Annotated in this window: 54 protein-coding genes (2 of these 54 only partly in view); 23 read left to right on the top strand and 31 right to left on the bottom strand. The window is 67.1% G+C overall.

The features are described 5' to 3' along the window. Positions 1-79, top strand: the 3' end of a protein-coding gene (gene rraA / locus AC5Y7E_RS01900; RefSeq protein ID WP_499917299.1) for a ribonuclease E activity regulator RraA. It extends 407 nt beyond the left edge of the window; the window shows 79 of its 486 coding nt (coding positions 408-486); its start codon lies beyond the left edge, outside the window; its stop codon occupies positions 77-79. A 3-nt stretch (positions 80-82) separates the two neighbouring features. On the opposite strand, the gene AC5Y7E_RS01895 is transcribed toward rraA, so the two are convergent. Then, positions 83-1,552 carry a flavin-containing monooxygenase gene (locus AC5Y7E_RS01895; RefSeq protein WP_499947274.1) on the bottom strand — a complete coding sequence of 490 codons (1,470 nt, stop codon included), beginning with the start codon at positions 1,550-1,552 and terminating at the stop codon, positions 83-85. Between the two features lie 77 nt (positions 1,553-1,629). Between AC5Y7E_RS01895 and AC5Y7E_RS01890 the strand changes: the two genes are divergently transcribed. The 3 genes from AC5Y7E_RS01890 (at position 1,630) to AC5Y7E_RS01880 (ending at position 4,411) form a co-directional block, all read left to right on the top strand. Then, positions 1,630-2,268 carry a TetR/AcrR family transcriptional regulator gene (locus tag AC5Y7E_RS01890; protein ID WP_499947273.1) on the top strand — a complete coding sequence of 213 codons (639 nt, stop codon included), beginning with the start codon at positions 1,630-1,632 and terminating at the stop codon, positions 2,266-2,268. A 30-nt stretch (positions 2,269-2,298) separates the two neighbouring features. Beyond that, complete coding sequence (dinB, locus tag AC5Y7E_RS01885; RefSeq protein WP_499947272.1) at positions 2,299-3,504, top strand: DNA polymerase IV; 1,206 nt, start codon at positions 2,299-2,301, stop codon at positions 3,502-3,504. 151 nt (positions 3,505-3,655) lie between these two features. After that, positions 3,656-4,411 carry a YoaK family protein gene (locus AC5Y7E_RS01880; protein ID WP_499947271.1) on the top strand — a complete coding sequence of 252 codons (756 nt, stop codon included), beginning with the start codon at positions 3,656-3,658 and terminating at the stop codon, positions 4,409-4,411. Positions 4,412-4,420: 9 nt separating this feature from the next. Here the strand turns inward: AC5Y7E_RS01880 and AC5Y7E_RS01875 are convergent, their stop codons facing one another. Both AC5Y7E_RS01875 and AC5Y7E_RS01870 read right to left on the bottom strand, forming a co-directional pair. Next, positions 4,421-5,428 carry a PHP domain-containing protein gene (locus AC5Y7E_RS01875; protein WP_499947270.1) on the bottom strand — a complete coding sequence of 336 codons (1,008 nt, stop codon included), beginning with the start codon at positions 5,426-5,428 and terminating at the stop codon, positions 4,421-4,423. A 22-nt stretch (positions 5,429-5,450) separates the two neighbouring features. After that, a complete protein-coding gene (locus AC5Y7E_RS01870; RefSeq protein WP_499917305.1) occupies positions 5,451-5,891 on the bottom strand; it encodes a hypothetical protein in 441 nt (146 codons plus the stop codon). Positions 5,892-5,942: 51 nt separating this feature from the next. Between AC5Y7E_RS01870 and AC5Y7E_RS01865 the strand changes: the two genes are divergently transcribed. Further along, positions 5,943-6,794 carry an LLM class F420-dependent oxidoreductase gene (locus AC5Y7E_RS01865; RefSeq protein WP_499917306.1) on the top strand — a complete coding sequence of 284 codons (852 nt, stop codon included), beginning with the start codon at positions 5,943-5,945 and terminating at the stop codon, positions 6,792-6,794. A gap of 99 nt (positions 6,795-6,893) precedes the next feature. On the opposite strand, the gene AC5Y7E_RS01860 is transcribed toward AC5Y7E_RS01865, so the two are convergent. The 3 genes from AC5Y7E_RS01860 to gltB all read right to left on the bottom strand — a co-directional run bounded on the left by AC5Y7E_RS01860 (position 6,894) and on the right by gltB (position 13,230). Continuing rightward, complete coding sequence (locus AC5Y7E_RS01860; protein ID WP_499917695.1) at positions 6,894-7,064, bottom strand: hypothetical protein; 171 nt, start codon at positions 7,062-7,064, stop codon at positions 6,894-6,896. 123 nt (positions 7,065-7,187) lie between these two features. Further along, entirely contained in the window at positions 7,188-8,654 is a 1,467-nt protein-coding gene (locus tag AC5Y7E_RS01855; RefSeq protein ID WP_499917307.1) for a glutamate synthase subunit beta, read from the bottom strand. Further along, a complete protein-coding gene (gene gltB / locus AC5Y7E_RS01850; RefSeq protein WP_499917308.1) occupies positions 8,647-13,230 on the bottom strand; it encodes a glutamate synthase large subunit in 4,584 nt (1,527 codons plus the stop codon). The genes AC5Y7E_RS01855 and gltB overlap by 8 nt, the downstream gene beginning before the upstream one ends. A 643-nt stretch (positions 13,231-13,873) precedes the next feature. On the opposite strand from gltB, the gene AC5Y7E_RS01845 reads away from it, so the two are divergent. Then, positions 13,874-15,151, top strand: a complete 1,278-nt coding sequence (locus tag AC5Y7E_RS01845; protein WP_499917309.1) for a MinD/ParA family ATP-binding protein — start codon at positions 13,874-13,876, stop codon at positions 15,149-15,151. On the opposite strand, the gene sigI is transcribed toward AC5Y7E_RS01845, so the two are convergent. After that, complete coding sequence (gene sigI / locus AC5Y7E_RS01840) at positions 15,148-16,005, bottom strand: RNA polymerase sigma factor SigI (RefSeq protein WP_499917310.1); 858 nt, start codon at positions 16,003-16,005, stop codon at positions 15,148-15,150. The genes AC5Y7E_RS01845 and sigI overlap by 4 nt on opposite strands. Before the next feature lie 112 nt (positions 16,006-16,117). On the opposite strand from sigI, the gene AC5Y7E_RS01835 reads away from it, so the two are divergent. After that, entirely contained in the window at positions 16,118-16,969 is an 852-nt protein-coding gene (locus AC5Y7E_RS01835; protein WP_499917311.1) for an NAD(P)H-binding protein, read from the top strand. Between the two features lie 2 nt (positions 16,970-16,971). Next, the gene (locus AC5Y7E_RS01830; protein ID WP_499917312.1) at positions 16,972-17,412 is read left to right on the top strand and encodes a nitroreductase family deazaflavin-dependent oxidoreductase; all 441 of its coding nucleotides are present in this window, start codon (positions 16,972-16,974) and stop codon (positions 17,410-17,412) included. Positions 17,413-17,415: 3 nt separating this feature from the next. Here AC5Y7E_RS01830 and eccA read toward each other — a convergent pair whose 3' ends face one another. From eccA to AC5Y7E_RS01775, 11 genes are all read right to left on the bottom strand, one after another. Next, entirely contained in the window at positions 17,416-19,254 is a 1,839-nt protein-coding gene (gene eccA, locus AC5Y7E_RS01825) for a type VII secretion AAA-ATPase EccA (RefSeq protein ID WP_499917662.1), read from the bottom strand. Between the two features lie 133 nt (positions 19,255-19,387). Then, positions 19,388-20,998 carry a type VII secretion protein EccE gene (gene eccE / locus AC5Y7E_RS01820; RefSeq protein WP_499917313.1) on the bottom strand — a complete coding sequence of 537 codons (1,611 nt, stop codon included), beginning with the start codon at positions 20,996-20,998 and terminating at the stop codon, positions 19,388-19,390. Continuing rightward, complete coding sequence (mycP, locus tag AC5Y7E_RS01815) at positions 20,995-22,602, bottom strand: type VII secretion-associated serine protease mycosin (RefSeq protein ID WP_499917663.1); 1,608 nt, start codon at positions 22,600-22,602, stop codon at positions 20,995-20,997. Before mycP ends, eccE begins: the two co-directional genes overlap by 4 nt. A gap of 41 nt (positions 22,603-22,643) precedes the next feature. After that, positions 22,644-24,173: a type VII secretion integral membrane protein EccD gene (eccD, locus tag AC5Y7E_RS01810; RefSeq protein WP_499917314.1), complete on the bottom strand. Its 1,530-nt coding sequence runs from the start codon at positions 24,171-24,173 to the stop codon at positions 22,644-22,646. Next, on the bottom strand, positions 24,170-25,195 hold the full coding sequence (locus AC5Y7E_RS01805) for a MinD/ParA family ATP-binding protein (RefSeq protein WP_499917315.1): 1,026 nt from the start codon (positions 25,193-25,195) through the stop codon (positions 24,170-24,172). The genes eccD and AC5Y7E_RS01805 overlap by 4 nt, the downstream gene beginning before the upstream one ends. Before the next feature lie 161 nt (positions 25,196-25,356). Beyond that, on the bottom strand, positions 25,357-26,187 hold the full coding sequence (locus AC5Y7E_RS01800; RefSeq protein WP_499917316.1) for an ESX secretion-associated protein EspG: 831 nt from the start codon (positions 26,185-26,187) through the stop codon (positions 25,357-25,359). Between the two features lie 106 nt (positions 26,188-26,293). Then, a complete protein-coding gene (locus tag AC5Y7E_RS01795; RefSeq protein WP_007771836.1) occupies positions 26,294-26,581 on the bottom strand; it encodes a WXG100 family type VII secretion target in 288 nt (95 codons plus the stop codon). A 50-nt stretch (positions 26,582-26,631) separates the two neighbouring features. Further along, a complete protein-coding gene (locus AC5Y7E_RS01790) occupies positions 26,632-26,946 on the bottom strand; it encodes a WXG100 family type VII secretion target (protein ID WP_040630553.1) in 315 nt (104 codons plus the stop codon). A 96-nt stretch (positions 26,947-27,042) separates the two neighbouring features. Continuing rightward, a complete protein-coding gene (locus AC5Y7E_RS01785; RefSeq protein ID WP_499947269.1) occupies positions 27,043-28,224 on the bottom strand; it encodes a PPE domain-containing protein in 1,182 nt (393 codons plus the stop codon). Positions 28,225-28,264: 40 nt separating this feature from the next. After that, a complete protein-coding gene (locus tag AC5Y7E_RS01780; protein ID WP_499917318.1) occupies positions 28,265-28,576 on the bottom strand; it encodes a PE domain-containing protein in 312 nt (103 codons plus the stop codon). A 436-nt stretch (positions 28,577-29,012) separates the two neighbouring features. After that, positions 29,013-30,341: an ATP-binding protein gene (locus tag AC5Y7E_RS01775; RefSeq protein ID WP_499917664.1), complete on the bottom strand. Its 1,329-nt coding sequence runs from the start codon at positions 30,339-30,341 to the stop codon at positions 29,013-29,015. A 224-nt stretch (positions 30,342-30,565) separates the two neighbouring features. Here AC5Y7E_RS01775 and AC5Y7E_RS01770 point away from each other — a divergent pair, with 224 nt between their 5' ends. Genes AC5Y7E_RS01770 through AC5Y7E_RS01760 form a run of 3 tightly spaced genes read left to right on the top strand, consistent with a single transcriptional unit; the run spans position 30,566 to position 33,676 of the window. Continuing rightward, complete coding sequence (locus AC5Y7E_RS01770) at positions 30,566-31,168, top strand: TetR/AcrR family transcriptional regulator (protein WP_499917665.1); 603 nt, start codon at positions 30,566-30,568, stop codon at positions 31,166-31,168. Positions 31,169-31,195: 27 nt separating this feature from the next. Further along, positions 31,196-32,407 (top strand): acyl-CoA dehydrogenase family protein, encoded by a 1,212-nt coding sequence (locus AC5Y7E_RS01765; RefSeq protein WP_499917319.1) that lies wholly within the window; start codon positions 31,196-31,198, stop codon positions 32,405-32,407. Positions 32,408-32,458: 51 nt separating this feature from the next. Further along, a complete protein-coding gene (locus AC5Y7E_RS01760) occupies positions 32,459-33,676 on the top strand; it encodes a GNAT family N-acetyltransferase (RefSeq protein ID WP_499917320.1) in 1,218 nt (405 codons plus the stop codon). A 23-nt stretch (positions 33,677-33,699) separates the two neighbouring features. Here AC5Y7E_RS01760 and AC5Y7E_RS01755 read toward each other — a convergent pair whose 3' ends face one another. Beyond that, positions 33,700-34,680, bottom strand: a complete 981-nt coding sequence (locus tag AC5Y7E_RS01755) for an alpha/beta fold hydrolase (protein WP_499917321.1) — start codon at positions 34,678-34,680, stop codon at positions 33,700-33,702. A 99-nt stretch (positions 34,681-34,779) separates the two neighbouring features. On the opposite strand from AC5Y7E_RS01755, the gene AC5Y7E_RS01750 reads away from it, so the two are divergent. Further along, positions 34,780-35,448, top strand: a complete 669-nt coding sequence (locus AC5Y7E_RS01750; RefSeq protein WP_499917322.1) for a DUF998 domain-containing protein — start codon at positions 34,780-34,782, stop codon at positions 35,446-35,448. A gap of 59 nt (positions 35,449-35,507) precedes the next feature. On the opposite strand, the gene AC5Y7E_RS01745 is transcribed toward AC5Y7E_RS01750, so the two are convergent. Further along, positions 35,508-35,789, bottom strand: a complete 282-nt coding sequence (locus AC5Y7E_RS01745) for a hypothetical protein (protein WP_067357681.1) — start codon at positions 35,787-35,789, stop codon at positions 35,508-35,510. A gap of 234 nt (positions 35,790-36,023) precedes the next feature. On the opposite strand from AC5Y7E_RS01745, the gene AC5Y7E_RS01740 reads away from it, so the two are divergent. Continuing rightward, complete coding sequence (locus AC5Y7E_RS01740; protein WP_499917323.1) at positions 36,024-37,250, top strand: MFS transporter; 1,227 nt, start codon at positions 36,024-36,026, stop codon at positions 37,248-37,250. Positions 37,251-37,267: 17 nt separating this feature from the next. Here AC5Y7E_RS01740 and AC5Y7E_RS01735 read toward each other — a convergent pair whose 3' ends face one another. Beyond that, the gene (locus AC5Y7E_RS01735) at positions 37,268-38,305 is read right to left on the bottom strand and encodes an LLM class F420-dependent oxidoreductase (RefSeq protein ID WP_499917324.1); all 1,038 of its coding nucleotides are present in this window, start codon (positions 38,303-38,305) and stop codon (positions 37,268-37,270) included. 11 nt (positions 38,306-38,316) lie between these two features. Then, positions 38,317-38,739, bottom strand: a complete 423-nt coding sequence (locus AC5Y7E_RS01730) for a nuclear transport factor 2 family protein (protein WP_499917325.1) — start codon at positions 38,737-38,739, stop codon at positions 38,317-38,319. 119 nt (positions 38,740-38,858) lie between these two features. On the opposite strand from AC5Y7E_RS01730, the gene AC5Y7E_RS01725 reads away from it, so the two are divergent. Next, positions 38,859-39,464: a PadR family transcriptional regulator gene (locus AC5Y7E_RS01725; RefSeq protein WP_499917326.1), complete on the top strand. Its 606-nt coding sequence runs from the start codon at positions 38,859-38,861 to the stop codon at positions 39,462-39,464. Positions 39,465-39,515: 51 nt separating this feature from the next. Further along, positions 39,516-40,271, top strand: a complete 756-nt coding sequence (locus AC5Y7E_RS01720; RefSeq protein WP_499917327.1) for a haloacid dehalogenase type II — start codon at positions 39,516-39,518, stop codon at positions 40,269-40,271. Here the strand turns inward: AC5Y7E_RS01720 and AC5Y7E_RS01715 are convergent, their stop codons facing one another. Beyond that, the gene (locus tag AC5Y7E_RS01715; protein ID WP_499947268.1) at positions 40,272-40,991 is read right to left on the bottom strand and encodes an NUDIX hydrolase; all 720 of its coding nucleotides are present in this window, start codon (positions 40,989-40,991) and stop codon (positions 40,272-40,274) included. It lies immediately after the preceding gene. Positions 40,992-41,071: 80 nt separating this feature from the next. Here AC5Y7E_RS01715 and AC5Y7E_RS01710 point away from each other — a divergent pair, with 80 nt between their 5' ends. Together AC5Y7E_RS01710 and AC5Y7E_RS01705 are read left to right on the top strand one after the other, a co-directional pair. Further along, complete coding sequence (locus AC5Y7E_RS01710) at positions 41,072-41,968, top strand: SCO6745 family protein (RefSeq protein WP_499947267.1); 897 nt, start codon at positions 41,072-41,074, stop codon at positions 41,966-41,968. Then, positions 41,965-42,231 carry a YdeI/OmpD-associated family protein gene (locus tag AC5Y7E_RS01705; protein ID WP_499917330.1) on the top strand — a complete coding sequence of 89 codons (267 nt, stop codon included), beginning with the start codon at positions 41,965-41,967 and terminating at the stop codon, positions 42,229-42,231. Before AC5Y7E_RS01710 ends, AC5Y7E_RS01705 begins: the two co-directional genes overlap by 4 nt. A gap of 22 nt (positions 42,232-42,253) precedes the next feature. Here the strand turns inward: AC5Y7E_RS01705 and AC5Y7E_RS01700 are convergent, their stop codons facing one another. Together AC5Y7E_RS01700 and AC5Y7E_RS01695 are read right to left on the bottom strand one after the other, a co-directional pair. Continuing rightward, the gene (locus AC5Y7E_RS01700) at positions 42,254-42,631 is read right to left on the bottom strand and encodes a hypothetical protein (protein ID WP_499947266.1); all 378 of its coding nucleotides are present in this window, start codon (positions 42,629-42,631) and stop codon (positions 42,254-42,256) included. Between the two features lie 283 nt (positions 42,632-42,914). After that, entirely contained in the window at positions 42,915-43,799 is an 885-nt protein-coding gene (locus tag AC5Y7E_RS01695; RefSeq protein WP_499947265.1) for a cyclopropane mycolic acid synthase family methyltransferase, read from the bottom strand. A 275-nt stretch (positions 43,800-44,074) separates the two neighbouring features. On the opposite strand from AC5Y7E_RS01695, the gene AC5Y7E_RS01690 reads away from it, so the two are divergent. The 3 genes from AC5Y7E_RS01690 (at position 44,075) to phoU (ending at position 46,988) form a co-directional block, all read left to right on the top strand. Next, positions 44,075-44,650: a hemerythrin domain-containing protein gene (locus tag AC5Y7E_RS01690; protein ID WP_499947264.1), complete on the top strand. Its 576-nt coding sequence runs from the start codon at positions 44,075-44,077 to the stop codon at positions 44,648-44,650. Positions 44,651-44,950: 300 nt separating this feature from the next. Next, complete coding sequence (locus AC5Y7E_RS01685; protein ID WP_499947263.1) at positions 44,951-46,282, top strand: MFS transporter; 1,332 nt, start codon at positions 44,951-44,953, stop codon at positions 46,280-46,282. A gap of 70 nt (positions 46,283-46,352) precedes the next feature. Beyond that, positions 46,353-46,988 carry a phosphate signaling complex protein PhoU gene (gene phoU / locus AC5Y7E_RS01680; protein ID WP_499917334.1) on the top strand — a complete coding sequence of 212 codons (636 nt, stop codon included), beginning with the start codon at positions 46,353-46,355 and terminating at the stop codon, positions 46,986-46,988. Here the strand turns inward: phoU and AC5Y7E_RS01675 are convergent. Continuing rightward, the gene (locus tag AC5Y7E_RS01675; protein WP_499917335.1) at positions 46,985-47,755 is read right to left on the bottom strand and encodes a class I SAM-dependent methyltransferase; all 771 of its coding nucleotides are present in this window, start codon (positions 47,753-47,755) and stop codon (positions 46,985-46,987) included. The two genes, phoU and AC5Y7E_RS01675, sit on opposite strands and share 4 nt — an antisense overlap. Positions 47,756-47,804: 49 nt before the next feature. After that, positions 47,805-48,782 carry a methylenetetrahydrofolate reductase gene (locus AC5Y7E_RS01670; protein ID WP_499917667.1) on the bottom strand — a complete coding sequence of 326 codons (978 nt, stop codon included), beginning with the start codon at positions 48,780-48,782 and terminating at the stop codon, positions 47,805-47,807. Positions 48,783-48,941: 159 nt separating this feature from the next. Here AC5Y7E_RS01670 and AC5Y7E_RS01665 point away from each other — a divergent pair, with 159 nt between their 5' ends. Continuing rightward, positions 48,942-50,300 (top strand): WS/DGAT/MGAT family O-acyltransferase, encoded by a 1,359-nt coding sequence (locus AC5Y7E_RS01665; protein WP_499917336.1) that lies wholly within the window; start codon positions 48,942-48,944, stop codon positions 50,298-50,300. 146 nt (positions 50,301-50,446) lie between these two features. Then, positions 50,447-51,664: a cytochrome P450 gene (locus AC5Y7E_RS01660; protein ID WP_499917337.1), complete on the top strand. Its 1,218-nt coding sequence runs from the start codon at positions 50,447-50,449 to the stop codon at positions 51,662-51,664. Between the two features lie 19 nt (positions 51,665-51,683). Here the strand turns inward: AC5Y7E_RS01660 and AC5Y7E_RS01655 are convergent, their stop codons facing one another. Together AC5Y7E_RS01655 and AC5Y7E_RS01650 are read right to left on the bottom strand one after the other, a co-directional pair. Continuing rightward, a complete protein-coding gene (locus AC5Y7E_RS01655; protein ID WP_499917668.1) occupies positions 51,684-52,109 on the bottom strand; it encodes an ATP-binding protein in 426 nt (141 codons plus the stop codon). A 142-nt stretch (positions 52,110-52,251) separates the two neighbouring features. Beyond that, a complete protein-coding gene (locus AC5Y7E_RS01650) occupies positions 52,252-53,187 on the bottom strand; it encodes a 2-hydroxyacid dehydrogenase (protein WP_499947555.1) in 936 nt (311 codons plus the stop codon). Between the two features lie 186 nt (positions 53,188-53,373). On the opposite strand from AC5Y7E_RS01650, the gene AC5Y7E_RS01645 reads away from it, so the two are divergent. After that, on the top strand, positions 53,374-54,231 hold the full coding sequence (locus AC5Y7E_RS01645; RefSeq protein ID WP_499947262.1) for an LLM class F420-dependent oxidoreductase: 858 nt from the start codon (positions 53,374-53,376) through the stop codon (positions 54,229-54,231). A gap of 23 nt (positions 54,232-54,254) precedes the next feature. Here the strand turns inward: AC5Y7E_RS01645 and AC5Y7E_RS01640 are convergent, their stop codons facing one another. Both AC5Y7E_RS01640 and AC5Y7E_RS01635 read right to left on the bottom strand, forming a co-directional pair. Continuing rightward, positions 54,255-55,832: a SulP family inorganic anion transporter gene (locus tag AC5Y7E_RS01640; protein ID WP_499947261.1), complete on the bottom strand. Its 1,578-nt coding sequence runs from the start codon at positions 55,830-55,832 to the stop codon at positions 54,255-54,257. Between the two features lie 257 nt (positions 55,833-56,089). Beyond that, positions 56,090-56,125, bottom strand: the 3' portion of a protein-coding gene (locus AC5Y7E_RS01635; protein ID WP_499947260.1) for a nitroreductase family deazaflavin-dependent oxidoreductase. Its footprint extends 387 nt past the window's final position; 36 of the gene's 423 nt are visible here — the last part of the coding sequence; the start codon falls outside the window, past its right edge; the stop codon is at positions 56,090-56,092.

The raw sequence follows: 56,125 nt of genomic DNA, 5'->3' as shown, positions 1-56,125 counted from the left end.
GGGCGGGGTGACGTTCGTGCCGGGCGAGATCGCCTACAGCGACGACGACGGGATCGTCGTCGTCGCGGCAGGACAGTGACCGCTAAACCGCCACCGGGGCCGGCTTTTTCGCGAACTTCAAGCCTTCGTCGTCGACCTTGCCGCGCCGGATCGTGCGCATGTCGACGAAGTAGTTCTGCTTGAGCCGCCACGGCGCCCGCGACCCCGACTTGGGCAACAGGTGCATCGAGCGCCGGAAGTAGCCGGGCGTGAAGTCCATGAACGGCAGCTCGTCGACGGCGTTGCCCGGATGCTGGGGCTCCACGAAGTCAAAACCCTTGGCGTCCATGTAGTTCAGCAACCGGCAGACGAATTCGGAGACCAGGTCGGCCTTCAGCGTCCAGGACGCATTCGTGTATCCGAACGTGATGGCGAAGTTCGGCACGCCGGAGAACATCAGGCCCTTGTAGGTCATCAGCGACGTCAGGTCGATGTCCTCGCCGTTACGGGTCGGCTTCACCCCGCCCAGCAACTGCATGTTCAATCCCGTTGCGGTGACGATGATGTCGGCCGCCAACTCCTCACCCGAGGCGAGCTTGATACCGGTCTTGGTGAACCGGTCGATGGTGTCGGTGACGACGTCGGCCTTACCGTGCCGGATGGTCCGGAAGAAGTCGCCGTCAGGCGCCAGGCACAGCCGCTCGTCCCAGACGTTGTAGCGCGGGCCGAAGTGCTTTTCGACGTCGTAGCCCTTCGGTAGGCGCCGCTGCGCCATGGTCATCAACGTCTTGCGCATGTAGCCGGGGGCCTTGCGGGACAGCTGATACTGAAAGGTGCTGAACGCGATGGCCTTCCACCGATTGGCCATGTGTGCGAGGTGGTCGGGCAGCAGCCGGTTGGCCTTGACGGCGAACGGATCGACCCCGGGCAGCGAGCCGATGTAGGTCGGCGAACGCTGCAGCATCGTCACGTGCCCGGCACCCGAATTGACCAGGGCGGGAATCAGGGTGATCGCGGTGGCGCCGGACCCGATGACGACGACCCGCTTGCCCGCATAGTCGAGGTCCTCCGGCCAGTGCTGCGGGTGGACGATGGTGCCCCCGAAGTCGTCCGAGCCGGGGAAGGTGGGCGAATATCCCTCGTCGTAGTTGTAGTAGCCGGTGCAGGCGAACAGGAACGAGCACGTGATCTCGCTCTGGTGGCCGTCGTGTTCGACCGTCACGGTCCAGCGGTTGTCGGTGTCCGACCAGTCCGCGGCCACCACCCGGTGGCGGTAGCGGATGTTCTGCTCGATCCGGTTCTCGACCGCGGCCTCTTTGATGTAGGCCTTGATCGAGGCGCCGTCGGCGATCGACTTCGCCGAGCGCCAGGGCTTGAACCGGAAGCCCAGGGTGAACATGTCGGAGTCCGACCGGATGCCCGGGTATTTGAACAGGTCCCACGTCCCGCCCAGGTCGGCGCGCCGTTCGAGGATGGCGTAGCTCTTTGTCGGGCAGCGTTCCTGCAGGTGCCAGGCCGCGCTCACGCCGGAGATTCCGGCGCCCACGATGAGGACGTCTAGGTGCTCAGTCATGAGGCCCACGTTATCAACACCGTGTTGAGACAGTCAACACTGTGTCGAAATTTTCAACACCGTGTAAAGTAGCGCCCGTGACTACCGTCGGTTCCGCCCGCACCCACCGAGGCAGGCGTTCGGCGCGCCCGTCTGGCGACGACCGTGAACTGGCCATCCTGTCTACCGCCGAGCGGCTGCTCAGGGAACGCCCGCTCGCCGACATCTCAGTCGACGACCTGGCCAAGGGCGCAGGACTGTCGCGGCCGACGTTCTACTTCTATTTCCCGTCCAAGGACGCGGTGCTGTTCACCCTGTTCGAGCGCGTGATCATGGAAGCCGACTCCGCGCTGGAGACCATGGTCGCCAATCCGCCCGCCGACTTGAAAGCGTTGTGGCGCATCGGGATCAATGTGTTCGTCGAGACGTTCGGGGCGCATCGGGCGGTGTCGCTGGCCGCCGACGCCGCGCGCACCAATAAGGACGTCGGCGAGCTGTGGTCGCGCTTCATGGAGAAATGGGTCGAGCACACCACCACCGTGATCGAAGCCGAACGCGCCCGCGGCGCCGCGCCGGTCACCCTGCCGGCCCGCAATCTCTCCGCGGCACTGAACCTGCTCAACGAAAAGGTGATGCTCAGCTCGTTCGCCGACGGGCGGCCGTCGGTGCCCGACGAGCAACTGCTCGACACGCTGGTGCACGTCTGGGTCAGCAGCGTCTACGGCAAGGCCTGCTGACCAGCACCTGTCGGGACCCTATGCGAACATGTGTTCGTGTGGAGTGACGCTTCCATCCTGCACGCGGACCTCGATTCGTTCTACGCGTCCGTCGAACAGCGCGACGACCCCACCCTGCGCGGCCGCCCGGTGATCGTGGGCGGCGGTGTGGTGCTGGCCGCGAGCTACGAGGCCAAGGCTTACGGCGTGCGCACGGCCATGGGCGGGTCGCAGGCGCGAAGGCTGTGCCCACACGCTGTGGTGGTGCCCCCACGGATGAGCGCGTATTCGCGCGCGAGTGACGCCGTCTTCGAGGTGTTCCGCGATTGCTCCCCGATCGTCGAGGCGCTGTCGGTGGACGAAGCGTTCCTCGACGTCGGCGGGCTGCGCCGGGTCAGCGGCACGCCGGTTGCCATCGCCGAGCGGCTGCGGGCCGACGTGCGCGACCGCGTCGGGCTGCCGATCACCGTCGGCGTCGCCCGCACGAAATTCCTCGCCAAGGTCGCCAGCCAGGAAGCCAAGCCCGACGGGCTACTGCTGGTGCCGCCCGATCAGGAGCTGACGTTCCTGCGGCCGCTGCCGGTGCGCCGGCTCTGGGGCGTCGGCGCGGTGACCGCCGAGAAGCTGCGCGCGCACGGCATCGTGACCGTCGCTGACGTCGCCGAGCTCAGCGAGTCCGCGCTGGGCTCGATGGTGGGCGGTGCGATGGGCCGCCAGCTGTACGCGCTGTCCCGCAATATCGACCGCCGCCGGGTGACCACCGGTGTGCGCCGTCGGTCCGTCGGCGCTCAGCGGGCGCTGGGACGCGCCGGAAACACCATGTCGGACAACGATATCGACGCGGTGGTGGTGAACCTTATCGACCGCATCACCGGCCGCATGCGGGCGGCGAGGCGTACCGGTCGCACCGTGGTCCTGCGGCTGCGCTTCGACGACTTCACGCGCGCGACCAGGTCACACACGTTGCCGTGGGCCACCTCGTCCACGGCGCCCCTCCTGGCGGCCGCACGCCAACTGGTCGCGGATGCCGCGCCGCTCATCGCTTCGCGCGGGCTGACGCTGGTCGGGTTCGCGGTGTCGGGCATCGACCGCAGCGGTGCCCAACAGCTGACGCTGCCGTTCGATGACGACAACAACCGACTCGCCATCGACGCGGCCATCGACAGCGTGCGGGATCGGTACGGCAAGTCCGCGCTGACGCCCGCGGTTTTGGTCGGCCGCGATCCGGGTACAGAAATCCCGCACCTTCCCGACTGATGTGTCGTCGGTTGTCTCGCTAGTTATTCGCTGCCACAAGACTTTTGGATGATGTGAGGTTGATTTGAATCAGCCTGGCGACACCGCTTGTGCGACGGCCCGATTGTTAGGCTGGCCAAAACCCGACCTCGAAAGTGAGCAACTGAATCCGATGCCGCCGCGCCAATCCCGCGACACCGGCCTGCCCCGCGAGGGTCTCCTACTCGGTTACAGCGCGTTACTCGCGTTGTCCGCCGGCTTCGTCAACGCCGTGGCGCTGCTGATTTTGGCGGTGCCCGTCGGTAATCTGACCGGGATCACCACCCAGCTGGGCATGAACACGGCCAACCCGTGGCTGTACGAGGGCCACGTGCTCGGCGCAATCTTTCTGGGCTTCTTGACGGGAGCGACCATAGCCGGGGCGATTCTCGCACCCACCGATGCTCTGGCGGGCCCACGCCACGCCACCGTGCTCTTCCTCGAGGCAGCCTTGCTCGCACTCGCCGCGGCCGGAACCGCCGAGACCGTGGTCAGTGCACAGATCGACGCCCTGGGCATCGAGCGAACCGCGGTGCAGGCGCTGTTCGCCGCCGCGGCGCTCGGCCTGCAAAACGGGTTGACATCGAGCTTTCGCGGAATGGCGATCCGCACCACGCACTTCACCGGCACCGTCACCGACCTCGGGCTGATCCTCGGTCGCGGCCGCCTACACGGAATCAAGAACTGGAAAACGGCGATACTGGCGACGACGCTCGTGTTGTTTCTCGCCGGCGGCGTGGCGGGGATCGTGTTCGGGGCCCGGTTGGGGGGTTACGCGTTGCTCATCCCGGCCGCGACCTGCGCGACAGTCGGCGCCGCCAACCTGCTGCAGGGCGCCGGCCGCAGCGGCGCACCCGTTCCCGAGCACGCCGAACCGGCGCGGGTCTGAGCGGCCGCCTCAATTCGCGCCGGTCCACTCCAGCAGCCGCTCGGCGGGCCAGGTGTTCACGATCCGGTCGACGGGAACACCGGCGTCCAGCGCGCGCTGGGCGCCGTAACCCAAGAAGTCCAGCTGGCCGGGCGCGTGGGCGTCGGTGTCGATGCTGAACACGCACCCGAGCTCCAGCGCCAGGTTCAGCAGCCGGGACGGCGGGTCGCGGCGCTCGGGCCGGGAGTTGATTTCGACCGCCGTGCCGTGGTCGCGGCATGCCGTGAACACCGCCTCCGCGTCGAACTTGGATTCCGGCCGGATGCCGCGATTGCCCGACACCAGCCGGCCGGTGCAGTGACCGAGCACGTCGGTGTGCGGGTTGGCCACCGCGCGCAGCATGCGCCGCGTCATCGCCGGGGCGTCCATCGACAGCTTGGAATGCACGCTCGCCACCACCACGTCGAGGCGCGCCAGCAGCTCGGGTTCCTGATCGAGGCTGCCGTCGTCAAGGATGTCGACCTCGATCCCGGTCAGGATGCGCATCGGCGCGAACTGCTCCTGTAAACCCTCGATGACATCGAGCTGCTTGCGTAACCGCTCCGGCGAGAGGCCGTTGGCGATGGTCAGCCTCGGCGAGTGGTCGGTCAGCGCGCAGTACTCGTGGCCCAGCGCCGCCGCGCTGGCCATCATCTCCTCGATCGGCGCCGAGCCGTCCGACCAGTTGGAATGCAGATGCAGATCACCGCGCAGCGCGGAGCGGATATCACCGCCACCGAGATCCTCGGCGCTGGAACGCAATTCGACCAACAGGTCCGGCTCGCGGCCGGACCACGCCTGGTCTATGACCTTGGCGGTCTTGGGGCCGATCCCAGGCAGCGTCTGCCAGCTGTTGGCCTGGCCGTGCCGTTCCCGGGTCGCTTCGTCGAGGGACTCGATGATGTCGGCCGCGTTGCGATAGGCCATCACCCGCCTGGGATCGTGCCGGCTCCGGTCCTTGAAGTAGGCGATCTGCCGTAACGCCGCTACCGGATCCATGACTCCAGTGTGCCCGCCCCGCTCACACGAGCTGGCCGGCGACGAATCCGGCGAGCAGCACGCCGAACCCGCCGATCTCCCCGGCGATCAGCGCCGCCATCGCCACCGCAACACTCCGATCGGCGTTTTCGAATTGGTTGACGGTGTCGCGCCGCGCTCCGTGGTAGATGTAGGCCAGGATCGCCGCCACGAAAAAGAAGACGACGACGCCGGCGGCCGTCAGGTTCACCCACACCGGCCAGGCGCTCAGCGCAACGAAGACGGCCAGCAGCAGCGTCGCGAACGAATACAGCAGCGCGGCCCGGTGCGCGATGTCGACGTACGGATGCGCAAGGTGGTTCTCCGACGTCATCATCTCGCGGTATTTCCAGACGCCCAGGATCAGCGCGAGCAGAAAGATCAGGCCCGCCGCCAGCAGGGTGATCTTGGTGTCTATTCCGAGGGAGCAACATGCAGCAGTCATCGCGCGCCTCAGTTTAGTTGCCCTTCATAAATACCGGCTAACGTCGTCGGCATGCGATTCGCTTTCAAGACTTCCCCGCAGAACACCACCTGGGCGCAGATGCTCGCCGTCTGGCAAGCGGCCGATGACATCGAGGTCTACGAGTCCGGCTGGACGTTCGACCACTTCTATCCGATCTTCTCCGACAGCAGCGGGCCCTGCCTGGAGGGCTGGACGACGCTGACCGCGCTCGCGCAGGCCACCAAGCGGCTGCGGGTGGGGACTTTGGTGACCGGGATCCACTACCGCCACCCGGCGGTGCTGGCCAACATGGCTGCCGCGCTGGACATCATTTCGAACGGGCGGCTCGAGCTGGGGATCGGTGCCGGCTGGAACGAAGAGGAGTCGGGCGCCTACGGCATCGAACTGGGCAGCATCAGGGAACGCTTCGACCGCTTCGAGGAGGCGTGCGAGGTGCTGACCAGCCTGCTCAGCCAGGAGACCACCGATTTCGACGGCAAGTTCTACCGGCTCAAGGGTGCTCGCAACGAGCCCAAGGGTCCGCAGCGGCCGCACCCGCCGATCTGCATCGGCGGCAGTGGGGAGAAGCGCACGCTGCGGATCACCGCCCGCTACGCCCAGCACTGGAACTTCGTGGGCGGGCCGCCCGACGTCTTCGCCCACAAGCGTGACGTCCTGGCCTCGCACTGTGCCGACATCGGCCGCGATCCCAAGGAGATCACGCTCTCGGCGCACCTGCGCCTGGAGCCGGACCTGGACTACGGGAAAGTCATCGAGGACGCGGCCGGGCTGGCCGCCGAAGGCTTGGATCTGGGCATCGTCTACCTTCCCCCGCCACACGACCCGGCCGTGCTGGAACCGCTCGCCGAGGCGATCCGCGACTCGGGCCTATGGGATCGGTGATGCCGTTTTCACGGGGCGTCATCGAACCGTCCGGCAAAATTCCGCCCGGCGCCCGCTGAGCAAACCCGGCCCGCGCCACCGCCGGCGTCGGCCGGGCCGTCACGCACCGAACAGCAGCAAGTCCTGAGCGGTCACCAGACGCTCATGCTTGGCCGGAAATTCACGACTTTTCACCGGGTGACGCAACCATGACCAGGCGATTCGCCCCATCCGTGTCCGAGGCAATGGGTGGATATGCACAAGAATCTCTCCTGCGATCGGTCCGTTCAACCGGGAAACGGTGTGACCCCCATGTGAGCGGGCTCACAACGGGTTATTACACACCTACCGTCTGGCAAACAGTGGGAGACTCGCCGAACGAACTCGGCCGTGTTTCTCGTGTGACTGGTGTTACTACTGAAGCGGCACCGCGGTCGGCTTGACCGGCGCCGGCAGCGCAGTCGACCCCATCAGGTATCGGTCCGCCGCGGCGGCAGCGGCCCTGCCCTCAGCTATCGCCCAGACGATCAGCGACTGGCCACGACCCATGTCGCCGGCAACGAAGACGCCCGGAATCGACGTGTCGAAGTCGGCGCCGCGGGCGACGTTGCCGCGCTCGGTGAATTTCACCTCGAGATCGGTGAGGAGGCCCTCCTTCTCGGGGCCGACGAATCCCATCGCCAGCAACACCAGGTCGGCCTCCAGTGCGAACTCGGACCCCTCGACCTTGACGAACTTGCCGTCTTGCATGGTCACCTCGTGCGCCTTCAGCGCGGTCACGTGGCCGTCTTCGCCGACGAATTCCTCGGTGTTGACCGAGAACACCCGCTCGCCGCCTTCCTCGTGCGCCGAGGACACCCGGTACATCAGCGGGTAGGTAGGCCACGGGGTGGACGGCGCGCGCGTCTCCGGCGGGCGCGGCATGATCTCGAACTGATGGATGACCTTCGCACCCTGCCGGTGCGCGGTGCCCAGGCAGTCGGCGCCGGTGTCCCCGCCACCGATGATGACGACCCTTTTGTCTTTGGCGGTGATCGGCGGCTCCCCGTCGGGGCCCAGCACGTCGTCGCCCTCCTGCACGCGGTTGCCCCACGGCAGGTATTCCATCGCCTGGTGGATCCCGTCCAGTTCCCGCCCAGGGATGGGCAGATCACGCCCGGCGGTGGCGCCGCCGGCCAGCACCACGGCGTCGAAGTCGGCGCGCAGTTGCTCGGCGGTGATGTCGACGCCGACATTGACCCCGGCCCGGAACTCGGTGCCCTCGGCTCGCATCTGGTCCAGCCGGCGGTCGAGGACGCGCTTTTCCATCTTGAATTCCGGGATGCCGTACCGCAGCAGTCCACCGATGCGATCGGCCCGCTCGAACACGGTGACCGTGTGCCCGGCACGCGTCAGCTGCTGGGCGGCGGCCAAACCCGCCGGCCCGGAACCGACCACGGCGACCTTTTTTCCGGTCTTCTCCTCCGGCGGCAACGGCCGGACCCAGCCCTCGTCGAAGGCCTTGTCGATGATCTCCAGCTCGATCTGCTTGATCGTCACCGGATCCTGGTTGATGCCGAGCACACAGGCCGGCTCGCAGGGCGCCGGGCACAGCCGCCCGGTGAAGTCCGGAAAGTTGTTGGTGGCGTGCAGCCGTTCGATGGCATCGCGCCACCGATCCCTGCGCACCAGGTCGTTCCATTCCGGGATCAGGTTGCCCAGTGGGCAACCGTTGTGGCAGAACGGAATACCGCAGTCCATGCAGCGGGTCGCCTGTTCGCGCAAGGTCTCGTTGTCGAACTCTTCGTAGACCTCGCGCCAGTCACGCAACCGCAGCGGGACAGGCCGGCGCTTCGGCAATTCCCGATGCGTGTATTTCAGGAAGCCGCTCGGATCAGCCATGCGCGGCCGCCATGATCGCCTTGTCGACATCCACGCCGTCGCGTTCGGCTTCGGCGATGGCCTGCAGCACCCGCTTGTAGTCCCGGGGCATCACCTTGGCGAAGTGCCGCTGCTGTTGCGGCCAGTCGCCCAGAATGCGCTGGCCGACAGCGGAATCGGTGGCATCAACGTGTGCCTGAATCATGCCGTGCAACCACTCGTAGTCATCTTCATCCAAGCTCTCGAGCTCGACCATCTCCGCGTTGAGATTGCCTGGGAATTCGCCCTGCGGATCGTAAATGTAGGCAACGCCGCCGGACATGCCCGCCGCGAAGTTGCGGCCGGTGCGACCGAGGACGACAACCTTCCCTCCGGTCATGTATTCGCAACCATGGTCGCCGACACCCTCGACGACGGCGTGCGCCCCGGAGTTACGGACGGCGAACCGCTCGCCGACGACCCCGCGCAGGTACGCCTCGCCGCTGGTCGCGCCGAACAGGATCACGTTGCCGCCGATGATGTTGTCCTCGGCGACGTAGTCCTGGGGCGCGTCGTCGGAAGGCCGAACCACGATCCGGCCGCCGGACAGGCCCTTACCGACGTAGTCGTTGGCGTCGCCGTAGACACGCAGCGTGATGCCGCGCGGCACAAACGCGCCGAAGCTGTTGCCCGCCGAGCCGTCGAAGGTGATGTCGATGGTTCCGTCCGGCAACCCTTGTCCGCCATAGGCTTTGGTGACCTCGTGGCCGAGCATAGTGCCCACCGTGCGGTTGACGTTGCTGATGGTCGTGGAGAACCGCACCGGCTTTCCGGAGTCCAGCGCCTCGCGGCTCATCACGATCAACTGCTGGTCCAGCGCCTTGTCCAGACCGTGGTCTTGGCGCGAGCTGCAATACAGGTCCTGGTTCATGAACGCCGATTCCGGCTCGTGCAGCACCGGGGCCAGATCCAGCCGGTGCGCCTTCCAGTGGGCCCGGGCCAGCGTCATGTCCAACGAGTTCACCTGGCCGACGGCCTCGTTGATGGTGCGGAATCCCAACTGCGCCATGTACTCGCGCACCTCTTCGGCGATGAACATGAAGAAGTTCTCGACGAATTCGGGCTTGCCGGTGAAGCGTTCACGCAGCACCGGGTTCTGGGTGGCGACCCCCACGGGGCAGGTGTCCAGGTGGCAGACCCGCATCATGATGCAGCCGGAGACCACCAGCGGCGCGGTGGCGAAGCCGAATTCCTCGGCACCGAGCAGCGCCGCGATCATCACGTCGCGGCCCGTCTTGAGCTGGCCGTCGACCTGAACCACGATGCGGTCCCGTAATCCGTTCAGCAGCAACGTCTGCTGCGTCTCGGCCAGCCCCAGCTCCCACGGAGCGCCGGCGTGCTTCATCGAGGTCAGCGGAGTCGCTCCGGTGCCGCCGTCGTGCCCGGAGATCAGGACCACGTCGGCGTGGGCCTTCGATACGCCCGCGGCCACCGTGCCGACGCCGTTCTCGGAGACCAGCTTGACGTGCACCCGCGCGGACGGGTTGGCGTTCTTCAGGTCGTGGATCAGCTGCGCCAGATCCTCGATGGAGTAGATGTCGTGGTGCGGCGGCGGCGAAATCAGGCCGACGCCGGGGGTGGAGTGGCGCACCTCGGCGACCCACGGGTACACCTTGTGCCCCGGAAGCTGGCCGCCCTCACCGGGTTTCGCACCTTGGGCCATCTTGATCTGGATGTCGGTGCAGTTCGTCAGGTAATGCGATGTGACGCCGAACCGCCCGGAGGCGACCTGCTTGATCGAGCTGCGCCGCCAATCGCCGTTGGGATCGCGGTCGAACCGCTTGACGTCTTCGCCGCCTTCACCGCTGTTGGACCGGCCGCCCAGCCGGTTCATCGCGATGGCCAGCGTCTCGTGCGCCTCGGCGGAGATCGAGCCGTAGCTCATCGCCCCGGTCGAGAAGCGCTTGACGATTTCGCTGGCGGGCTCAACCTCTTCCAGGGGAATCGGGGGGTTGATCCCGGCCCGGAATTTGAGCAGGCCGCGCAGCGATGCCATCCGCTCGCTCTGGTCGTCGACCAGGCGGGTGTAGTCCTTGAACACCTTGTACTGGCCGGTGCGCGTCGCGTGCTGCAGTTTGAACACGGTCTCGGGGTTGAACAGGTGGTACTCGCCCTCGCGGCGCCACTGGTATTCCCCGCCCACCTCGAGCTCACGGTGGGCCCGCTCATCGGGGCGGTCCAGGTAGGCCAGCGCGTGCCGGGCGGCGACGTCGGCGGCGATGTCGTCCAGGGTGATGCCGCCGATGGGACAGCTCAAGCCGGTGAAGTACTCGCTGAGCACGTCCTCGGAGATGCCGACCGCCTGGAACAACTGGGCCCCGGTGTACGACGCCACCGTCGAAATGCCCATCTTGGACATGACTTTCAGCACACCCTTGCCGGCGGCCTTGATGTAGTTGCTGAGCGCCTTCTTGCGGTCGATGCCTTCGATGACGCCGCGATCGAGCATGTCCTCGATGGACTCGAACGCCATGTACGGGTTGATCGCCGCGGCGCCGAAGCCGACCAGCGCGGCCATGTGGTGGACCTCGCGGGCGTCCCCGCTCTCCACCACCAGCCCGACGTGGGTCCGGGTCCGGTCGCGCACCAGGTGATGGTGCACCCCCGCCACCGCGAGCAGCGAGGGGATGGGCGCCATCTGTTCGTCGGATTCACGGTCGGACAGGATGATCACCCGCGCGCCGTCAGCGATCGCCGCCGACGCCTGCGCCCGCACCTCCTCGAGCGCGGCAGCCAGCCCGGCGCCGCCCTCGGCGACGGGGTACAGACAGCGAATCACCTTGGAGCGCAAGCCATGCGGGCGACCATTGACCTCGTCATCCGGGTCGAGGTTGATCAGCTTCGCCAGCTCCCGGTTGCGCAGAATCGGCTGCGGCAACGCGATCTGATGACACGAACGCTCGGTCGGCGTGAGCAGGTCGCGCTCGCCGCCGGTGGTGCCCTGCAGACTGGTCACCACCTCCTCGCGGATGGCGTCCAGCGGCGGGTTGGTCACCTGCGCGAAGAGCTGCTGGAAGTAGTCGTAGAGCATCCGGGGCCGCTGCGAGAGCACCGCGACCGGGGTGTCGGTGCCCATCGACCCGATCGGCTCGGCGCCGCTGCGGACCATCGGCGCGACCAGGAGGTTGAGTTCCTCGTAGGTATAGCCGAATATCTGCTGGCGCTTGACCAGTCGGTCATGCGGCATCCGCTTGTAGTTGCCCTGCGGCAGGTCGTCGAGCGGAACCAGGTTCCTGTCCAGCCATTCCTGGTACGGGTGCTCGGCGGCCAGCTCCGCCTTGATCTCCTCGTCGGAGACGATGCGGCCCTGCGCAGTGTCCACCAGGAACATGCGGCCGGGCTGCAACCGCATCCGGCGGACCACCTTGGCCGGGTCCAGGTCCAGCACGCCGGCCTCGGAGGCCATGACCACCAGGCCGTCTTCGGTGACCCAGATTCGCGAGGGGCGCAAGCCATTACGGTCGAGCACGGCGCCGATGATGGTTCCGTCGGTGAACGTGATCGACGCCGGGCCGTCCCACGGCTCCATCAACGAGGCGTGGTACTGGTAGAACGCCCGTCGCGCGGGATCCATCGTCTCGTTGCGTTCCCAGGCCTCGGGAATCATCATCAACACCGCATGGGCCAGGCTGCGCCCGCCCAGGTGCAGAAGTTCGAGGGCCTCGTCGAAACGCGCGGTGTCGGACGCCCCCGGCGTACAGATCGGGAACAGCTTCTCGACGTCGGCCTCGGTCCCGAAAACGTCGGTCTTGATCAGCGCCTCGCGGGCGCGCATCCAGTTCTCGTTGCCGGTGACGGTGTTGATCTCACCGTTGTGCGCGACGCGGCGGAACGGGTGCGCCAGCGGCCACGACGGGAAGGTGTTCGTGGAGAACCGCGAGTGCACGATGCCCAGCGCGCTGGTCAACCGATCGTCTTGCAGGTCAAGGTAAAACGCCTTGAGCTGAGGTGTGGTCAGCATGCCCTTGTAGACCAGCGTCCGGCCGGAAAGGCTTGGGAAATAAACGGTTTCGCGACCGGGCCCGTCCTGGCCGGGGCCCTTGGTGCCCAGTTCGTGCTCGGCGCGCTTGCGCACCACGTAGGCGCGGCGCTCCAGCGTCATGCCGGATGCGCCGGCCATGAAGACCTGGCGGAAGGTGGGCATCGCGTCGCGGGACAGGGCGCCCAGCGACGAATCGTCGATGGGCACGTTGCGCCAGCCCAGCACCGTCAGGCCCTCGGCTTCGGCGATCTTCTCCACCGCGGCACAGGCCGCCGCGGCGTCCTTGGACGACTGCGGCAGGAACGCGATGCCGGTGGCGTAGCTGCCCTCCGCGGGCAATTCGAAGTCGACGACCTCGCGCAGAAAAGCGTCGGGGACCTGAAGCATGATGCCGGCGCCGTCACCACTGCGCGGTTCGGCGCCCTGGGCACCCCGGTGCTCGAGGTTCAGCAGCGCGGTGATTGCCTTGTCCACGATGTCGCGGCTACGGCGGCCGTGCATATCGACGACCATGGCAACCCCGCACGAGTCGTGCTCGAACGCGGGGTTGTATAACCCGACGCGCTTGGGCGTCATATGCACCTGACCCTTCACCTGAACGTTCCGCGCGGCCGTTACCAGCGGCCCCGACGAGGTCGCACCCTTGAGGTTGCGGGCGAGAACCCCTTCGGTCTTGTCTCGATGGGCTGTGCCCCAGGCGGAGATGATCCTGTTAGGGATGCCCGTGCAGCTTTGAACGGCGGCCTGGAACCGGTCTCGACAAGTCGTAAAACGATATGACAATACCCGCCTGACATGCCAACTTCGTCAAGTCTAACCGGCAGTCGGCGGCGTCGTAAATTTCGCTGCTGCCATTGATCCCCGATTATGCCCACCACCCGTCCGGGGCAACGAATTCTTGCGGTAGCTGCGGGTCTGCCGGGAGGTCCGAGCCTGATGGACCCTCCCCCACAGAGTTTGCTGACGAGTGCGCCGGGCCGGTTGACGAGGTTGCTGGGCGCGAATACCGGCGTGCTCAGCGCCCACCCGGGCGCATCACGACCGCCCGTAGCCGCGCGCACTAGAGTTTGCAGGTTCGCGGACGGGGCGCGACAAGAGATACTGGACGGATCGGCCACCCCCGGCAATCTCGGGTTTGGACGGTGGCGATGATCACGTAAGGCGTTCGTTGCCGCCGGCCCACCGGCGCGACGATCACCACCCGGCACGCGAGGAGCCCATGAACGAGCGCGACGAATTCCTGCGGGACCGTCTGCAGCCCGAACGGCCGAGCACGCCCCCACCACACCCGTCCGGCCCCTCCGCGCAACAACCCCCGCCGGCGCCCCAAGAGTCCCGGCCCGCCGCGGCTCCGGTCGCCCAGCGGCCCGCTCCCCCGCGCCCCCCGTCGGCTCCTCCCCCGCCCCCATCGGGCCGGCCGCCGGCGCCGCCGCAAGGCTGGTCGCCGCCCGCCCAGTCGGCCCCGCCCGCTCCGCCATCGTTCCGGCCGCCACCCCCGCAGCCGGGCCGGCCCACTCCTCCCGCGGCAGCCCCGCAGGCCCCCCACCCAGGCCCCCCACCGGATTCGCAGCAGGGCGCCGGGGCGCTACCCGACCGCGGTTGGCGACGCGCCCTGCGGCTGGCCACTTTCGGCCTGATCAATCTGGGCCCCTCTCCCGTCCAACAACAGGAGGCCCAGTTCGAGGCGGCCATCCGGACCCGCCTGTACGGCAACTACAAAGTCGGGGTGCTGGGCAAGGGCGGCGTGGGAAAGACGTCGGTGGCCGCGAGCGTGGGCTCGCTGCTCGCCACTCTGCGCCGGCAAGACCACGTGGTGGCGATCGACGCCGACACGGCGTTCGGCCGGCTCAGCAGCCGAATCGATCCGGCGTCGACGGGCTCGTTCTGGGAGCTGACCGCCGACAAGAACCTTCGGTCCTTCGACGACGTGGTGGCGCGGCTGGGCCGTAACACCGCGGGCCTGCACGTGCTCGCCGGCGAACCCGCGTCGGGCCCGCGCCGGGTGCTCGATCCGGCGATCTACCGGGAAGCCGCGCTGCGGCTGGACCGCCATTTCACGATCTCGGTCATCGACTGCGGTTCGACGATGGACTCGCCGCTCACCCAGGAAGTCCTGCGTGACCTGGATGCGCTGATCGTTGTGTCGTCGCCGTGGGCCGACGGCGCCTCCGCCGCGGCGCGGACGATGGAGTGGCTGACCGATCACGGCTTGACCACGCTGCTGCAGCGCAGCCTGGTGGTGCTCAACGATTCCGATGGGCATGCCGACAAACGCACCCGGGCCTTGCTCGCTCGCGAATTCACCGATCATGGGCGCCCGGTCATCGAGGTGCCGTTCGACCCCCACCTGCGGCCCGGTGGCGTGATCGACGTGGCCCACGAGATGGCGCCGGCCACGCGCCGCAAGTTCCTCGAGGTCACCGCGACCATCGCCGGCTACTTCGCGGCCCGTCCCGACGGCGCGAAAGACCCGGGCCCGACTAACAAGCGGGACTAGGCCCGCGCCGAAGGGTCGGCGATCGCCTCGATCTTGCGCACCCGGGATCCGTCGATCGTCAGCACGATGACGGCGAACAGGCGGCGCTCGCTGAAGGCCAGCAACACCGGTCCCCCGGCGGGACCGCTGACCAGGGTCACGTCCGGCCACAGGTAGCGCAACAGGTTGGTGGCCACGGCATCCGGCCCGTGGTTGATCTGTGGTGGCGGTGCCGGGTCCGCGAGGATCGTGCCCACGCCCCATACCGTCGGGTCCAGGACGGCGGCCAACCCATCCAGGTCACCGTTGGCGCATGCGGTGATGAACTTTTCGGTGACCAGCTGGTGCTCTGCCGGCACGACTTCGGTCAGCTTCGGTTGTGCCGCATGGAATTTGGACCGTGCGCGCCGTGCCAGCTGGCGGCAGGTGCCGACCGGGCGGCCCACGGTCTCCGATATCGAGTCGAAAGGCACACCGAATACGTCGTGCAGCACGAAGGCGACCCGTTCAGCGGGACTGAGCCTGCGCAGCACTTCGAGCAGCGCGGTGCGGATCTCGTCATCGAGGGTGACCCGGTCGGCCGGGTCGAAGCGGCGCGGTGCCGGTTGTTCCTCGACGTCGCCGGGACGCTCGTGGCGGGCACGAGCCGAGCGCACCTGGTCGAGACAGAGTCGGCTCGCCACCACGGTCAGCCAGCCGCGGGCGTCCTCGATCTGGTCGGCGTCGGCGCGCGAGAACCGCAGAAAGGCCTCTTGCGCAATGTCTTCCGCCTCACCGATATCGCCCAGCATCTGATAGGCGAGGTTGACCAGGTACGGGCGGTGGCGGCGCCAGGCCTCGCTGACCTGGGCGCTGGCGGACGGCGACTGGTTCATGACTCTTCGACGATCTGCAGGGGCAAAAAGTTACCGGGCTCGCGATGTAACTTTCCCACCTTTTCCCCCGTCGTTTCTCCCAGTGCAAGAAGTTCACGGAAGGGACCCACTCATGACCATCGTCGTCACCGGGGTGACCGGCAACGTCGGACGCCCGCTCGTCAACGAACTGATCGCCGCCGGCGCCCAGGTTCGCGCGGTCACCCGGCAACGGGCGCCGGCCGGTTTTCCACCGGGCGTCGAGCTGTTCGGTTCGGCCACCGACGCGCTGTCGGGTGCCTCCGCGGTGTTCCTGAACTCGCGGGCGCTGGGCGGGCAGTTGGCAGAAGTCGTGGCCCAATGCCGGCTAGAAGGAGTCACCAAGCTGGTCGCGCTGTCGGCGATCAACGCCGACGACGACGTCACCCGGCAGCCGTCCCGGTTTCGCGGCGACCGCAACAGGGAGGTCGAACGCCTGGCGATCGACTCCGGCCTCGCCTGGGTGAGCCTGCGGCCCACGGTGTTCGCGACGAATTTCGCCGGCATGTGGTCGGCGCAGATCCGTGCCGGCGACGTGGTCGCCGGCCCATACGCCGCCGCGTCGACCGCGCCGATCGTCGAGTCGGACATCGCGAGCGTCGCGGCGCACGCGTTGCTCACCGATGAGCTTGTCGGACAGCGGATCCCGCTGACCGGTCCACAGGCGTTCACCAACGCGGAGCTGGTCGAGGTCATCGGCGGTGTCCTGGGCCGGGCGCTGCAGTATCGCGAGATCCCCGCCGAGGCCGTGCGGCAACGATTCATCGGGCTGGGGTTCGGCGCCGGATTCGCCGACGCCTACATCGCCATGCTCGCCGAGACCCTCGACAAGCCCGCCCTGGTCACTGGCGATGTGGCGAAAATCCTCGGCCGCCCGCCAGTTCCGTTCGCGCACTGGGTTTCCGAGCACCGCGGCGTGTTCGACAACGAGAAAGTAGGAATCTGAAGATGACCGATCCGCGTCCCCCGCGCTACCTCAAGCCGATGAACAAGTTCATGATGGCGGTGCAGCGGCTCGGGATTCCGACCGGGCCCGCGATGGTGCTCACCGTGCCGGGCCGCAAGTCGGGTCAGCCGCGCAGCACCCCGATGACGCCCTTCCACTTCGAAGGCGGCCTCTACGTGGTGGCCGGCTATCCCGGCGCCGACTGGGCGGCCAACGCCCGGGCCGCGGGCGCGGGCACGCTCACCCGTGGCCGACGGTCGCGTCCCGTCCGGATCGTCGAACTGTCCGCCAACGAGGCCCGGCCGGTGCTGCGGGCGTTCCCCACCGAAGTTCCGGTCGGCGTGGCGTTTGCGAAACGGTCGGGGATGGTGCGCGACGGCACGGCCGACGAATTCGAAGCGCTGGCGGGCCGGCTGGCCGTGTTCCGCTTCGAGCCCGCGTAACCGTCACCAGACGATGGCCGCCATGTCGCGGTTGTCCGAACATACGCTGCGCACCGCGGCCTGCAGGTCGGCCGCGGTGATGATCTGCAGATCCTCCACCGTCACCGGCTGACCCGCCCGCTTTTGCGCGACCACTCGGGTGTCGCGAAAGCCCTCGGCACGTTCGACAACGTTGCGGGCGAACCTGCCGTTCTGCATGGCGTCGATGCCGTGCTGCCCGCCGGGAGTGGTGTAGTTGCGGATGGTCGTCGCCGCGTCCAGGAAGGATTCGCGCGCGCCGTCATCGAGCAGGCTCGCGCGCGGGGTGGCGTAGCGGTGCGCGATCTCGACGATCTCGGCCGGCGAGTAGGACTCGAAGCGGAGCTTGCGGTTGAACCGGCCGGCCAGACCCGGGTTCACGGTAAGGAACGCATCCACCTGGTCTTCGTAACCCGCGCCGATGAAACAGAAGTCGAATCGGTGCACTTCCAAGGCGACCAGCAGCTGGTTGACGGCCTCCATGCCGATCATGTCGGGTGTGCCGTCCTGATGGCGCTCGATCAGCGAATAGAACTCGTCCATGAAAATGATTCGCCCGAGCGACTTTTCGATCAGTTCGTTGGTCTTGGGGCCCGACTCGCCGATGAAGTGGCCGCAGAAATCCGAACGCCGCACCTCCCGGATCTCGGGGTGCCGCACGATTCCCATGCCGGCATAGATCTTGCCCAGGGCCTCGGCGGTGGTCGTCTTACCGGTACCGGGCGGCCCGACCAGCAGCATGTGGTTGGTCTGCCCCTCCACCGGCAGGCCATGCTCGAGCCGCATTGTCCGCACTTCGAGTTGGTCTTCCAGCGCGGCGACCGCTTCCTTGACCGCGGCCAGTCCGACCTGTTTGGCCAACAACTTTCGCCCCTCGGCCAACAGCTCGGCGCGCCGGTCGTTGGCGGCGTCGTCCTCGAGTTCGTCGCGGCTCTTGGCCGAGGAGGCGTCCCAGCGGTCGGTCCTGCGGTTGATGGTCTGTTCGTCGGTCACGACCAGTTGCAGGTTCGGGTCGGCCAGCGCTTCTTTGGCCGCCTCGGTCAGGACCCCGTTGATGGTGGCCTTGGACAGCCAGACCTGGGCTCTGTCCTCCTCGCGCAGCTGCCGGTGCACCATCCCCCGCACGTAGGCCAGATCGGCGACGAGCAGCGGGATGTCGGCCGGGCCGATCGAGGCCGTCAACACATCCGAGTCGAAGCGCGACGACGACTGGGTGTGCCCGATCACGTCGACGCGGTCCAGCCAGTCCAGGGCGACCCGGCCCTGCCCGAGGTGGGCGGCGGCGTGAGCGGCCAGCGCGCAAATCGACGCTGTCACAGCCGACATCACGATGGCATGCGCGGGCAGCTCCTCGGCGGCGGCCAGCAGCACGTCCGGCCAGCGTTGCGTGCGGTACATCAAAAACGTCCGGGCCAACTGGTGCCACTGGTAGTTGGTCCACGAGTCGAGCAGGTCAGGGTTGGTCAGCAGCTTGTCCGCCTCGGCGTACTCACCGGCGATCGTCAACGCGGACGACAACGCCAGCCCGACCTGTGATGCGTCGGTGACAGTAATGCCGATGTAGGGACCCAGCTGGATCTCCGCGGCCAGTGCCTGCCCGATGCGCGTGGTTTCGCGGTGCAGCCACTCGCTGCTGGCGTAGAGCTGCCGCAACGAGGCCAGGTCGTGGTCGCCGCACGCGATGCGCCCCAGCCACGCATCGGCCATCGACTTGTCGGCGTCGGTGGCAGCAACGAACTCGGGTAACGCCGCCGCGCGACCCTGCCGGCTCTTGATCGCCATGGCACGGTCGAAATGCCTTCGGGCTGTTTGTAAATCACCCATCGCGTCCCCCGTCTCGAGCACCGTGGCCACGAGCGCCGAGGTTGCGGGCAGCCACCTTGCGCGGCTTCGCGCTGTCGCCGCCACCGGTACGTGCGCTCATCACACTGTGCCTCAAACTCGCCCTGCCGACCCGCTATATGCCGACCGACATGCCTACCGGCTCGAGACTGACGTAGCGGTTCTCGGCGCGGAACATGTCCATCTCGACAAGCCAATCCTGTCCTGCTGCACTGACGTTCACCACCGCCGGGCTGATCTGCTCGATGATCACCTCGAAGCCGTGCCGTTGCCCCTCGGAAAGCCTGGCCCCCGCGGGTGCCACCGTGATCACGGTCGCAGGCCGCGGAGTGGGTGAGATCGCAGCCTCGATGCCTCCGGCTTCGGCCGCGCCAAAGGCGTTGCCCCGTCGCGCAGCGTACTCGACGACGCTCACGGTGGTCCGCGGTGCGGGACGCGAGCTGCTCACGACGCTGATCTCCGGCATGCGCACGCTGACCCAGCGCGACATGTCGCGGGTGTGCACGCAGACCCGCTCGCCGGCGCCTGCGGTGCGGATCACGAGCCGCTTGGCGATCGGGTCGTCCGCCGCCACGAACACGCGCGACAACTCGCCGGCGTCGGTAACCGGCATCAGCAGCCGATCGCCGTTGCTCAGTTTGCCGATCAGGACGCCCGACGGTCCGATCTCGGTGACGAGCTGCGGGGGAAGCGGGCTGCGCCGAATGCCCCGCAGGTGCGGAAGGGGACCGCACATGTTCGCGGCCGCGGCTGCCGCCTGCTCGCCGTTGAGCCGGCGCAAAATCACGCTGGGCGGTGTCGGTGCGGGCGTCGGGGTTCGCACCGTGATCGTCGCGGTGCATTCGGAGTTCGGGAACACCGTGACGTTCTGGATGACCTCGTCGGCGCGCAGCGTCCACGCCTGCGAGAGATTGCGCGACGTGATCGCCTCAGCCGGGTATGCGTAAGTGGTCATCCAGCCCGCTTCTCCGCGGATGGCCTTCCATCGCTGCACATTTCCCGACACCGCGTCGCGCCCGAGCCGGCGATCGAGCTCGACGAGGTCGGTGGCGGTGGCCACCTTCGCCCGCAATCCTTGGCAGCGCAACAACCCGGCGATGCGCTGTGCGACCGAAATGGCCGCCGCGCCAACGGTCGTGCGCCAGAAGAGGGCTTGGGCGTTGTCGATCACCGCCAGCCGCATGATCAGCCACGTCTCGCGCCGGCCCGCGTAGGGCGGCGTTCCGATCTCCGAGTCGTACACCCGCGGAAAGTCTCCGGTGGTGCCGTGCCGGGAACCGATGGTGACAACGCTGATCGAATCGAGTTGCAGGCCCAGGGCCTGGTGCAGCATCGGCACCAATTCGACGATGTCGAGCACGTTTTCGGTCTCGACCGTCACCGAGCCGGTCACCATGGTCGCGCGGTGCGCCCTGCCGAGTAGCTGCACCGCCACCACGGCGACGCCGTCTTGCACGCGCACGCCCCCACCGGATCGGTTGTTCGCCACGGTGATCGGGGCGGTCCAGTCGATCGGACGCCGGCCGCGCCGCCACAGGACGGCCCACGACCACGCCGGCTGCCCCCACCACCGCACGAAGACGAGCGCGATACCCACCACCACCGCGAGGGCCGCGCCGATGTAACCACCCACCAGCCACGCCGCGAGCGCGAGAACGAACACCGTCCACACGCCGACCACCCGCCGATTACTGCCGCGGCTGAACCCGGTCAGGTCGGGCCTCATCGCGCCCTCCGCAACCGCGCCGAGATCGCGAACACGAGCACACCGGCGGCCACGATTCCCAGGAATCCGATGGCGATGTTGCGCGCCCGGTGGTCGGGCGGCGGGGGCGGCGCTGCCGGGGTGATGACCCGGCTTTGAGCGCCCGGTGGCATCCGCTCGCCCGGCGGGATGTTGAAGGTCAACGCGGCGACCGGGTCCACCAACCCATACCCGACCTTATTGTCAACGCCCGCAGGCGGATTGTGCGCCGACTGCACGATCCGGTTGATCACCTGATGCGCGCTGAGGTCGGGGAATTTCGCCCGCACCAACGCCGCGACGCCACTGACGTAGGCCGCCGAGAAACTGGTTCCCCAGAACGGCATGTTCTTCTCGCCCGGCCGCGACGGCGGATACGCGTTGACCGGGCCGCCCCCTTGCGGGGAGAGGCCCATGATGTGCGTTCCCGGCGCGGCCACACCGACCCAGGGACCCGACATGCTCTTGTCGAGCGGGGCGCCGCTGGCATCTACCGCGCCCACCGACAGGACGTAGTCGGAGAACCACGACGGCGCCGAGACGATCTTGACCTGATGCCAGTCCCGGGGATCCGACGGATCCAGCGGGTCGTAGGTCGGATTGTTGTTACAGCCGGCTTCCCCGTCGTTGCCCGCGGCCGCGACGATCACCGCGTCCTTCGCGGTGGCCGCGTACCAGAGCGCCGCCCCCAGCGCTCGCTGATCGGCCGTGGAGGCGGCGGGCAGGCACGAGGTCACCGAAACGTTGATCACCTTGGCGCCCATGTTCGCGGCGTGAACCACCGCGCGCGCAACCGAATTCAGCGTTCCCGCCTTGACCTTCTCGTCCGAGTAGGGATCTCCGGGCGGCGGGTTGACCGGTTCGAAGGCGCGTGACGATTGCCGGATCGAGATGATGGTGGCGTGCGGGGCCACCCCGACCACTCCGTCGGGCGCTCCGGGGGGAAGCGGCGGCACTGCGGGTTCGTCCTCGGTTTGCGGATCTGCGGGACCGTTCGATGCGGCGGTGGCGCCGCCTCCCTCCGGCGGCGGGGGCGGCGGCGGTGGTGGCGGAGGCGGAAGGACCTGGGTGATGGTCACCGGCGGCGGCGGGGGCGGGGGTGCCACCGGGGGTGGTACCTCGACCGGTGGGGGTGGTGCGCCGGCGGCCGGCGGTGGACCGGCCGGCGGAGGGAACGCCGGAGTAGCGGGCATCGGCCGGGGCATCGGCAAAATCCCTTGCGGCGCAGCTCCGATGATCGAGCTGACGATCGTGCCGTGGGCGTCGCAATCCGACAGGCCGTCCTCGCCCATGATGTAGTCGCCACCCGGGATCACCGGTAGCCGCGGATTCGGCGAGACCCCGGTGTCGATGACCGCCACGGGAACGCCGTTGCCGGTGCTGTATTGCCATGCCTTCGTGATGTTCAGCAAGTTGAAGCCCGGGGCCATCTGCGCCACATCGGGATTCCTCACGGTGATCGGAGTCGAGCAGCTGTTGGCGCGGCGCATCGGCTGGTCGGGTCTCGGCGGCCCGTCCGGCGGAACCATCCCCGGGTCCACCGAGGGTGGTGTAATGGCAAGTGCGGCAGGGATATCGGCTGACATCGCGACCAGGGTGACGGCGGCGGCGACCGCCGCGACCCTTTTCAGTGGCGAATCCACGTGAAGAGCCCTCCCAAGGCCGCCGCGGCTGGAAGCAATACGATGAATGCGAGCACTTCCACCCATTCCACCGTCAACCGGATGAACGGCCGAAACCTCATGGTCGGCACCAAAAGCGCTGCGGCCAAACCCAACGCGGCGAAGATCGTCACGGTCACCACCGGCCACATCAAGCCAGTCATCGCATCTTTCGGTGCGGCGACGGCGTACTTGACCACACCCGCGCACACCGCGGCCGATGCCCCACACACGAGCGCGATGGCCTGATACTTGGCGGCGAATCCGCGCCCCTGCGTGAGGAAGATGCCCACCACCAGCCCCGCGACCACCAGCGCCAACCACGCCCATTGGCGTCCGGGCGTCAACACGCCCCATACCGCGGCGGGCAACACTATCGACACGCCCGCGCACAGGCCGACCTGGACCGCATTGACCAACCGCGCCGAGGCGGCGATCGCGGCGCCGCGCGCGGTGATGTCGGTCAGTTCGTTGTCCTCGTCCTCGGATTCGTCCTCGCTGACCGGAGCAACCGTGTCGACGGGCATCCCCTCGCGCCGAGCGAACAAGTCTCGACCGGTGATCGATCCGAAGTGCGGCGGCCGTACCCGCGCCACCCACAGCGCGATCAGTGGGGCCATCCGGACCAGGACTAGCAATCCGACCAACACGCAGACCGCCAGCACCTGAGCCGAAGCCGGCCGGAACATGCGGACCGCGGCGACAGCGGCCAGGATCCCGCAGACCGTCACCACCGCGGTGACCACCGCTGTCTGCCAACGGTTTCGCGCCGTCACCGCGATGGCGATGGCGCCCAGGATCACCACGACGGCGCCGATCAGCCCATGGGCGGCGCCGAGCACGCCGGGTGGCGCGCACGCACCGGCGGTCGCCAGCGACAACACCGCCAGCCACGCGAACCCACCGAACAGGTCGCGCCGTCCCCGCCACCCGCTTCGCACCACCAGCGTGGCAACCCCGAGCAAGACGCCGACGGCACCGGACACCGCTGCCGGGATGGGGCCGTCGGTGAATGTCCGCGCCCGCAGCGTCAATGCCACGGCAACCGCGACTGCCATCGCGATCACGGCGACCGCGGTGTGCGCCGCCGTCAGCGGCGTCACGGGCGCGAACATCCGATCGCCACCGTCGCGGCCCAGCCATTTGCCCATGGCCGCCAACCCTGTTGACAGCGATTCGTACTGCGGTTCGAACGACTCACCGTCGACCCGCGGCACCAGCACCAGGGTGTCGCCGTCCTGGACGCCGAGCTCGTCGAGGCTCTTGTTGATGTCGAGCCGAACCCCGTTGATCTTGTGGAGTTCGTAGCTGCCCGCGGGCAATGCGATGCCCTCAAAACCTTTGCGCTTGAGGTCGGCGTCGAAAAGCTCCACCATTCCCTCGAAGAATCCCTCCATCGGGATTGCGGCCGGGAACACCTGGGAACACAGATGCTTCTCGTATGAAATGTTGACCGCACAACGCGCCGGGAAAGCGACCTTATGCGGCGCTGTCACGGCACCGACCGCTCGGCGTCAGGAATGTATTTGTCCGCCAGCCCGGCGGTGATTTCGAAGAGGCGCAGTCGCGACTTCTTTTTCAGCTCGTGAACCGTGTCGATGATGCCGCCTTTGGCGAGGTGGGGATCGAACGGCAGCACTTCGACCGTCGCCCCGACCTTGGTGAAGCGCTCGGTCAAGTAAGCCAGCGCGTCCCTATCGGTGATCTGGTCGGTGTGGTTCACAATCACGGTGCTGCGCGAGACCAACTCGTGATAACCCTGCGAACGCAGGTAATCCACCGCGCGCAGCACCGGGCGCGACCGGTCCGCGGTGATTCCGGAGACGAACACGAGAGTGTCGGTGTTTTCCAGTACCGGCTTCATCACCTCGTGTTCGAGGTCCGGGGAGGTGTCGACGATCATCACCGTGTGGGTGCGTCGCAGGCGGGAAAGCACCCCGGAGAACATCGCGGGCACCAACGGCCTGGGCTGGTCGGAAGTCCGGTTTCCAGCCAGGACGTCAAGGCCGATGACGTTCTGGCCCAAGTGTTCTCGAATATCCGCGTATCCCTGGACATCGGTGTCGTTGATGATGGCGGTGTAGTCCCCGGGCGGGGACTCGTCGATGCGGTCGGCCAACGTGCCGAAACCCGGGACGGCGTCGATCGCAATCACGTTCTGCGGGCGGCATTCCCGGAACACACCCCCGAGGCACGCGACGAGCGTCGTCACGCCCACGCCGCCCTTGCCGGAGACGACCGTGATGACGTACTGCCGTCGAATATGCCGCCGGATGCGATTCTGCAAATCGCGATAGTGCCGTTCCCGCGGCGACTCGCCCGGATTTATTTTGTGAAAAGATATGGAGTAAATGAATTTCCGCCAGCCCGATCCGGGTGGAATTTTCCGCGGCGCGGCCAGATCGGTAATACGCATTGTGTCGGATACCGAATCCGGGAAGTTGCTGGCCCCGGACGGATCCCCCCGTCTGAGCGCACCTTCGTCCGACATATTCGGGTCATTCCAAGGGCTCGTCACGACGCGATGCTAACACGGTTGCCGAAACCGCGTTTACCCCGTTCAAAAACTTTGCAAGTACGACAGATGTTGCTATTCCAAGACTTTGGCTACTAACTGACTTTCGTCAGTTCGCTTCCGTCGCGCCCCTTACGTTTTGCTTCCCATGGCAAAGCGCCGCGTCACACGACTCGCCGATACGAGTGCCACTCGTCGCCGGCGGGCAATCGGCGGATGAGCCGCTGAATCGCGCCGCCGATGTCCGTGCGCGAGCCCGGCGAGAGGATCTGGTATTGACGCTGCCCCGAGGTGACGCTTTCGATGCAGATCCGCCCCGCCGGGGTGTCGACGATGGACACCGTCGAGTCGCCGACGGCTATCCGCGCCAATTCGTCCGGCCCCACGCCGGCCTGCAGCCCGACGATGTTCGCGTGCGCGGACCGCGCCGGATCGGCGGCCGTCAGGACCATCTGCAGCTGGTCAGCGTCGAGGCGCTGTTCGAGCAGGAATGTTCGCAGGCTGGCGGCGTCGCGCACCGAGTTCAGTAACTGCTCGGTGTCCAGCGTGACCGGCTTCAGCGGTGCCGCCTCGGCCACGCCGCACAGCCGCTCGATCTGACCCACCAGCAGGTCGCTGGCCGACGCTTCATTGCCGGCCGTTCCCGCGGGATACAACCGCACCATGTCCCCATGGCGTTCCAAGACCACCCACCACGTCGCGAAGCGGCAAATGGATGCGCGCGTCGGCTCCCGACCCGGTACCCCGATCATCACCAGCAGTCCGAGGTCTCGTCGCAACAGGACCGTCAGCCATTCTCGAATCATCGGGTCGGCGTTGCCGGCCTCATCGAGCGCACCGGCGGCCACCAGCTCGGCGGCCGCGGGATGGTTCCGGGCGCGCTCGGGGGTGTCCAGGCGCGGCAGCATCGGCCGCAGCCCCAATTCAGGGCAGGTTTGCTCGACCCCGGTGACCGCCTGCAACACCCATAAGCCGTCCACCGTCGTTGTCAGCATCTCGCCTCATCGTCACTGGATGAATCGGCCGACCCGTGAACAGGAGACCAAAGGTGGGGCACACGCGCCCGGGGCAGCCGCCCCACCTTCGCTTGGTCGGATGGACTCAGAACAGACCGGCGATGTGCTGGTCGGTGCTCAGCGCGTTGTCCAGCACGTGGGACGTCGTCACGCCGTGCTGGCGGATGGTGTCGATGAGGCCTTGCAGCCCGGACAGCATCTGCGCCTGCGCCTCGAAGAAGCCCGATGCGCCGTGGCCGGCGAAAAATTCCTGGAGGGCGTGCGTGCGGTTGGAGGTGTCGTCGAAAATCGACTGCAACTGGCCCGCGCGGGAGGCGACGTCGGTGGCGAAGTCCGCGACGGCTCCCGGGTTATAGGTGATCGGGTCGGACATTGTGAGTTCCTTTCAAAAGACCATTGATGGAATTGCGACTGAGTGGATGTTTAGGAGCCGTGGCCGCCGAATAGCGCGCTGAAGGCGTGCGAAGAATCGGCCTCGTGGCCTTCCATCAGGGCCGCCGCCTTCGTAAGACCTTCGGCCAGACGCGTGCCGCCAGTCAAAACCTTGTTCAAGTCGTTCTGAACTTCGATGGCCGTCGCGTGTGACGCCGTCACCGCCGAGCCAGACCAGGTGGACGGATTCATCACGTTCTCCTGATTCGCGACGTATCCCTGGCCAATCCCGATCGCGTGCTCCATGTTCGCCTGAATGGCGTTGGAAGCATCGCGAAGCATTTGCGGTGTTACTTTGATTGTCACGGAATTCTCCTTCTCCGGTGGGCCGCCCCCCGTGTGGGCATGAAGCGAAGTGTATGGCGGCTAATTGGACCTGTCGATTCACCTTTCACCAGTGGTTCACACTCGGGCGTCGACGACTCGCACGGTCGTGGGCTGGTCGGCTTTGTCACGCGAGCCGCGGTCGCTTCCCGCCCCGTGACCCACGGGCATACCGCCCATCGGGGCACCGCCCATCGACGTCGTCTGCGGTCGCATGGCCTCGGCGCCCAAGGCCCCGGCCGGCCGCAGCCCTACCGGCCGGCCGCCGGTCGCGGGCTCGAAGGCGCTGACCGGACGGGTGAAACTGGTTGCGGGCATGCCGGCGCCACCCAGGGACGCGCCGCCGCCGGCCCCGGCCTCCGCCGCGGACAGTCCGGTGGTGGCCGAGACCGCCGAGACGGCCGGCGCCGCTCCGCCCATGCCCATGGCGCCGGGATTGGCGAACATGCCCATCAGCGGCTGAATCATCTGCATCGGCGCCTGCATCATCTGCATCGGGGCCTGCATCACCTGCGGGACCGCTCCCATCAGTTGCTGCGCCGGTTGCATCAGCGTGCTGGCCTGGCTCATGAAGTCCTGCCCACCCGAGGCGGCCTGACCGGCCCCCTGCGTCCCGGTCTGGGCGCCCTGGAAGGCGGCGCGCATGCCGTCGCCGGCCCCCTGCTCCGCCGCCGACTCGCCGACCGCCGCCGCCGCTTGCGCGGGCGCGGCCGGCGATGCGCCCATGGATGCGATCGGCGGAGGGATGGTGAGGCTTTGCGACAGGGCCGTCAGGATCGTTCCGTAGCTGGCGCCGACCGCGGAGTTGTTCGGCCACATCGACCCGAAGTATTCGAGCTCCAGCGACGTGATGCGTGGGGTCAACGCGCCGAGGACCAGCGGGTTGATGCCGTAGTCGGCGGCGGTCTCGGTGCGGTTGCCGATGCATTCGGGAGCGGGGCGCATCGAGCCGTACGCCATCTGGTACGCCGAGACCGCAGTCGACACCACCGCCGGCTTGACGTCGACCCAGCCGGCCAGCCCGTGCAGCGACGCGTTCAGCGCGGTCGCGTTGGCAGCCGAGGCCAACGAACCCGAGCCCGTCCAGCTCGCCGACGTCGCGACGGTGTTGATCGTTGACGCGATGCTGGAGCCGTGATGGGTGGCCGCCAAGGCAGTCCAGGCGGCCTGGTTCGCCAGGTGGGTGATGACGCCGGCCCCCGCCTTGAGCAGCATGTCGTTTTCCTCAGGCGTACGCGCAGCCCATCCCGGATCGGCCATGCGTACTTCCCCCCTTAATGCCTCGCTGGGAACCTGGTGACTAAGCCCCGATTGCCATCGTCAAGCTGCGCATGAGCTCCGTGACGACGTACGTGCTCGAGGCGATGCTCTGCGTGCCGGCGAACAGGCCGCGCTGGGCGGCGTGCTCAGACACTACGCCCAGGTAGCTGCCGCCGCAGGCGTTAAGCGCCGCCGCGAACATGGCCGAGTCCGGATCGCCGCCCATCGGCAGCACACCGAGCAGAACGGGCGCGGCAGCCGAAGCCGCCGCCTCGGTCTCCGCGCTGATCGCCGTCTCGGCGCCGGCCGACGCCAGCACCGCCTCTGACTGCACCGACGTGACAGGACCCATGATTTCCCTCCGAACGCTCAACCCAAATCCGGGTGCTTGGGGCCATAGTGTAATGGGATTTCGGTGATCGTGTTATTCACTCCGGTCGGGACCGGCTTAGGCCGCAGGATTTTGTTTAGCGGCGCCGGCTCCAAGCGTGAAAGTACTGGATTACCAAAAGGAGTCGGTGATAACCTCAGCCGCCTCTCAGGACTCGGCTGTCACAAAGGCACCTCGGTTACCTGGTGCGCCCGGGTCACGGCCTTTGCGAGCGTCGCGGAAGGCGACGGCATAACGCTGCGAGTTTGATGCCGAATGTCCCTACGAAAAGGCCGCTGGTAATTGCGGGGCTATTGCCGAAGATCGGCATAGCCAATGCCCGGGGCGCGCCTGTTTTTCGGCGTCCCGATGGGAACTTTTTCGGCCTGAAATAACGGCGGCGCCCAGCTATCCGCCGCTATGCCGGACCGCGCCCATCGCCGGCCAGCCGCAACAACAACCGGGTGCCTCCGAGCGGACTGGTCTGCAATGCCGCTGTGCCGCCGTGCAATTCGGCCTGTTGGGCGACCAGCGCCAGGCCCAGCCCCGAGCCCGATCGGGACGCCGTCGAGCCTCGGGTGAACCGTTCGAAGACGGTGGCGCGTTCGCATTCGGGGACACCGGTGCCGTCGTCGTCGATGGTGATCTCGACGCCCTCGCCGGAACTGCCAACGGCCAGCAGGATTTTGCGGGCATTCCCATGCTTGACGGCGTTGGCGAGCGCGTTGTCGATCACTAGCCGCAGCCCGGTGGGCAATCCGATCATCAACACCGTCGGCGAGGGCACCAGCGACACGTCCACGTCGGGGTAGATGCGGAGTGCGTCGTGCGCGGCACGGTCCAACAGCTCGGTGATGTCGAACGGGACGAAATCGTCGACGGTCGTCAGCTCACCCTGGGCCAGCCGCTCGAGCGCGGTCAGTGTCGCCTCGATGCGGCTCTGGGTGCGAATGACGTCGCCGATGACCTCGTGACGCTGCTCGAGCGGCAGATCCAGGGTGGACAGCACCTCCAGGTTGGTGCGCATGGCGGTCAACGGGGTGCGCAGCTCGTGGGAGGCGACCGCGGCGAAGTCGCGGGCCGATTCGAGCGCGGCCTTGGTGCGCTGCTGCTCCTTGCCGATGCGGGCCAGCATTCCCTCGACCGCTTCGGCGATCTCCACGGCCTCGCGCACGCCGCGAACCTGAACCTCGTCGGGGCTCGACTGGGCGTTGATCGCGCGGGCCTGTTGGGCCAGCAGCAGGAATGGATTGACCATGATCAACGAGATCACCCAGCCCACGACGACGGTGCCGCCGATCACGCTGGCACAGATCAGCAGCACCCGTAGGTGCAGTTCGTTGATCCGGTGCTGAGCTTCGGCCAGCGGAGCGGCCAGCGCGATGGAGGCGGGGCCCGCTGTGAAGGTGCGGACGCGGTACTGCACCCCGTTGATGGTGGTGTTGGCATAGCCGTCGGGAAGCCGGGGCAACACGATGCTGTTGGGCACCGACACGGTCACGCCGCCGATGCGGGCGGTGCGCACCAGGTTGCCATCCGGCGCGGGGCGGTCCGGGTTGGTGTGCTCCGCGTTGTTGAGCAGGCTGCTGATGTCACCCAGGCTGCTGACCGAATCGAGCCGCCGATCGAGCTGGCTGTATTGATCGTTGGTCACCCCCACCCACACCCAGGTGCCCAGCAGCACAACGAGGGTCATCACCGATATGGCGGCGACGATGACGATCGTGCGCAGCGACAGCACCCGCATGGGCAGCTGCACGCGCGGTAGGACGCGGATGTCAGGCTCCTTCGGTGGTGCTGATCGTTGGTCAACCAACCTGAGTACAACCCTCACAGCAGTACCGGTCCGGCGCGATCAAGCGCGGTGGCGTTTCGCAAGAATTTAACGCCAGCCGCCTCGCCACCTCCTCCGCCACGTGCTTGAACCCGCCCGATTTTGCCGTGACCAGGGTGAGTGAGTACTCTCTCACCATGCTCGCCTCCGGCCGTGACCGATTGCTGTCGGCGGCGCTGCGGCTCTTTGCCGCCAAGGGCTACGCGGCGACGTCGGTGGCCGACATCCAGCGGGAATCGGGCCTGGCGCCCGGCTCGGGCGCGCTCTACAAGCACTTCGGCTCCAAGCGCGAGCTTCTCGAGGCGGCGGTGGCGCACCGCATCGACAGCATCGTGGCCGCGCGAGAGGAATACGACGCTGGACAACCGGGCAGCGTTGAGCGGGCGGTGCGCATCGCCGGCGAGCTGATCTGGAGCAACCTCAAACAGAGCGAAGATCTGCTCAAGGTCATGCTGCGTGAACCCGACGAGCTCGGTGATCTCGACGAAAAAACGTGGCAGGTCATCACCGACAACGCCTACCAACGCTTCGCCGACGAACTGTCGGCATTAAACCGGTCCGGCCGCACCAGCATTCCCGATCCCGAAGCGGCCGCGGCGGTCGCGATCGGATCGCTGTCGTACGCCGCGACTCTGCAGGCCCTCACCGGCCGCCTGCCCGGAAACACCGATGAAGAGCGATATTTCGAGGCGTGGGTCAACCAAACGGTCAGCGTTCTCAACCAATACCGAAACCGTTAATACGCAACCTATTTCAGGAGCACAGCTGTGACATTTTCACTGCAACTGTCCGACGACGTGATCGAGGTGCGCGACTGGGTGCACAAGTTCGCGGCCGACATCATCCGTCCGGCCGCGGCCGAGTGGGACGAACGGGAGGAAACGCCGTGGCCGGTGATCCAGGAAGCCGCAAAGGTCGGCCTGTATTCCCCCGACTTCTTCGCGCAGCAGGCGGCCGAGCCCACCGGCCTGGGCATGCTGACCGCGTTCGAGGAGATGTTCTGGGGTGACGCGGGCATCGCGCTGTCCATCATGGGCACCGGCCTGGCCGCAGCGGCGTTGGCGGGCAACGGAACTCCCGAACAGCTGGGGCGCTGGCTGCCCGAAATGTTCGGTACGGCCGACGAGCCCAAGCTCGGCGCCTTCTGCTCGTCGGAGCCCGACGCGGGTTCTGATGTCGGCGGCATCCGCACCCGCGCTCGCTTCGACGAGGCGACCAACGAGTGGGTGCTCAACGGCACCAAGACCTGGGCCACCAACGGCGGCATCGCCAACGTGCACATCGTGGTGGCCTCCGTCTATCCCGAACTCGGCACCCGCGGGCAGGCGAGCTTCGTCATCGGGCCGGACACCAAAGGTCTTGCGCAGGGCCAGAAATTCAAGAAGCACGGCATTCGGGCGTCGCACACCGCCGAGGTGGTGCTCGACAACGTCCGGCTGCCCGAGGACGCCATCCTCGGCGGCCGGGAGAAGTTCGAGGCGCGGATCGCCCGGGTCAAGTCCGGTGCCTCCACGGGTGGCCAGGCGGCCATGAAGACCTTCGAGCGCACCCGGCCCACCGTCGGGGCGATGGCCGTCGGCGTGGGGCGGGCCGCTTACGAGTACGCACTCGACTATGCCTGCCAGCGTGAGCAATTCGGCCGCAAGATCGGCGAATTCCAAGCGGTGGCGTTCAAGCTGGCGGACATGAAGAGCCGCATCGACGCGGCCCGCCTGCTGGTGTGGCGGGCCGGCTGGATGGCGCGCAACAACCAGAACTTCGACTCGGCGGAGGGCTCGATGGCCAAGCTGATCGCGAGCGAGGCCGCGGTCTACGTCACCGACGAGGCCATCCAGATCCTTGGTGGCAACGGCTACACCCGCGACTACCCCGTGGAGCGCATGCACCGCGACGCGAAGATCTTCACGATCTTCGAGGGCACCAGTGAGATCCAGCGGTTGGTGATTTCGCGGGCGGTGACCGGGCTGCCGATCCGTTAGCAGGCGCGCAATTCGGGTGACCCGACGCGCAGGGCGCGTCATGATGGCCGAATGACCACCGAGATCCGGGTCCTGGACACCGACGACGACCTGGTCGCCGCGGCTCAACTGTTCCGCACCGCGATGGTGGGCCTGCCGCCCGTGCAGAACCTGCCGCCCGGCCAGATCACCAAGCTGTTCGAGCCCGGGCGCACCGTCGGCGCGTTCGTCGACGGACAACTCGTCGGCACCGCGGATGCTGTGACGAGCAGCCTGACACTTCCAGGCGGAGCCGCCGTGGGCCACGCCGCGGTAACCCACATCGGCGTCTTGCCGTCGTTCACCCGGCGGGGGGTCGCCACCGAATTGATCCGTCACCAGCTCCGCGACGTCGCGGCGCGTGGCGAGGTCGTCGCGTCGCTGCGGGCGTCGGAGGCCACCATCTATGAGCGGTATGGCTACGGGGTGGCGAGTCGCTTCCAGAGCGTGGAGGTTACGACCGCGCGGGCGGCGTTTCGCCCCGGGGTCGGCCCGGGTGGCCCGGTGCGGTTGCTCGGCACGGCCGAAGTCTGGGACATTCTGCCCCGCGTCTACGACGCCAACCGCCCGTCGCGTCCCGGAACCATCGACCGCCCTGGGGTGTGGTGGGAGAGCACGCGGCGCCGAGCCGAATCCTCCTCGGGGGCTTGGTATGTCGCCGCACATGGCGAACCGGGCGCCGAGACCGGTTTCGCCCGCTACCGGCCGATCGGCACCGAAAATTGGTTCGTCAGCGACCAACGCACCGTCGTGGTCGAGGATTTCTTCGCGCCGTCCGCCGACGCCTATCTCGGGTTGCTGCGTTTTCTGCTCGGCCTGGATCTAGTTGACCGAGTGCAGTTTTGGATGCTGCCGATCGACGACGTGTTGCCGTGGCTGTTCGTCGATTGTCGGGCGGCGAAGGTCACCGCTGTGCACGACGAAACGTGGCTGCGAGTCATCGATGTCCCGCGTGCGCTGACGGCACGATCCTATGTCGGCGGCGGGACGGTGACTATCGCGGTGAATGACCCATTGCTGTCGACGAATTCGGTGAGCTTCTCGATCAGCGGCGCCGGCGCCGAACCGACAAGCCGGCACGCCGACATCCGCGTCGGGATCGCGGGGCTTGGGGCCGCGCTGCTCGGCGGCACGAGCTGGCGCAGCCTTACCGCGGCCGGGCTGGCCCGCGCCGACGATCCGGTGGCGCTGAATGTGGCCGATGAACTGTTCGCGGTGCCCGAAGCGCCGCATGCCGGGACGTTCTTCTGAGCGGAGCCGGCGCACGGCTGCGGTCATCGGGACGTTTCCGACCTCTGCATCACCAGACGTACACCGGCCGCGACCAGATCGGGCTGGTGGATCTGGATGAAATGGTCGCTGCCGGTCGCGATCAGGTGCGGTGTCTGCGGGCGCAGCGCAATCAGATCCGCCGATGCCTCTCGCCACGCCTGCTCCAATTTCCCGCTCTGCTCCGGCGAGACGGTGCCGGGAACCGCAAACGGTTCAGTCCTGGTCAGCACGACGGCGGGGACCGCCGGTAAGGCGGGGGCCGCGCCGACCTGGGCGACGCTCTTGTCGATGTCGATCTCCTCAAACGACGGCGCATTCGCGAACTGGGGCAACGGCTGGTCCAACGCCTGGCGGTAGGTCGGCCAGTCCGATCCCATCAGGTCCGGTATCTCGACCGGAAAGGCGTCGACGAACGCCAGCGCCCGCACCTGGTCGGGATATGTTTGGGCGTACAGCCGAATGAACAGCCCGCCCAGCGAGTGCCCGACCAGGACGTACGGGCCGGGAAGACGGGCGGCGGCGAGTAGCGCATGCAGATCCTGGACAACGTCTTGGGCGCTGCGTGGCATCGCCACCGGCGAACTGCGGTCGGTGATGCTGGGTGGATCGGCATAGCGCAGGGTGCCGGGCCGGTCGTAGGCGCAGACGCGGTGGTCCGCGGCCAGCGACGGCAGCACGGCCGGACCCGTTGCCGGCGCAGCGGTGTCGGACTGACTCCACGGATCCGAGGAGTTGTGATATCCCGACTCCAAAATGACTGTGGGCCCGCCCTTTCCGAGGCACTTGAGATACAGGTGCCGGCCGTTGCCGATGTCGATAGGGCCCGCGAACTCGCCGCCTGCGGCCGGCGAGCTGGGGTTGTGCGCCGGTGCGGCGCATCCCACCAGCCCGATCAGCGCGAGAGTCGACAGACATCGGCGAACGCCCGCGGCGGCACGCTTCGGATAGGCCGCGCTTCTCAAGTTCTCCCGCACTGCACGCATCGCGTTATTGTGCGGGTAAGCCGGCCCCACGTGAAAACATTGGCGCCAATATGAAAGCGGCCGGCCCTTACCGGTCCCGCCGGGAAGGAGTCGCCCAACGTGGCCAGCGCGCGCGGAGCAGCCCTGTGGGTCGTGGCGGCCATCGGTTACCTGGTCCTCGAGGCGGTCGCCGCGGCGGGCTTCGAGCCCGCCTACAGCTATGCCCGCGACTACATCAGCGATCTCGGCCTCCCCAGCGGCAGGCTGGTCCGCGGACGGACGGTCTACTCACCACGGGGGTATTTGATACACGCGGCGTTCTATTTGCAGGGCATCCTGTTCCTGCTCGGCGCGTCACTGATCGTGGGGGTGCCCGACAACCGAAGGGCCAGGGTGTTTTTGGGTGTCGTCGCCGGGAATGCTGTCGGTAACGTCGTGATCGGTACGGTGCACAGCGGCACGGTGCACGTCGACGGCGCCGCGCTGGCGATTCTTGGGGGCAACGCCGCCATCTTGACCGGACCCGATGCGATCGCGGCACTCGCCGAGTGCCGTTGGTACCGCTTGGCTTCCAAAGTGCTTGCGGCCCTAGGGTTTTCTTCCATCGCTATGCTGATGGTCGATTCCGCGACGGCGAAGACGGTGCTGCTGCCCGGCGGCGTATGGGAGCGCGGCAGCGTGTACTCGATCATCGCCTGGCAGTTGCTCACCGCCGCCTGTCTGCTGACGCGAACTACCCGCGCCGCCACACGATCCGGGTCTCCGCGGCCCCCAAGGGCCCATCGGTGAGCTTGCCCAAGCAGGCAACAGCGCGATGGCCAACGGCATCACGGTCGGTGCGGCCGCCGTCAGCCGTGCGGTGCCTCGGAGATCTTGGTGTCGGGCTTGCCGAGTGTCTGGCAGTACGTCATCGCCGAAAGCCGCGTTGCGGAGATCTCCACATTGCTCGGGTCGGCGCCGTTCTTGTCCTTGAGCATCTTGCTGACTTCGTCGTTCTGCTTCTTCTCGTCCTGGGTGGTGAAATCTTTGCACTTCGTGTCGCCACCGGTGTTGATGACCTGTGAGGCCGAACACGCGCTGGACAGCAAGACGGAGATCGCGATCGTGGCTGCCGCAATGTACTTCATCATTTGCCTTCCTGGGTGCGAGTAGTGGTATCAGTAGACCAAATCGCCTGATTTCAAACCCCGAAGCGAGCCCCGCACCGGTGATCGCCGTGTTTGCAGGCGGGCGCCGGGCCGGCGGTGTCGCGCCGACGCAGCGATGCGATCACCCCCAGCGGGAATAACAGCCCCGGTGGCGTCGCGTTCTATCATCGTCGGTCGGCCACGCACACACCTCGAGTTTGGGAATGGAGAACCTTCGTGACCTCGTCGAATGTGCGCACCGGCAACGATGGCATCAAGCGGTCGGCGGGCGAGCCCGCGGGCGACCGGGCGCTGTTTGCCAGCGTGTTGGCACTGCTGCTGGCCACCGGGTGGGTCGCCAATCACTTCGTCGGGTTGATGCCGGTGATCAGTGACAGCGAGCACCTCAGCACGGCCACGCTCGACGGGATCTTCGGCATCTACGCCGTCGGGCTGTTGCCGGGGTTGCTCGTCGGTGGCCGCGTGTCGGACTCGCTCGGGCGCCGGTCGGTCGCGGTGACGGGTTCGGCCGCCGCGCTGGTGGGCACGGCGGTGATGCTGCTGTCCCAGCACACGGGCGCCCTGCTGCTGGGTCGGCTGGTCGTCGGGATCGGTGTGGGCCTCGCCATCAGTTCGTGCACCGCGTGGGCATCGGATCTGCGCGGCCCCGCCGGTGCCGCAACCGCCGGGGCGGTGCTGACGGCCGGTTTCGCCCTCGGCCCGTTCGCCGGCGGGTTCATTGTGTGGGCCGGACGATCCGGCATCGGAGTCTCCTTCGGTGTGGCCGCAGCCATTCTCATGTTGGCGACGTTCGCGGTCGTCGGCGCGGCCCGACGCACCGAAGCGGCGGCGCCGGCCACGAACGACGACTCGGGCCGGACCGCCCCGGCCGCACCCGCGGGGCGAGCATTCAGCCGGGCGCTGAGCTGGGCCATGCCGCTTGCGCCGTGGGTATATGCCTCGGCGACACTGGGATTCGTCACGATCCCCACCCGGCTACACACCGCGCTCGCGGCTCCGATGGCGGCGGGCACGGCCACCCTGCTCGTCAACGGTGTCAGCGGTGTCGTTCAGGTACTGGCCCGCGCGCTGCGGTGGGGGCCCCAGGCCGGTACTGCGGGTGCGGTGCTGGCCGCGTTCGGCTACGCGGTGGCCGCGATGGCGCCGCCCACTCTGAGCCCGGCATTGGGGTTCCCCCTCCTGCTTGTCCTCGGCTGCGCCTCGGGTCTCTGCCTGCGCGAAGGATTGATCGACCTGGAGGCCGCGGCCCCACCGCACCTGCGCGGCGCCCTGACCGGAGTGTTCTATGTCGTCACGTATGTCGGCTTCGCGCTTCCGCTGATCTTGGCCACCGTCGGCTCCGCGGCCTCGGTGGTGATCCTTTCCGCGATGGCACTGCTTGCCTCGGCGGCAGCGGTAACCAGAGCGGTGCGGCTACGCCGGGATAGCCACCGGCAACACTGAATTGGCGCCACCGGCGATCAAACGAGTTCGCGCAGCGTCTCGATCAGCTTGACCCGTTCGCCCGTGGTGGATGCGATGGGTGCCACGTTGAGGGTGGTTACCCCCGCCTCACGGAACGCCGCCAGACGTTCCTTGACGAACTCGCGGCTACCGATCAGGTTGACGTCTCGCACCAGATCATCGGGCACGACCTTGGCGGCGCCGTCTTTGTCACCGGCCAGATACAGCTCCTGAATCCGGTCGGCTTGGGGACCGTAGCCGTATTTGGTGGCCAGGGCGTGGTAGAAATTCTTACCCTTGGCGCCCATTCCGCCGATGTAGAGCGCCAGGTGCGGCTTGACGAATTCCCTTAGCGGCTCGACATTTTCGCCGATCGCCAGCACGGGTCCGGCGTAGATGTCGAGGTCGCCGAGGTCGGGATCGCGCTTGGCCCGGCCGGCGGCCAGGGCATCCCCCCACACCTGGTGCGCCCGCTCCGGCAGATAGAAGATGGGTTGCCAGCCCTCGGCGATCTCGGCCGCCAGTTCGACGTTCTTCGGCCCCAGCGCGGCAACCAGTATCGGAATGCGCTCGCGGACAGGCTGATTGATCAGCTTGAGCGGCTTGCCCAGCCCGGTTCCCCGGTCGGCGGGCAGCGGGATCGTGTAGTGCTTGCCCCGGTGTTGCACGGTCTCGCGCCGCCACACCTGGCGGCAGATGTCGATGACCTCGCGGGTCCGCCCGATCGGCGCGTCGTAGGGAACACCGTGGAAGCCCTCGATGACCTGTGGGCCGGAGGCGCCCAGGCCGAGGGTGAACCGGCCGTCGGAGACGTAGTCCAGGCCGGCTGCGGTCATCGCGGTCAGGGTGGGCGTGCGGGTGTAGAGCTGCAGAATGCCCGAGGCGAGCCCTACCCGTTCGGTGCTCGCGGCCAGATAGCCCAGCGCGCTCACCGCGTCGAACGAATACGCCTCGGGGACAAAGACTATGTCCAATCCGGCCTTTTCCAGATCGGCCACTTCGGCGGCCACGTCCTTGAAACCGCCGGCATAATTGACGCTCAGTCCAATCCGCATGGTCATTACTTCTACGCGGTACCGGATTGATTGGCCAATTCGAGCGCCTCCTCCTGGATGCGCCCGAACTGCGCGCCCATCGCTTCGGACAGTGCCGTCGCGCCCGACAACGGCCGCACCATCACCATGAAGTCGTCGATGAGACCGTCGTCGTCGAAGTGCAGGAAGTCACAGCCGGTGATCTTCACCCCCGGCGCCCCGGCGATACCGGTCTCGAACACGAAGGCGTGATCGCGACCGCCGGGGTCGTGGATCTCGCGGACGTAGCGGAAGTCTTCGAAGATTCGCAATACACCTCGCAGGATCGCGGCGGTGATCGGCTTGCCGACATAGGGCTTGAACGCCACCGGGCTGGTGAAGACCACGCCGTCGGCCAACATCGCCTGGATGCCCTTCTCATCGCGCTCTTCGACGGCTTTGCGGAACGGGTGCATCGCGACCTCGCATAGTCAACTAGTTGAGTAGGTGGATTAGACGCTAGGTCGCGCGGCGTTCGATGTCCAGAGTGCGATTGGTCACTTTGTTGAATAATCGCGCGTTATAGTATCGACCGATGTCGCTGCGTGACGCGGTGTTGGCCGCCCTCCTCGAGGGCGAATCGTCCGGATACGACCTGGCGAAAGAATTCGACGCCTCGGTCGCCAACTTCTGGCCGGCCACCCCGCAACAGCTGTATCGCGAACTCGACCGGCTGGCCGGGCAAGGCCTCATCCAGGCCCGCGTCGTGCGGCAGGAACGCCGGCCCAACAAGCGCATGTTCTCGCTGACCGAGGCCGGGCGTGACGCGATCCGGCAGTTCACGGCCAAGGCGCCGAAGCCGTCCGTCATCCGCGACGAATTGCTGGTCAAGGTCCAAGCCAGCGACGCCGGAGACCTCGACGCGGTCCGCGGATTCGTTCGCGAACGGCTGGACTGGGCAGTGGCCAAAGTGCAGCGCTACGAACGGCTGCGGGAGCGCGTGCTCGACGGGCGCACCGAGGACGAGTACCTTACCGAGTCCGAGCGAGTCGGCCCTTACCTGACGCTGATGCGCGGAATCTCGTTCGAGGAGGAGAACATTCGATGGGCCGAACGCGCGCTGGACATCGTCGAACGTCGTCTGACGGCCGGCGGTGCGCGCGCCGGGCGTTCACGGCGCCGGGCTGCTCCCCGCCGGTGAGTTCGCGAAGGGATTCAGCGGTCGCCGCCGAACGCGACGCTAGTCTGAGGAATGGCCGAATACCGATCGCCCTCGACCGGCCGGGCAATACGCGCCGTTTTATTCGATACCTTTGGAACGGTCGTCGACTGGCGTTCCGGAATCGCCGCCTCAGTGCGCGACTTCGCGCGGCGCCACCGTCTCAGCATCGACCCCGGGGAGTTCGCGCTGGAATGGCGGAGCAGGTACCTGCCCTCGATGTCCGAGATCCTTTCGGGCCGTCGCGAATTCGTGTCGCTGGACGTACTGCACAAAGAAAACCTGCTTGCGTCGTTCGAGAAGTTCTCCATCGCTGCCGAAGCGCTGCCGGGTGCCGAGGTGGAGGCGCTGGCCCGGTCGTGGCGCTGGCTGCCGCCGTGGCCGGATAGCGTCGACGGGATTGCGGCCATGAAGCGGCACGTCATCGTCGGGCCGCTGTCCAACGGGAACACCGGGCTGCTGGTCGATATGGCGAAATACGCCGGTCTGCCATGGGATGTGGTGCTCGGTTCCGATGTCGGCAAAACCTACAAGCCCGATCCGCGCGCCTACCAAACCCCCGCACGTCTGCTCGGTCTGGAACCGGGTGAAGTGATGCTGGTGGCCGCGCATCCCACCGATCTCGAGGCGGCCCAGAACAGCGGCCTGGCCACCGGTTTCGTCTCCCGGCCGCAGGAATACGGGCTCAGCGGCGATCCATACCCCGAACCCACCGGCGCCTTCGACGTCTCGGGCGCATCGCTAATCGAGTTGGCCAACTTGCTGTTCGGTGCGCTTGGCCAACGCTAGCTACTTCCACGCAAAAACCGGCTGTTCCAACTCGTCGACCGGATCGGTTCGCCCTTCCAGACACAGCCAACGCAGCTGCAGCAGTACGGCGCCGGTCGGCGCGTGAATGAGGTCGTTTCCCAGCGGGATCTGCACCACCGGTCGCGGGCTCTCCGGAATCGTGATGAACCGTGGCGAGTCGTCACGCTGCAGTTCGTGTAGGCCGACCCGATAAACGGCCACCACCTCGTCGGGCGCGGGGCAAAGCTCCAGCCGCCCTCCTCCCCACAGCACGACGGGGGTGATCACGTACCCGGATCGGGTGGGATAGTCGTCGAGCAACCCGAGCACGGTCGAATCGGACAGCTCGACGCCGACCTCCTCAAGCAGTTCCCGCCGCGCCGCGTCGACCGCCGTCTCGCCCGGATCGAGGCGCCCGCCCGGTAGCGCCCACTGCGCCGCGTGCGAACTGAGACGAGATGCCCTGCGGCACAGTAAAAACGCGGCGCCGCCGGATACGTCGACCATGCGCCCGTCCAGATGGGCGGCGGGCACCGGACGTCCGGCATTCCACTCGTCGACCGACACCGGATCGACCCGGTCCTCCCCGACTTCGGAATCGACCAGTACCACCGCGACGGCGGCGTGCCGCTTCGTCGGATCGGTGACAACGCGGCGGTGGTGGCCGGCCAGATTGTTCCGGATCCGCTCACGCAAAGGCTGGTCATAAGGGATGGTCACCACTCGAGCCTAAGCTGAGGCGCTGCCGATGCCGCACGTCCGTGCTTGGTCGCGGCCGGCCCCAGTGGTTAACTGCCAGCATGCGACGACAACCCGTGCTGGCCCGACGTTTTTTCGATCGCTACGAACCGGTGCACGCGGTGACGTACTTCGCACCGGAAGCGCGGGCCGCACTGGACGCACTGGGTTACCGGGGCTTCTGGATGGGCTATTTCGCCGCGCGGTCGGCGCCGTTGGGCGTGGTGCCCAGGGAAGTGGTCGCCGCGGTCTTCTACAACTTCGCGCCCCAACGGGTGGCCAAGGCGCTGCCGGCGGCATGGGAGATCGCGGGTCCGCAGGCCGCGTTGGAGGCTCGGCAAGAGTCCGCGGTGGCGGCGCTACGCCGTTATGGCCTGGGCTCGGACGACGAAAACGTCCGCGTTGCAGCCGAACTCGCGGGCCGGGCGGCCCGCAGCGCGCCCCTCGATGCGCGGCCGCTGTTCGCCGCGAATGTGGCGCTGCCCTGGCCGGACGATCCGCTGTCCGCCCTCTGGCACGCCACCACGCTGCTGCGCGAACAGCGTGGCGACGCGCACGTGGCGGTGCTGGCCGCGGCCGGCGTCTCCGGCCGAGAATCCAACGTCTTACATGCCGCGGCGGGCAACGTCGCTCGCGACTACATCGCCCGCACCCGTGACTACGACGAGACGTCCTGGCGCGAACATGAACACGCGCTCGCCGAGCGGGGGCTGCTCAACGACGACGGAACGCTGACCGCGGCGGGACGGCAAGTGAAGGACCACATCGAGTTGACGACCGACACGCTGGCCCTGTCCGCACTCGATGCCCTCAGCGACGACGAGGTGGAGACACTGTTCGGGGCGCTCACCCCCATCACCCGCGCCGTGGTGGCGGGCGGCGACGTTCCGGCTCTCACCCCAATGACGTTGCGCCGCGATGAATTACACGATGGCGCCGCGCATCTGGTGGACCGATGAGCGGCCAGCGCGTGCCCGGCGGTGTCGTGCACAAATTGCCTGCGGATCTGCGCGAGTCGCTGATCGGCAACGCCGCCGCGCTCGCCGCCTGGAAGGACATCACGCCGCTGGCCCGAAACGAGTTCATCTGTTGGGTCGAGGATGCCAAGCAGCAGGCGACCCGGGAGCGCCGCATCCGCCGGACCCAGGAGGAGTTGGAGGAGGGCAAGCGCCGGCCCTGCTGCTGGCCGGGCTGCAAACACCGCGAGCGCACCGGAAAGTGAATGCGCACCGGCGAGTGTCGGCTCAGGCCGCGCCGGTTGGAACCGCCTGGCCGTCAGGGAAATCCATCGGCGGCGCCTCGCCATGCCCCGAACCCCGGTAGGCCACCGCCGTAGCCAGCGCCGTTCCATCCTCGATAGTGCCCACCACAACGACCTTGTCATTGACCGCGAAATGTGGTGCGGCGGTAATGGGTTGACGCGCGCCGCGGGTGACAACCGTGGTGTCCGGGGTGAAGCGATAGGTCTGGATATGCCCGTCGGCGCCGCGCATGGTCACCGAGTCCGCCGACACGGCCATCACGGTGCCTTCCTGACTTATCGGCTGCGAGGCGGCCGGCGGTTCGAGATCGGCAGCGACGGCGCGCTTCTCGGACTGCGGTCCGTTGAGTACCAGCGCCATTACGCAGGCGGCACCCAGCAGCGACGCGGAGACGATTTCGCATACCGAGGCTGCGCCGGACAGCCCGCGCCGGCGACCACGATGGGTCGGCGTCGGCGTATGCTCCGGCGAATCCGGCATGCGGTGTTTGGCGCTCACGGTCAGTCCTCCCAGCGGCGTTACACCGAGGAACACCGGCGCGCACCGAATCAGGTTGTTGCCGTGGAATTACCCGCAGAATTGGACCGGTAAACCGCACCCCGGCCAACCGGGAAGCCCGATCGGCCGGCCGCGGCAGTTGCCGTCAGCCCTTGGTCAGGGTGAACTGTGCGACGTCGGTGTAGCCCTCACGGAACAGGTCGGCGCAACCCGTCAGGTACTTCATGTACCGGTCGTAGACCTCTTCGGACTGGATCGCGATGGCCTCGTCCCGGTGCGCCTCGAGCGCGGCCGACCAGGTGTCCAGGGTGCGGGCGTAGTGCAGGCGCAGCGGCTGGATCAGCTTCACACCGAAGCCCGCGCGCTCCGCGTGCTCCACCACGCCCTTGGCCTGTGGCAGGTCTCCGCCCGGGAAGATCTCGTCCATGATGAACTTCATGAAGCGCAGCTTGGTCATCGTGATGGGCAGCCCGCGCTCGGCGAACTCCTCGTCGCTGGGCTTGATGATGGTGTGCAGCATCATGACGCCGTCGGCCGGCAGCGCCTCATAGGCCATTTTGAAGAAGTCGGGGTAGCGGTCGCGTCCGAAGTGCTCGAAGGCGCCGATCGACACGATCCGGTCGACCTTTTCGTCGAACTGCTCCCAGCCCTGCAGCAGCACCCGCTTGGACCGCTGCGAGGGATGGCTGTCAAGACGGCGCTGCACGTGCGCCTGTTGATTGCGGCTGAGCGTGAGGCCGACGACGTTGACGTCGTAGTTCTCGAGGCCACGGACGATCGTGGTGCCCCACCCGCATCCGATGTCGAGCAAGGTCATGCCCGGTTGCAGCCCAAGCTTGCCCAGGGAGAGATCGACCTTGGCGTACTGCGCCTCTTCCAGCGTCATATCGTCGCGCTCGAAATAGGCGCAGCTATAAGTGCGCGTCGGGTCTAGGAACAGCGCGAAGAACTCGTCGGACAGGTCGTAGTGCGCTTGTACGTCCTCGAAATGCGGTTCCAAGCTGACGGCATCGCCGGGTTTTTCGGACAAGGCACAACCTCTGACTGATTCTTCTTGATTCGGGTGCGATCGAAGCTGATCGCCTGACTGACGCACCAGTGTATCCGCCCGGACGTCAGCGCCCTCCCGGCGAGTTCCTGTTCAGGGCCACAGCGCCGATGGAAGGGGCGTTGTTGCCGGCGCACTCGAGCGAGTGGTCACGCAGAGGGCGCACGCGGTTGACGGATCCCGCGTCGAGTTGTTACCTCAGCTGGTGAACCGGGTAAGCCCGGCTGACCGGCGTTCCGAGAGGCGGGATTCTGAAGATGGCAGACATCACCATGCTGATCCTTGCCGACCACGAGTGGTTTCGGGAACAGTTCGCGCGACTGGACGATCTGCAGGCCCGCCGCCCCGACGACCCGACCGCCCTCAACCGGGTGTGGCGCCCGCTCGCTGACAAGCTGGACGTGCACGCCTACATCGAAGAAAAGATCTTCTACCCGCAGCTGCTCAAACGCGGGGGTGACGACGCCGAAGGCGAGACCCTCGACGCGATCGGCGATCACAACGACATCCGCGACGGCGTGCGCGACGCCAACGCCGCCGCACTCGGCAGCCAGGAGTGGTGGGCAGCCGTCGGGCGGACCCGGGTGGCCAACGACGATCACATGGGCGAGGAGGAGCGAGAGGGGCTGTCGGATTTTCGGCGCAACGCGCCCATCGGGCTTCGCGAAGCCCTCGGACGTCAATACAGCGAGTTCATGGCCGAGCACCCCACCACCGAGGGCCTGTTGATCACCGATCGTGACCCGCAGCGCTACGTCGAACAGTTCGAGGAGCCGACGCCGGCCAAACCCGCCGATTTCTCGCTGCGCATCGGGAGCCTCAAAGGGCAATGACCTCGCCCGGCTCGAGCTGACGTGACGCGAATAACCAACCCCGGCTCGGGCTGCGAGGCGATGCCGTCGACGACGGCGCCACCGAGGCGCACCTAGCTGGCTTTTCCTGACGCAATCACATCCGCCTACGGCCTCGCCGCAACATCGCGGCGACCTGCGGGTGGCCCCTCAGCACGCCCGAACACCCGACCCCGCTGGTTCCTCCCGGGAACGTTTCGGGTAAGCCATCATCCGATGGGTACTCCACGCCGCCGCCGGAGGAAATGGGCACGTAAAGACATCAGGGTCGCCGATCCGGCTATGCGCCAAACCATCATGGGCACCGCGATCGGCAACTTCATGGAGTGGTACGACTTCGGCGTCTACGGCTATATCGCCACCACGATCGCCCAGGTGTTTTATCCCGGCAAGAGCGTCAGCGGCGTTCACCTCATCGCGACCTTCGGCACGCTGGCGGCCGCGTTCGTCGTGCGCCCGCTCGGCGGATTCATTTTCGGGCCGCTGGGCGACCGGATCGGACGGCACCGAGTGCTGGTCGTCACCATCCTCATGATGACGGTGAGCACCACCATGACCGGCCTGTTGCCCACCTACGGCACCATCGGCATCTGGGCGCCGATCCTGCTCGTCGTCGCACGAATCTTCCAGGGCCTGTCGACCGGCGGCGAATATGTCGGCGCGATGACCTATCTCGTCGAGCAGGCCCCGGACCACAAACGCGGCAAGATGGTCGGCTTCTTGCCAATGGGCAACCTGGTCGGATTCGTCCTTGCCGGGTTGCTGGTGACCGGTTTGCAGACCTGGCTGCCGGACGACGCCATGCTGACGTACGGCTGGCGGATTCCTTTGCTGCTGGGCTTTCCCTTCGGCCTGGTCGCCCTGTACTTGCGCCTTCGGCTCAAGGAGTCCTCCGCCTACCAGAGCGCGAACGACGCCGCGCCCCCCTCCGGCGGCCAAGGCGGGCAGCAGATTCTGCGCACGGTGGCGGCCCAGTGGCGCCCGATGCTGATCTGCGCGGCGCTGGTGCTGACCTCCCAGGTCGCCGACTTCATGCTCACCGGGTACCTGCCGACCTACCTCCGGCTCTTCGTCCGGGTGGGGCACACCGCGGGACTGGTCATGATCGTGTCGACGCTGGCGATCCTGATGGTCACCGTGGTGCTCGTCGCCGGCTTGTCCGACCGCATCGGCGTCAAACCCATCATGTGGACCGGCTGCGGGCTGCTGATCGGGGCCTCCGTCCCGGCGTTCCTGCTCATCCGCTTCGGCGGCTGGTACCCGGTGATCTTCATCGGCGTGCTGTTGATCGGCCTGATGGAACTGTGCTTCGACAGCACCGGACCGGCCACGCTGCCGGCGTTGTTTCCCACCAACGTGCGCTACGGGGCGCTGGCGATTTCGTACAACATCTCGATCTCGCTGGTCGGCGGTATCACCCCGCTGATCGCCCAGGCGCTGGTATCCGCCACCGGCAACGTGATGGTGCCGGCTTACATGCTGATCTTCGCTGGCGTGGTGGGAGCCATCACGCTGCTGTTCACCCCGGAAGTCGCCCGCAAGCCGTTGCCGGGCTCCGGGCCTGCCGTCGAAACCGAGCGGGAGGCTCGCGCGCTCGCCGAGGGCGTCGGCTAGCGGGCCATCCGGCGGAACTTCCGCTGTTCGACGCTGGATTCATCTGGCGGAAGCGGGCTATCCCTGGAAGGTGAGGACCGGTTTCCACCAGCAGCTGGACACGCTGACCGACCAGCTCGCCGACATGTGCTCGATTGCCGCCGAGGCGATCAAGCGGGCGAGCGAGGCGCTGCTGAAAGCCGATTTGACGACGGCCGAAAGCGTCATCGCCGGCCACCGGGACATCGTCGCTCTCGACGCTCATGTGGAGGACACCGCGTTCGTGTTGTTGGCGTTGCAGGCGCCGGTCGCCACCGACCTGCGCGCGGTCGTCAGCGCCATCCGGATCGCCGCGGACGCGCGACGGATGGTCGAGCTGGCCGTCCACATCGCCGAGATCGCCCGCCGCCGCCATCCCCATCCGGCCGTTTCCGTCGAGGTGCGGCCATACATCGCCGCCATGGGCGAGGCGGCCGAGGCATTGGCCCTCGGGGCGCGGCAGGTGCTGATGTCGCAAGATCCGCGCGGGGCCGCCCAGATTCGTCACGACGACGACGCGATGGACGAGCTGCACCAGCAACTGCTGGCGGTGCTGATGGATCCGGCCTGGGCGCAAGGAGTCGCCGCCGCCGTGGACGCCACGCTGTTGGGCCGCTTCTACGAACGCTTCGCCGACCACGCGGTCGAGATCGCGCGGCGGGTGATCTTCCAGGCGACGGGGCGCTAGCCGGGGCCCTGCGCCGCGTGGCTCAGCACCAACAACTCACCCGTGAGGGTTCCCTCCTCGAGCAGCCGCCCGATCCTGGAACTCTGACGTTCGGCCAGCTGCCAGGCTTCCGTGTGTCCGTGCCGGTCCCCGAGGACGCCCTCCACGGTGGCCACGCGCTCGTTCCACGTGTCGTCGATCGGCGGCAGGGCCGACGTGCCGAGCCACTGCTCGACCTGGAGTGAGGCCGCGGAAAGTAGCTCACGCATTCGGTTTGGCGTCGGAAAATGATTGCCTTCCAACGTGTTTGACGGCAACTCACGGTGCGCGACGAAAACCAGCAAGCCGATGCGCCCGCCCGGCCGTACGACGCGGCGCAACTCCGTGAGCAACGCGAATTGATCAGGCGTCGTGCACAACACGCCCAGCGACCAGGCGGCGTCGACACTCGCGTCCCTGATCGGCAGGGCCGATCCCAATGCGCACACCACCGGGAAGCCGAACAGTTCCCGCGCCGCGCGGCAAGCGCCCGTTTCGGGTTCGACGAGCACGGGCCGCACCGCGCCGGATCGGGCGGCGTACGCGGCAGGGCCCCCGACACCCGCGCCGGAATCCAGCAGCGTGGCGCCGGGCGTCAACTCCATCCGCTCGATGAGCCAGTCGAGCGCAGCCGGACTTCCGCTTCCCCGGCAGCCGGCAGGGAGGTGGTAGTCCGGCCCCAGCTCCGCCGCGACCTGCGCGGTCCATTCGGCGACGGTGTCGAACTCGGCCTTCATCGCGTCGGTCATCGGCGCCGCTCCTCCCCCTCGTTGCGGCCCCCTGCATCGTCGGCACGGGTCATGGCGCCTCCGCCCGGATCCGACGACCGACCTCTGCCTTGATCTCCGCGCCGACGCGGGGGCCCGACGCCGACGCCAGCCCCGAGACGTTGACACCCTCGATGCCCTCGATCGACAACAGCTCCCGCGCCTCGCTCACCGCCGCCGCGATCCCGGCGGCCACCGGATCCCGCGCACTCAAAACCCGTTGCGTCACAGCGGGATCGAGCTCGAGTCCGGGCAAACCCTCCAGCACCGCCGCCGAGATGCTGTCGGTGAACACCGCGACCGCCGCGATCACCGGGATGGTCAGGCCGACCGATCGCGCCGTCGTCATGAAGTCGGCGACCATGTCGGGAAACGGCACATGGTTCAGCACCGCCAGGCTCGCTCCGGCTCGCTGCTTCTCGACCAGGCGGGCCGGTCGGCGGTGCACGGGTGGAGCGGTGGGCGTCTCGGGTACCGCTGCGGCCATGCCGACCGAGGCGGCCAGCGACACCAGGCGCGGCCCGTCGAGGTCGAAGGTCTGCGTGACGTCTGGGCGCACGTCGTATCCGCGCCCGTCACCCGTCACGCACAGCACCGTGTCGACATCGATGCTGCGTAATCCCCTCAACTCCTGCTCGAGGACCACCCGGTTGCGGTCGCGGCAGGACAGCGTGATCCACGGCGTCACGCCGGCGTCGAGCAGCAACGACGCCATGAGCGTCGGTGGAAAATCGGGCTTGTTCTGATGCTCGCCGACCAGGACGGCGTCGCACCCGGGCGCGAGGATGGCTGCGGTCGCGGCGATGTCGTCGGGATCGAAGGGGGTGGCACTGAAGTCGGTGAGCACCCGCGGAGCACTGGCGAGACGACGGTTGGGGCGATGACCCGACCACGGCACCACGTCGTCGAACGCACACGGGCCAGCGCGCATCTCGCACTGTCCGTCCGGGCGCACGCCGCCGCACGGCCCGAACTCCATCCGCTTGGGACACTCCGACTCCGCCGGCATCGTCACCCCCTTGAGCGTCAATACCCACACCAATGCGCACGCAAGCGCTCTGACCCGTCGCGGTCCGAACGCCGATGGTGGATTAGCAAGTGGTTCCCGCGGCTAATACGAAAGGGGCGCGCGCTGGGCGCGCGGCACAGCGAGGGAATGGGAACGGCTATGGAACCGATATCACCGATGGACGCGTTGTTCCTCATCGGCGAGTCACGCGAACATCCGATGCACGTCGGCTCGTTGCAGCTCTTCGAACCCCCGGAGGACGCCGGCCCCCATTTCGTGCGCGAGGCGTACCAGGCGATGCTCGAGTGCACCGAAATCCAGCCGTCCTTCCGCAAACATCCCGCCTTCTTCGGCGGCATCACGAATGTCGCGTGGTCCTTGGACAAGGACGTCGAGCTCGACTACCACCTGCGCCGGTCCGCTCTGCCCGAACCCGGACGGGTCCGCGACTTGCTCGAGCTGGCGTCCCGGCTGCACGGCAGCCTGCTCGACCGGCACCGTCCGATGTGGGAGGCACATCTCGTCGAAGGTCTGCAGGACGGGCGCTATGCGGTCTACACGAAGTACCACCACTCCCTCATGGATGGCGTCTCGGCGCTACGCCTGATGCAGCGCGCCTTCACGTCGGATCCCCAGGACGACGAGGTGCGCGTGCCGTGGAGCCTCGGTCCGCGCAAACGCAGCGGGCACCGGCACCAGTCGTCGCTGTTTGACCGGGTCGGCCGCACCGCGGGGTCGGCGCTCGCCATGGCGCCCTCCACGCTCAAGCTCGCGCGCGCGGCGCTGCTCGAACAACAATTGACCCTGCCGTTTCGGGCGCCGCGCTCGATGTTCAACGTGCGGATCGGCGGCGCCCGGCGGGTTGCGGCCCAGTCCTACTCGCTGGAGCGCATCAAGGCGGTCAAGTCGGCTACCGGTGCGACGATCAACGACGTGGTGCTCGCGATGTCCGCCGGGGCCCTGCGCGCCTACCTCATCGATCAGAACGCCCTGCCGGACGCGCCCCTGACCGCCATGGTCCCCGTCAATCTGCGCAAGGACGACGACGATCGCGGCGGCAACAACGTCGGAACCTTCCTGTGCAATCTCGCGACCCACCTCGACGACCCGGCCAAGCGGCTCGAGACGATCAGCGCGTCCATCCGCGAGACCAAAGAGGTGTTCTGGCAGCTACCTCCGGTCCAGCAGCTGGCGCTGTCCGCCTTCAACATCGGGGGGCTGTTCTTCGGGCTGATCCCCGGCTACCTGTCGGCGGGATCGCCGCCGTTCAACATCGTCATCTCGAACGTATCGACCGGTAACCGCGACCAATTGTACTGGCGCGGAGCGCGATTGGACGGAAACTATCCTCTGTCGATCCCATTGGACGGCCAAGCGGTCAACATCACCGTCACCAACAACGCGGACAACCTCGACTTCGGTCTGGTCGGTTGCCGGCGCAGCGTCCCGCACCTGCAGCGGATGCTCGGCCACCTCGAGGCGGCGCTGAAGGACTTGGAACTCAGCGCGGGCATCTGAGATGCGTTGCATCGCTTGCCGTCCCAGCAGTCCGTGAAACCCGCCGGCGCCCCGTTGCTGCATCAGGTTGAAACCTGTTGTGGGGAATACCACCGTTCCTACTGTAAGGTCCACGGTAACCGACCGCATGCGGGAAGGGTGGACCCGTGCCAAGCACTACCGATACGCGCAACCAGTCACGGCCGGACATTGATCTGACCGACGGCGCCTTCTATGCGGGCGACTCCCGGCCCGTCTATCGGTGGATGCGCGAGAATGAACCGGTCTTTCGGGACCGCAACGGGCTGGCGGCCGCGGCGACCTACCAGGCGGTGATCGACGCCGAGCGTGCGCCCGAGATGTTCTCCAACGCCGGCGGTATCCGGCCGGACCAGGACGCGCCGCCGATGATGATCGCGATGGACGACCCGGCGCATCTGCTGCGGCGCAAGCTGGTCAACTCGGGCTTTACCCGCAAACGCGTCAAGGACAGGGAGCACTCGATCGCCGAGCTGTGCGATGCGCTGATCGACAACGTCTGCGAGCGGGGCGAATGCGACTTTGTCTGGGACCTCGCCGCTCCGCTTCCCATGGCGGTGATCGGCGACATGCTCGGGGTACTTCCGGAGGAACGCCAGATGTTTCTTCGCTGGTCCGACGACATGGTCACCCTGCTCAGCAGCACGACCGCGCAAGAGGATTTTCAGGTCTCGGTGGACGCATTCGCCGCTTACACCGAGTACATGACGGGCATGATCGCGGCGCGCAAGGCGGAGCCGACCGATGACTTGGTCAGTGTGCTGGTACACGCGCAGGTGGATGGCGAGAAGCTGGCCGACCACGAGATCGTCACCGAGGTGCTGTTGCTGTTGATCGGCGGCGACGAGACCACCAGGCACACGCTTTCCGGCGGTACCGCGCAGATTCTACGGCACCCGCAACAGCACCAGCGGCTGGTCGACGACGTGGCGCTGCTACCCAACGCGATCGAGGAGATGCTGCGGTGGACCGCCCCGGTCAAGAACATGGCCCGCACCATGACCACCGACCTGGACTTTCACGGCGCGCAGCTCAAGCGGGGCGAGAAGATCATTCTGCTCTTCGAATCGGCGAACTTCGACGAGGCGGTGTTCGGCGATCCGCAGGACTTCCGCATCGACCGCTATCCCAACAACCACTTGGCGTTCGGGTTCGGCACCCACTTCTGCCTGGGCAATCAGCTGGCGCGCCTGGAGCTGTCGATCATGCTCGAGCGGCTGCTGAAGCGCCTTCCCGATATGCGGCTGGCTTCCGATGAGCCGCTGCCGCTGCGCCCGGCGAACTTCGTCAGCGGGCTGGAGAAGATGCCGGTCAAGTTCACGCCGACGGCCGCCTCACGCGCCTGATCTCGGCTGGACCGAGGATTCAACGGGTTTGGTGAGCGGCAAGGTCCGCATCGGTCGCGTAATCCAAATAGACGCTGGTCCCGTTGGGGCGCGCATGGATGGTGCAGTGATCGGCGAGGTTGTGCATCAACATGATGCCGCGCGATGCGCGGGGGTCGTTGGGGTGCCTGGACGAGGGTTTGCGCCAGCTGCCCCGGTCGCTGACGCAGACCCGAATCGACTCGGCGTCGGCGTCGTAGCTGGCCTGCAGTTTCATTGCGCCCACCTGATGATGCGAGCGATACGCGTGCTCAACACAATTCGCCAGCGCCTCGTTCACGCCCAGAACGATGTCCTCGCGGATCTTTTCCGGCGCGTGCACCTCTTGCTGCAGCCACCGTTGCAGCGCACGACGCCACTCCGCCGCCGTATCGGGGCGGGCTGGGCCGGCGAGCGTCAGCCGCACCGGCGTGGCAGTCTCCGGCTCTAGTGGACTCATGAAAAGTCACATACCCAGAAGCGGTTGGACCAATAACCTTCTGCGAGTATCGCTTCGGCCACAGCTGAATAGCCATCCAGAATCACCAGGTCATCGCGACGAACCGCGTTTATCGCGGGTTCGAGCGGCGCCGCGACAGGACAGGTGTGACCAATTCGCCAGTTTGGAGGTAGCTGTCGAGGTTTCGGATCGCCAGCAGCGCCATGGCCCGCCGGGTCCGCGCGGTGGCGCTGCCGATATGCGGCAGCAGAACCACGTTGTCCAGGTCGAACAACTCCGCCGGCACCCGCGGCTCCTCGGCGAAGACGTCCAGCCCCGCACCCCCCAGTTGCCCGGCGGTCAGCAGTTCCACCAGCGCGTCCTCATCGACGACGCTGCCCCGCGCGATGTTGATCAGGTAACCGTCGGGGCCCAAGGCGTGCAGCACGGCCCGGTCGACGAGCCTGTGCGTGTCGCGGTCACCCGTCGTGGCGACGACCAGAACGTCGACCGATTCGGCCAGTTCCACGGGCGACTCGGCGTAGCGAAATGGCGATCCCTCGATGCGGTGGCGGTTGTGATAGGCAATGGCGCAGTCGAATCCGAGGAGCCTGGCCGCGATCGCCGAACCGATCCGGCCCAGGCCCAAGATGCCGACCTGCAGGCCGCTGACATCTCTGGCATAGGGAAATGGGCCTTCCCGGACCCATCGGCCGGCGCGCACGTAGCGATCGGCGGCACCGAAACGGCGCAGCGTCATCAAGATCAGGCCCACCGCCGTGTCGGCGACTGTGTCCGACAACACGTCGGGAGTGTTACTCACGCCGATGCCGCGGCGCTTCGCCGCACCGAGATCGATCAGATCCACCCCGGCGCCATTGTTGACGATCACCTCCAGGTTGGGCAGCGCCGCGATGATGGCGGCATCGACGCCGGGCGATCCCGATGTCACCAGCACGCGCACATCGGCGCCATGCTCAACCAAGAACTCGGTTCGCGCGGTTCCGTCGGGAAGCGTCGCAATCTCGTAGCGCGCGGCCAATTCGCGTTCGAACGTCGGCTCCATTTCACCGACCCGTAGCACCCCGCTGACCTGTTTTGCCGTCACGTTTACATCATGCTTGACGCCGCATCCCGCCCCTGTCGCGCAGGGCAATATCCCGCCGGCCATCGGCACCGGTCGAATTCTTGCTGGTGCACTGCGTCTTTCGGGCGCGGGAAGTGCACCCGAGGCGACGTGGTTGGATAGCGAATGCGCATCGGAGTCGTCTTCCCACAAACCGAGCTCGGCTCGGACCCCGCCGTCCTTCGCGCGTACGCCAAGCGTGTCGAGGAGCTCGGGTTTACCCACATCCTCGCCTATGACCACGTCGTCGGCGCCGACCCGACGGTCCATCACGGCTTCAAGGGCCCCTACGACATCGACTCGACGTTTCATGAGCCTTTCGTCATGTTCGGCTACCTGGCCGCGGTCACGTCACTGGAACTGGTCACCGGGGTCATCATCTTGCCGCAGCGCCAATCGGTGTTGGTGGCCAAGCAGGCCGCCGAGGTCGATGTGCTCTCCGGGGGCCGCTTTCGGCTCGGAATCGGATTGGGCTGGAACGCCGTCGAATACGAGGCGCTCGGCGAGTCGTTCACCAACCGCGGGAGACGCTCCGAGGAACAGGTCGAGGTCATGCGCAGGCTCTGGACCGAACGGTCGGTCACCTTCACCGGCAGGTACCACACCGTGACCGCGGCCGGCCTGGCCCCGCTGCCCACCCAGCGGCCGATACCCGTGTGGTTCGGTGCGGCCTCCGATCGCGCGTACGAACGTGCCGGCCGGCTCGGCGACGGCTGGTTTCCCATGGTGGAGCCCGGTCCCAAACTCGATCAGGCACTCGAACAGGTGAACCGCGCGGCCGAGTCGGCGGGCCGTGACCCGAAGAGCCTCGGAATGGAAGGCCGGGTCAGCTGGACCGAGGACCGCGACAAGCTCGCCGCCACCATCGGCGCATGGAAAGCCGCCGGCGCCAGCCACCTGTCGGTGAACACCATGAAGGCCGGCTTCGCGAGCGTCGACGAGCACCTCGCCGCCTTGGAGCAGGTCGCCGCCGACCTGAAGTAGCGGCGCCGACGCGGTCGTCGGCTTTACTTGCTCCCTGACGCCGACAACTCCTCGACCAGGCTCAGGTGCACGTTGCGGCGGTTCGCCTTCGACCTTCCTGCGGTCTCACGGTCACTCGTGTCGACCGTGTCACGAACGTGGACCTGCCCGCCGGTAGCGCAGTGCCGTCGTTGCCAGTCGCTGATCGCCTGGTGCGCCGCGTGATCGAGATAGTTCGTGAGCAGGTGGATGGTGACCGACGTGCGTTCGGGAACGGACGCCAGCACGCCGGTCAGGCGTGGCAATGCCAGAAAGGTGCACGCACCTTCCACGACGACGTGCCATCCGTCACCAACGGGCTTGGCCTCGATCCTGGCCCGCACCACCCGCCATCCGGTCACGGCGACGGCCAGGGCGAGTCCGATCATGACGCCCTGCAGCAGGTTGAGGAAGACGACAGCGAGCACGGTTACCAAGTAGACGACGAGATCTCCGTTGCGCAAAGCGGTTTCGATATGCGCGGGCTTCAGCAGTTCGATGCCGATCACGATGAGCAGGCCGGCAAGTGCCGCCGTGGGGATCTCTTCGACGAGTCCCGCGAACGGCACCGCGAAGAGCAGTATCCAAATGCCGTGCAATATGGTCGAGGCGCGTGTTTTCGCGCCGGCATTCACGTTGGCCGCGCTGCGCACGATGACACCCGCGATGGGGAGCCCACCGATCGCACCCGACGCGATGTTCGCCGCGCCCTGCCCAATCAGCTCGCGGTTCAAGTCCGTTCGGGCGCCGGTGTGCATCCGGTCGATCGACACCGCGGTCAGCAGGCTCTGCACGCTCGTAATCAGGGTGACAGTGATCACCGCGACGGTGACGGCTGCCCAGTTCCCGTGTGGCAACGACGGTAGGCGCAACGCCTCGATCACCGAGCCATCCAGGACTATCCGGGATACGTTGAACGGAAAGACCACCGAAATAGCGGTGACCACGACGATCGCGACGAGTGGCCCGGGAATCTTGGCCACCCTGGCCGGAACCCAGCGCCAGGCGATCAGAATGGCGATCACCAAGAGACCCAACACAAGGCCTGGCCGGTGAGCGCCGACGATTTGTGCGGGCAGGCCGATGACATTGCTCCAGGCCGAACTCTTCGAAGCGCCACCCAGCAACACGTGCACTTGCTGCAGGGCGATCGTGATTCCGATGCCGGCCAGCATGGCGTGCACCACGACCGGCGAGATTGCCAGGGCCGCCCGCGCAATCCGGCTGAACCCCAGCAGGACTTGGAGAATCCCGGCCACCACGGTGATGAAACATGTTATCGCCCAGCCGAACTGAGAGATCACGTCGGCAACGACGACGGTCAATCCCGCGGCCGGGCCGCTCACCTGCAGTGGTGAGCCGCCGATCCATCCGGCAACCACTCCCCCGACGATCGCCGCGATCAGACCGGCGAGAACCGGTGCGTCCGAAGCAATCGCGATGCCGAGCGACAACGGGAGTGCCACCAGAAAGACGACCAATGAGGCCGGCAGGTCGTAGGGGAGCGTCTCGCGTAACCGGTCGATTCGGGATTGGCCTGCGTCCTGCGCGCCCCGACGAACTGGCTGTTCTACCTGTTGCACCGGCCCTCCCCTGAATTGATCACTAGCGGTGGGCGTTTCGATATCCACCCGGTCACGGCAGGTAGGAAACGCGTAAAGCCGTGCAGCGCAGGCGGTTAGAACTACCGCGAACGTCATTGTTCGGCGGATGTGCCTGGACTATGCGTTCGAAGGTAGGTGGGGCGAGCACGAAGGGTCAACCGGACAAGCCGAGCGCATATCGAATGCAAATCTTTCGGCGCCGATCGCAGACACCAAGACCATTAGACGGAAAGCGGTTACTCCAGAACGAAAACCGGGATCTGACGTGCCGT

The organism is Mycobacterium sp. NGS17, assembly GCF_059813205.1.
This window is presented reverse-complemented; position numbering and strand designations above follow the sequence as displayed.

Bases quoted from the DNA above. Each gene is read 5' to 3' on its own strand.
- AC5Y7E_RS01895 (WP_499947274.1), bottom strand. From the start codon at position 1,552: ATGACTGAGCACCTAGACGTCCTCATCGTGGGCGCCGGAATCTCCGGC.
- AC5Y7E_RS01880 (WP_499947271.1), top strand. From the start codon at position 3,656: ATGCCGCCGCGCCAATCCCGCGACACCGGCCTGCCCCGCGAGGGTCTC.
- AC5Y7E_RS01875 (WP_499947270.1), bottom strand. From the start codon at position 5,428: ATGGATCCGGTAGCGGCGTTACGGCAGATCGCCTACTTCAAGGACCGG.
- AC5Y7E_RS01870 (WP_499917305.1), bottom strand. From the start codon at position 5,891: ATGACTGCTGCATGTTGCTCCCTCGGAATAGACACCAAGATCACCCTG.
- AC5Y7E_RS01865 (WP_499917306.1), top strand. From the start codon at position 5,943: ATGCGATTCGCTTTCAAGACTTCCCCGCAGAACACCACCTGGGCGCAG.
- AC5Y7E_RS01855 (WP_499917307.1), bottom strand. From the start codon at position 8,654: ATGGCTGATCCGAGCGGCTTCCTGAAATACACGCATCGGGAATTGCCG.
- gltB (WP_499917308.1), bottom strand. From the start codon at position 13,230: ATGACGCCCAAGCGCGTCGGGTTATACAACCCCGCGTTCGAGCACGAC.
- AC5Y7E_RS01845 (WP_499917309.1), top strand. From the start codon at position 13,874: ATGAACGAGCGCGACGAATTCCTGCGGGACCGTCTGCAGCCCGAACGG.
- sigI (WP_499917310.1), bottom strand. From the start codon at position 16,005: ATGAACCAGTCGCCGTCCGCCAGCGCCCAGGTCAGCGAGGCCTGGCGC.
- AC5Y7E_RS01835 (WP_499917311.1), top strand. From the start codon at position 16,118: ATGACCATCGTCGTCACCGGGGTGACCGGCAACGTCGGACGCCCGCTC.
- AC5Y7E_RS01830 (WP_499917312.1), top strand. From the start codon at position 16,972: ATGACCGATCCGCGTCCCCCGCGCTACCTCAAGCCGATGAACAAGTTC.
- eccA (WP_499917662.1), bottom strand. From the start codon at position 19,254: ATGGGTGATTTACAAACAGCCCGAAGGCATTTCGACCGTGCCATGGCG.
- eccE (WP_499917313.1), bottom strand. From the start codon at position 20,998: ATGAGGCCCGACCTGACCGGGTTCAGCCGCGGCAGTAATCGGCGGGTG.
- mycP (WP_499917663.1), bottom strand. From the start codon at position 22,602: ATGTCAGCCGATATCCCTGCCGCACTTGCCATTACACCACCCTCGGTG.
- AC5Y7E_RS01800 (WP_499917316.1), bottom strand. From the start codon at position 26,187: ATGCTGACAACGACGGTGGACGGCTTATGGGTGTTGCAGGCGGTCACC.
- AC5Y7E_RS01795 (WP_007771836.1), bottom strand. From the start codon at position 26,581: ATGTCCGACCCGATCACCTATAACCCGGGAGCCGTCGCGGACTTCGCC.
- AC5Y7E_RS01785 (WP_499947269.1), bottom strand. From the start codon at position 28,224: ATGGCCGATCCGGGATGGGCTGCGCGTACGCCTGAGGAAAACGACATG.
- AC5Y7E_RS01780 (WP_499917318.1), bottom strand. From the start codon at position 28,576: ATGGGTCCTGTCACGTCGGTGCAGTCAGAGGCGGTGCTGGCGTCGGCC.
- AC5Y7E_RS01775 (WP_499917664.1), bottom strand. From the start codon at position 30,341: ATGCGGGTGCTGTCGCTGCGCACGATCGTCATCGTCGCCGCCATATCG.
- AC5Y7E_RS01770 (WP_499917665.1), top strand. From the start codon at position 30,566: ATGCTCGCCTCCGGCCGTGACCGATTGCTGTCGGCGGCGCTGCGGCTC.
- AC5Y7E_RS01760 (WP_499917320.1), top strand. From the start codon at position 32,459: ATGACCACCGAGATCCGGGTCCTGGACACCGACGACGACCTGGTCGCC.
- AC5Y7E_RS01755 (WP_499917321.1), bottom strand. From the start codon at position 34,680: ATGCGTGCAGTGCGGGAGAACTTGAGAAGCGCGGCCTATCCGAAGCGT.
- AC5Y7E_RS01745 (WP_067357681.1), bottom strand. From the start codon at position 35,789: ATGATGAAGTACATTGCGGCAGCCACGATCGCGATCTCCGTCTTGCTG.
- AC5Y7E_RS01735 (WP_499917324.1), bottom strand. From the start codon at position 38,305: ATGCGGATTGGACTGAGCGTCAATTATGCCGGCGGTTTCAAGGACGTG.
- AC5Y7E_RS01730 (WP_499917325.1), bottom strand. From the start codon at position 38,739: ATGCACCCGTTCCGCAAAGCCGTCGAAGAGCGCGATGAGAAGGGCATC.
- AC5Y7E_RS01725 (WP_499917326.1), top strand. From the start codon at position 38,859: ATGTCGCTGCGTGACGCGGTGTTGGCCGCCCTCCTCGAGGGCGAATCG.
- AC5Y7E_RS01720 (WP_499917327.1), top strand. From the start codon at position 39,516: ATGGCCGAATACCGATCGCCCTCGACCGGCCGGGCAATACGCGCCGTT.
- AC5Y7E_RS01710 (WP_499947267.1), top strand. From the start codon at position 41,072: ATGCGACGACAACCCGTGCTGGCCCGACGTTTTTTCGATCGCTACGAA.
- AC5Y7E_RS01705 (WP_499917330.1), top strand. From the start codon at position 41,965: ATGAGCGGCCAGCGCGTGCCCGGCGGTGTCGTGCACAAATTGCCTGCG.
- AC5Y7E_RS01700 (WP_499947266.1), bottom strand. From the start codon at position 42,631: ATGGCGCTGGTACTCAACGGACCGCAGTCCGAGAAGCGCGCCGTCGCT.
- AC5Y7E_RS01690 (WP_499947264.1), top strand. From the start codon at position 44,075: ATGGCAGACATCACCATGCTGATCCTTGCCGACCACGAGTGGTTTCGG.
- AC5Y7E_RS01685 (WP_499947263.1), top strand. From the start codon at position 44,951: ATGCGCCAAACCATCATGGGCACCGCGATCGGCAACTTCATGGAGTGG.
- AC5Y7E_RS01675 (WP_499917335.1), bottom strand. From the start codon at position 47,755: ATGACCGACGCGATGAAGGCCGAGTTCGACACCGTCGCCGAATGGACC.
- AC5Y7E_RS01670 (WP_499917667.1), bottom strand. From the start codon at position 48,782: ATGCCGGCGGAGTCGGAGTGTCCCAAGCGGATGGAGTTCGGGCCGTGC.
- AC5Y7E_RS01665 (WP_499917336.1), top strand. From the start codon at position 48,942: ATGGAACCGATATCACCGATGGACGCGTTGTTCCTCATCGGCGAGTCA.
- AC5Y7E_RS01650 (WP_499947555.1), bottom strand. From the start codon at position 53,187: ATGGAGCCGACGTTCGAACGCGAATTGGCCGCGCGCTACGAGATTGCG.
- AC5Y7E_RS01645 (WP_499947262.1), top strand. From the start codon at position 53,374: ATGCGCATCGGAGTCGTCTTCCCACAAACCGAGCTCGGCTCGGACCCC.